At 44.4% G+C, this 57,671-nt stretch carries 48 protein-coding genes (2 of these 48 running past the window's edge); 25 read left to right on the top strand and 23 right to left on the bottom strand.

Annotation, left to right across the window (positions count from 1 at the left end; all coding sequences use genetic code 11):
* The 5 genes from nirB to AACV12_RS09990 all read left to right on the top strand — a co-directional run.
* A protein-coding gene (gene nirB, locus AACV12_RS10010) for a nitrite reductase large subunit NirB (protein ID WP_170900275.1) crosses the window boundary here: on the top strand, window positions 1–1,248 show its 3' end. It extends 1,341 nt beyond the left edge of the window; 1,248 of the gene's 2,589 nt are visible here — the last part of the coding sequence; its start codon lies beyond the left edge, outside the window; it ends in the stop codon at window positions 1,246–1,248.
* Between the two features lie 2 nt (window positions 1,249–1,250).
* Window positions 1,251–1,586 (top strand): nitrite reductase small subunit NirD, encoded by a 336-nt coding sequence (gene nirD / locus AACV12_RS10005; protein WP_017046108.1) that lies wholly within the window; start codon window positions 1,251–1,253, stop codon window positions 1,584–1,586.
* A gap of 142 nt (window positions 1,587–1,728) precedes the next feature.
* Window positions 1,729–2,541, top strand: a complete 813-nt coding sequence (locus AACV12_RS10000) for a formate/nitrite transporter family protein (protein ID WP_029189754.1) — start codon at window positions 1,729–1,731, stop codon at window positions 2,539–2,541.
* A 68-nt stretch (window positions 2,542–2,609) separates the two neighbouring features.
* Window positions 2,610–3,365 (top strand): uroporphyrinogen-III C-methyltransferase, encoded by a 756-nt coding sequence (gene cobA, locus AACV12_RS09995; RefSeq protein WP_017047244.1) that lies wholly within the window; start codon window positions 2,610–2,612, stop codon window positions 3,363–3,365.
* Window positions 3,366–3,428: 63 nt separating this feature from the next.
* Window positions 3,429–3,902 (top strand): LabA-like NYN domain-containing protein, encoded by a 474-nt coding sequence (locus tag AACV12_RS09990; protein ID WP_170900274.1) that lies wholly within the window; start codon window positions 3,429–3,431, stop codon window positions 3,900–3,902.
* Here AACV12_RS09990 and AACV12_RS09985 read toward each other — a convergent pair.
* Complete coding sequence (locus tag AACV12_RS09985; protein WP_010319684.1) at window positions 3,891–4,091, bottom strand: DUF2986 domain-containing protein; 201 nt, start codon at window positions 4,089–4,091, stop codon at window positions 3,891–3,893. The two genes, AACV12_RS09990 and AACV12_RS09985, sit on opposite strands and share 12 nt — an antisense overlap.
* Window positions 4,092–4,188: 97 nt before the next feature.
* On the opposite strand from AACV12_RS09985, the gene AACV12_RS09980 reads away from it, so the two are divergent.
* Window positions 4,189–4,593 (top strand): nitrous oxide-stimulated promoter family protein, encoded by a 405-nt coding sequence (locus tag AACV12_RS09980; protein ID WP_212754885.1) that lies wholly within the window; start codon window positions 4,189–4,191, stop codon window positions 4,591–4,593.
* A gap of 16 nt (window positions 4,594–4,609) precedes the next feature.
* Here AACV12_RS09980 and AACV12_RS09975 read toward each other — a convergent pair whose 3' ends face one another.
* Both AACV12_RS09975 and trxC read right to left on the bottom strand, forming a co-directional pair.
* Entirely contained in the window at window positions 4,610–5,770 is a 1,161-nt protein-coding gene (locus tag AACV12_RS09975) for an MFS transporter (protein WP_017047243.1), read from the bottom strand.
* 193 nt (window positions 5,771–5,963) lie between these two features.
* Window positions 5,964–6,398 (bottom strand): thioredoxin TrxC, encoded by a 435-nt coding sequence (gene trxC / locus AACV12_RS09970; protein ID WP_017043322.1) that lies wholly within the window; start codon window positions 6,396–6,398, stop codon window positions 5,964–5,966.
* A gap of 189 nt (window positions 6,399–6,587) precedes the next feature.
* Between trxC and AACV12_RS09965 the strand changes: the two genes are divergently transcribed.
* Window positions 6,588–7,679 (top strand): ketoacyl-ACP synthase III, encoded by a 1,092-nt coding sequence (locus AACV12_RS09965; RefSeq protein ID WP_026027878.1) that lies wholly within the window; start codon window positions 6,588–6,590, stop codon window positions 7,677–7,679.
* A gap of 89 nt (window positions 7,680–7,768) precedes the next feature.
* On the opposite strand, the gene glpC is transcribed toward AACV12_RS09965, so the two are convergent.
* Genes glpC through glpA form a run of 3 tightly spaced genes read right to left on the bottom strand, consistent with a single transcriptional unit; the run spans window position 7,769 to window position 11,951 of the window.
* On the bottom strand, window positions 7,769–8,995 hold the full coding sequence (gene glpC / locus AACV12_RS09960; RefSeq protein WP_170900272.1) for an anaerobic glycerol-3-phosphate dehydrogenase subunit GlpC: 1,227 nt from the start codon (window positions 8,993–8,995) through the stop codon (window positions 7,769–7,771).
* Entirely contained in the window at window positions 8,992–10,305 is a 1,314-nt protein-coding gene (gene glpB / locus AACV12_RS09955) for a glycerol-3-phosphate dehydrogenase subunit GlpB (protein ID WP_170900271.1), read from the bottom strand. The genes glpC and glpB overlap by 4 nt, the downstream gene beginning before the upstream one ends.
* Window positions 10,302–11,951 (bottom strand): anaerobic glycerol-3-phosphate dehydrogenase subunit A, encoded by a 1,650-nt coding sequence (gene glpA, locus AACV12_RS09950; RefSeq protein ID WP_170900270.1) that lies wholly within the window; start codon window positions 11,949–11,951, stop codon window positions 10,302–10,304. Before glpA ends, glpB begins: the two co-directional genes overlap by 4 nt.
* Window positions 11,952–12,480: 529 nt before the next feature.
* Between glpA and AACV12_RS09945 the strand changes: the two genes are divergently transcribed.
* Window positions 12,481–13,335: an MIP/aquaporin family protein gene (locus AACV12_RS09945; RefSeq protein WP_010319894.1), complete on the top strand. Its 855-nt coding sequence runs from the start codon at window positions 12,481–12,483 to the stop codon at window positions 13,333–13,335.
* A gap of 52 nt (window positions 13,336–13,387) precedes the next feature.
* Window positions 13,388–14,908: a glycerol kinase GlpK gene (gene glpK / locus AACV12_RS09940; RefSeq protein ID WP_026029114.1), complete on the top strand. Its 1,521-nt coding sequence runs from the start codon at window positions 13,388–13,390 to the stop codon at window positions 14,906–14,908.
* Between the two features lie 149 nt (window positions 14,909–15,057).
* On the opposite strand, the gene AACV12_RS09935 is transcribed toward glpK, so the two are convergent.
* Window positions 15,058–15,309 (bottom strand): YgjV family protein, encoded by a 252-nt coding sequence (locus AACV12_RS09935; protein WP_013867916.1) that lies wholly within the window; start codon window positions 15,307–15,309, stop codon window positions 15,058–15,060.
* A gap of 307 nt (window positions 15,310–15,616) precedes the next feature.
* Window positions 15,617–15,934 (bottom strand): DUF496 family protein, encoded by a 318-nt coding sequence (locus AACV12_RS09930; RefSeq protein ID WP_010319897.1) that lies wholly within the window; start codon window positions 15,932–15,934, stop codon window positions 15,617–15,619.
* Between the two features lie 190 nt (window positions 15,935–16,124).
* Between AACV12_RS09930 and AACV12_RS09925 the strand changes: the two genes are divergently transcribed.
* The 6 genes from AACV12_RS09925 to luxQ all read left to right on the top strand — a co-directional run bounded on the left by AACV12_RS09925 (window position 16,125) and on the right by luxQ (window position 22,497).
* Window positions 16,125–16,328, top strand: coding sequence for a hypothetical protein (locus AACV12_RS09925; RefSeq protein ID WP_026028336.1), 204 nt, complete (start codon window positions 16,125–16,127; stop codon window positions 16,326–16,328).
* Between the two features lie 57 nt (window positions 16,329–16,385).
* Window positions 16,386–17,039, top strand: a complete 654-nt coding sequence (locus tag AACV12_RS09920; RefSeq protein ID WP_013867914.1) for a YceH family protein — start codon at window positions 16,386–16,388, stop codon at window positions 17,037–17,039.
* Complete coding sequence (locus AACV12_RS09915; RefSeq protein WP_170900269.1) at window positions 17,040–17,363, top strand: GIY-YIG nuclease family protein; 324 nt, start codon at window positions 17,040–17,042, stop codon at window positions 17,361–17,363. It begins immediately after the preceding gene.
* A gap of 95 nt (window positions 17,364–17,458) precedes the next feature.
* Entirely contained in the window at window positions 17,459–18,610 is a 1,152-nt protein-coding gene (locus AACV12_RS09910; protein ID WP_170900268.1) for a conjugal transfer protein TraF, read from the top strand.
* Window positions 18,611–18,834: 224 nt separating this feature from the next.
* Window positions 18,835–19,935, top strand: a complete 1,101-nt coding sequence (locus AACV12_RS09905; RefSeq protein WP_013867911.1) for an autoinducer 2-binding periplasmic protein LuxP — start codon at window positions 18,835–18,837, stop codon at window positions 19,933–19,935.
* Between the two features lie 15 nt (window positions 19,936–19,950).
* A complete protein-coding gene (gene luxQ, locus AACV12_RS09900; RefSeq protein ID WP_170900267.1) occupies window positions 19,951–22,497 on the top strand; it encodes a quorum-sensing autoinducer 2 sensor kinase/phosphatase LuxQ in 2,547 nt (848 codons plus the stop codon).
* 17 nt (window positions 22,498–22,514) lie between these two features.
* Here the strand turns inward: luxQ and AACV12_RS09895 are convergent, their stop codons facing one another.
* From AACV12_RS09895 to yccS, 6 genes are all read right to left on the bottom strand, one after another.
* Entirely contained in the window at window positions 22,515–23,180 is a 666-nt protein-coding gene (locus tag AACV12_RS09895; RefSeq protein WP_019282225.1) for a PilZ domain-containing protein, read from the bottom strand.
* 143 nt (window positions 23,181–23,323) lie between these two features.
* Entirely contained in the window at window positions 23,324–24,868 is a 1,545-nt protein-coding gene (gene glpD / locus AACV12_RS09890; protein ID WP_170900266.1) for a glycerol-3-phosphate dehydrogenase, read from the bottom strand.
* A gap of 185 nt (window positions 24,869–25,053) precedes the next feature.
* Window positions 25,054–26,313 carry a hydroxymethylglutaryl-CoA reductase gene (locus AACV12_RS09885; protein WP_170899231.1) on the bottom strand — a complete coding sequence of 420 codons (1,260 nt, stop codon included), beginning with the start codon at window positions 26,311–26,313 and terminating at the stop codon, window positions 25,054–25,056.
* 75 nt (window positions 26,314–26,388) lie between these two features.
* A complete protein-coding gene (locus AACV12_RS09880) occupies window positions 26,389–26,688 on the bottom strand; it encodes a hypothetical protein (RefSeq protein ID WP_013867906.1) in 300 nt (99 codons plus the stop codon).
* Between the two features lie 67 nt (window positions 26,689–26,755).
* Entirely contained in the window at window positions 26,756–26,980 is a 225-nt protein-coding gene (locus AACV12_RS09875; protein WP_013867905.1) for a hypothetical protein, read from the bottom strand.
* 138 nt (window positions 26,981–27,118) lie between these two features.
* Complete coding sequence (gene yccS / locus AACV12_RS09870) at window positions 27,119–29,272, bottom strand: YccS family putative transporter (RefSeq protein ID WP_017048776.1); 2,154 nt, start codon at window positions 29,270–29,272, stop codon at window positions 27,119–27,121.
* A 182-nt stretch (window positions 29,273–29,454) separates the two neighbouring features.
* Here yccS and helD point away from each other — a divergent pair, with 182 nt between their 5' ends.
* Window positions 29,455–31,518 (top strand): DNA helicase IV, encoded by a 2,064-nt coding sequence (helD, locus tag AACV12_RS09865; protein ID WP_170900265.1) that lies wholly within the window; start codon window positions 29,455–29,457, stop codon window positions 31,516–31,518.
* Window positions 31,519–31,619: 101 nt separating this feature from the next.
* On the opposite strand, the gene AACV12_RS09860 is transcribed toward helD, so the two are convergent.
* A complete protein-coding gene (locus tag AACV12_RS09860; protein ID WP_026027464.1) occupies window positions 31,620–32,075 on the bottom strand; it encodes a methylglyoxal synthase in 456 nt (151 codons plus the stop codon).
* A gap of 52 nt (window positions 32,076–32,127) precedes the next feature.
* Window positions 32,128–33,129 (bottom strand): TMAO reductase system periplasmic protein TorT, encoded by a 1,002-nt coding sequence (torT, locus tag AACV12_RS09855; protein ID WP_170900264.1) that lies wholly within the window; start codon window positions 33,127–33,129, stop codon window positions 32,128–32,130.
* An 88-nt stretch (window positions 33,130–33,217) separates the two neighbouring features.
* Here torT and torS point away from each other — a divergent pair, with 88 nt between their 5' ends.
* The gene (gene torS / locus AACV12_RS09850) at window positions 33,218–36,115 is read left to right on the top strand and encodes a TMAO reductase system sensor histidine kinase/response regulator TorS (protein ID WP_339377059.1); all 2,898 of its coding nucleotides are present in this window, start codon (window positions 33,218–33,220) and stop codon (window positions 36,113–36,115) included.
* 144 nt (window positions 36,116–36,259) lie between these two features.
* On the opposite strand, the gene pyk is transcribed toward torS, so the two are convergent.
* Both pyk and AACV12_RS09840 read right to left on the bottom strand, forming a co-directional pair.
* Window positions 36,260–37,723, bottom strand: coding sequence for a pyruvate kinase (gene pyk, locus AACV12_RS09845; protein ID WP_170900262.1), 1,464 nt, complete (start codon window positions 37,721–37,723; stop codon window positions 36,260–36,262).
* 187 nt (window positions 37,724–37,910) lie between these two features.
* Window positions 37,911–39,290, bottom strand: a complete 1,380-nt coding sequence (locus AACV12_RS09840; RefSeq protein WP_026028333.1) for an MFS transporter — start codon at window positions 39,288–39,290, stop codon at window positions 37,911–37,913.
* 275 nt (window positions 39,291–39,565) lie between these two features.
* Here AACV12_RS09840 and AACV12_RS09835 point away from each other — a divergent pair, with 275 nt between their 5' ends.
* From AACV12_RS09835 to AACV12_RS09825, 3 genes are read left to right on the top strand one after another with little or no spacing between them, the layout of a single operon-like run.
* Window positions 39,566–40,918: an ABC transporter substrate-binding protein gene (locus AACV12_RS09835; RefSeq protein ID WP_094146905.1), complete on the top strand. Its 1,353-nt coding sequence runs from the start codon at window positions 39,566–39,568 to the stop codon at window positions 40,916–40,918.
* Complete coding sequence (locus AACV12_RS09830; protein WP_170900261.1) at window positions 40,915–43,263, top strand: ATP-binding protein; 2,349 nt, start codon at window positions 40,915–40,917, stop codon at window positions 43,261–43,263. The genes AACV12_RS09835 and AACV12_RS09830 overlap by 4 nt, the downstream gene beginning before the upstream one ends.
* Window positions 43,253–44,521, top strand: a complete 1,269-nt coding sequence (locus AACV12_RS09825; protein WP_170900260.1) for a sigma-54-dependent transcriptional regulator — start codon at window positions 43,253–43,255, stop codon at window positions 44,519–44,521. Before AACV12_RS09830 ends, AACV12_RS09825 begins: the two co-directional genes overlap by 11 nt.
* A 181-nt stretch (window positions 44,522–44,702) precedes the next feature.
* Here AACV12_RS09825 and AACV12_RS09820 read toward each other — a convergent pair whose 3' ends face one another.
* Window positions 44,703–45,851 carry an iron-containing alcohol dehydrogenase gene (locus AACV12_RS09820; RefSeq protein ID WP_026029117.1) on the bottom strand — a complete coding sequence of 383 codons (1,149 nt, stop codon included), beginning with the start codon at window positions 45,849–45,851 and terminating at the stop codon, window positions 44,703–44,705.
* A gap of 165 nt (window positions 45,852–46,016) precedes the next feature.
* Between AACV12_RS09820 and AACV12_RS09815 the strand changes: the two genes are divergently transcribed.
* Complete coding sequence (locus tag AACV12_RS09815) at window positions 46,017–46,898, top strand: AraC family transcriptional regulator (protein ID WP_017047225.1); 882 nt, start codon at window positions 46,017–46,019, stop codon at window positions 46,896–46,898.
* Window positions 46,899–47,254: 356 nt separating this feature from the next.
* Window positions 47,255–50,410, top strand: coding sequence for a chitinase C-terminal domain-containing protein (locus tag AACV12_RS09810; RefSeq protein WP_170900259.1), 3,156 nt, complete (start codon window positions 47,255–47,257; stop codon window positions 50,408–50,410).
* A gap of 112 nt (window positions 50,411–50,522) precedes the next feature.
* Here the strand turns inward: AACV12_RS09810 and glgC are convergent, their stop codons facing one another.
* The 4 genes from glgC to AACV12_RS09790 form a co-directional block, all read right to left on the bottom strand.
* Window positions 50,523–51,737: a glucose-1-phosphate adenylyltransferase gene (gene glgC, locus AACV12_RS09805; protein ID WP_013867890.1), complete on the bottom strand. Its 1,215-nt coding sequence runs from the start codon at window positions 51,735–51,737 to the stop codon at window positions 50,523–50,525.
* Between the two features lie 168 nt (window positions 51,738–51,905).
* Window positions 51,906–53,816, bottom strand: a complete 1,911-nt coding sequence (locus tag AACV12_RS09800) for a sensor domain-containing diguanylate cyclase (protein ID WP_170900258.1) — start codon at window positions 53,814–53,816, stop codon at window positions 51,906–51,908.
* A gap of 183 nt (window positions 53,817–53,999) precedes the next feature.
* On the bottom strand, window positions 54,000–54,524 hold the full coding sequence (locus AACV12_RS09795; RefSeq protein ID WP_017046411.1) for a hypothetical protein: 525 nt from the start codon (window positions 54,522–54,524) through the stop codon (window positions 54,000–54,002).
* 136 nt (window positions 54,525–54,660) lie between these two features.
* The gene (locus AACV12_RS09790; protein ID WP_026029118.1) at window positions 54,661–55,032 is read right to left on the bottom strand and encodes a YgiW/YdeI family stress tolerance OB fold protein; all 372 of its coding nucleotides are present in this window, start codon (window positions 55,030–55,032) and stop codon (window positions 54,661–54,663) included.
* Window positions 55,033–55,189: 157 nt separating this feature from the next.
* Here AACV12_RS09790 and AACV12_RS09785 point away from each other — a divergent pair, with 157 nt between their 5' ends.
* The 3 genes in view from AACV12_RS09785 to modB are tightly spaced (at most 1 nt apart) and all read left to right on the top strand, a layout consistent with a single transcriptional unit that may run on beyond the window.
* Window positions 55,190–56,665 (top strand): cobyric acid synthase, encoded by a 1,476-nt coding sequence (locus AACV12_RS09785; RefSeq protein ID WP_170900257.1) that lies wholly within the window; start codon window positions 55,190–55,192, stop codon window positions 56,663–56,665.
* A gap of 1 nt (window position 56,666) precedes the next feature.
* The gene (gene modA, locus AACV12_RS09780) at window positions 56,667–57,440 is read left to right on the top strand and encodes a molybdate ABC transporter substrate-binding protein (protein WP_094125361.1); all 774 of its coding nucleotides are present in this window, start codon (window positions 56,667–56,669) and stop codon (window positions 57,438–57,440) included.
* Window positions 57,430–57,671, top strand: partial view of a molybdate ABC transporter permease subunit gene (gene modB, locus AACV12_RS09775; RefSeq protein WP_017046414.1) — the start only. It continues 448 nt past the right edge of the window; 242 of the gene's 690 nt are visible here — the first part of the coding sequence; the start codon lies at window positions 57,430–57,432; its stop codon lies beyond the right edge, outside the window. Before modA ends, modB begins: the two co-directional genes overlap by 11 nt.

The raw sequence follows: 57,671 nt of genomic DNA, 5'->3' as shown, positions 1-57,671 counted from the left end.
GCGATTAAAGCGGTGACAGGGGCAGGAACAGGTTGTGGTGGTTGCGTGCCTTTAGTGACGTCGGTTCTGAATGCGGAACTGGCTAAATCGGGTGTGGAAGTCAAAAACGATATTTGTGAGCACTTTGCGTATTCACGCCAAGATCTGTTCCATTTGATCCGCATTAACGGTATCACACGTTTTGATGAGATGTTGGCAAAACATGGACGCGGTTATGGGTGCGAAGTCTGTAAGCCAACAATTGGTTCTATTCTGGCCTCGTGTTGGGGGGATCATGTGCTCTCGCCATCGCTGGTCAGTTTGCAAGACACCAATGATAACTTCTTGGGTAACATGCAAAAAGACGGTACTTATTCGGTGATCCCACGCATGGCGGGTGGTGAAGTCACACCACAAGCGCTTGCGGTGCTGGCGAATGTCGCTCAGGAATACAAACTTTACACCAAAGTGACGGGCGCGCAGCGCATTGGTCTGTTTGGTGCTCAAAAAGACGATTTACCTGAGATTTGGCGCAAACTGATTGATGCTGGATACGAGACAGGCCAAGCCTATGCCAAAGCTCTGCGCATGGCAAAAACGTGTGTCGGTAGTACGTGGTGTCGTTTTGGTGTGCAAGACAGCGTCGGTTTGGGTGTGCTGATTGAAAACCGCTACAAAGGTATCCGTACACCACACAAGATGAAGTTTGGTGTCTCAGGTTGCACCCGCGAATGTGCCGAAGCGCAAGGGAAAGATTTAGGCCTGATCGCGACCGATGCGGGTTGGAATATGTATGTCTGCGGTAATGGTGGTATGAAGCCTCGACATGCCGATCTGCTGGCCTCTGATTTAGATGAAGCAACACTACTGAAATACATCGACCGTTTCATGATGTTCTACATTCGCACAGCCGATAAATTACAACGCACCTCAGTTTGGCTAGACAACCTAGAAGGTGGCGTTGATTACCTGCGTGAAGTGATTGTGGACGATAAGCTGGGCATTAACGATCAACTCGAAGCAGATGTGGCGAAGCTTATTGCTGATTATCGCTGTGAATGGACAGAAACGCTTAATCATCCTGAGCAATTAACTCGTTTTACTCACTTCATTAATTCTGATTTACGCGATCAGAACGTCGTGTTCGTCAGCGCTCGTGAGCAGCACCGTCCTGCGACTTATAGCGAAAAACACCCAGAAGCGAAAGGCGATATATTCCACATTGCGCTTGCTGATTCAGCAATCTCTACCCCTGTTTTGGAGAAATAACCATGGCCAATAACACAGTATTTCAAGCCATCTGTGACATTAATGACATTGTTCCCGGAACGGGTGTGTGTGCACTGGTGAATGGTGAGCAAGTGGCTATCTTCCGTCCGACTGAAGCGCAAGAAGTGATGGCGATAAGCAATATGGATCCCTTTGCTCGAGCCAATGTGTTGTCACGCGGTTTTATTTGCCAACATCAAGAGCAGTTCTGGATAGCAAGCCCGCTTAAAAAGCAGCGTTTCAATCTCATAACAGGCCAATGTATGGAAGATGAACGCTTTAGCGTGAAAGCTTATGCCGTGCGAGTCACCGACGGTGTGGTCGAAGTCGCGGCTTAACAGCCGCTTTTGAGACGATGAGATTCAATAGCAAAAAGGTTCCTTGTTCATCGAGTTCTCTTGGTGATGCATTGATGGTTGGGAGCCTTTATCTATTCAATTTCCCTTTTTAATTTTAACTTTGGTGACAATAAGGACCATTATGTCTTATGTAAAACCTGCCGATTTTGTGCAAACAATGATTGACGCTGGCGAAAGCAAAATCTTCATGTCAACGCGCGATACCCTGATTCGCGGTATTATGGCGGGGGCGATTCTTGCTATCGCAGTCGCTGTGGCCATTACTGCGGCTGTGCAAACCGGAGTGCCTATTGTTGGTGCTCTGGTCTTCCCTGTGGGGTTTTGTATTTTGAACCTAATGGGCTTTGATTTATTAACGGGTGTTTTTGCTTTAGCGCCTTTAGCTTTGTTTGAAAAACGCGCCGGAGTAACCAAAGCGGGCGTTCTACGGAATTGGGGCTTGGTTGGGCTGGGTAACTTAATCGGTGCCGTTGCCGTCGCCTTTTTAGTGGCGCTAACCTTCACCATGAATTTCAGTATCGAGCCGAGCGCGGTTGGGCAAGCGTTTATCAAAGCGTCTACTGCTCGCACTCTTGGCTTTGCCGAACATGGTATTAATGGCTGGATCACCGTGTTTGTGAAAGGCATCTTGTGTAACTGGATGGTGTGTCTAGGTGTTGTCGGCGCCATGACATCAACTACTGTGAGCGGCAAAGTGGTCGCGATGTGGCTACCTATTTTTATTTTCTTCGGTTTGGTTTTTGAACACGCCGTAGTGAACATGTACCTGTTCCCACTTGGCATGATGTTGGGCGCTAAATTCACCATCGTCGATTGGTTGGTGTGGAACCAAATTCCGGCCACATTGGGTAACTTAGTGGGCGGCTTGTTATTTACCGGGTTAAGCCTTTACATGACTCACGGTAAAACCTTGCCACAACGCAACCTTGGCTAACCATTGTTAAGTGAGGTTTAACCTCGCTTAATGACGATATCCTTTTGTCGATAAGGTAGAGAGTAATCATGGTAAGCAGTGTAACGAGTCGCGGTTTTGTCTCTTTAGTAGGCGCAGGGCCAGGCGATCCCGATCTACTGACGGTTAAGGGGCTACGCGTGATCAGCCAAGCGCAAGTGGTGGTGTATGATCGTTTAGTTTCGCAAGCGATTTTAGATCTGGCGCCAAGCAGTGCGGAGATGATCTATGTTGGCAAACAGTTGGATTTTCATTGTGTGCCGCAAGATCAGATCAACCAAATTCTGGTCGATAAAGCCAAAGAAGGTAAAAAAGTTGTCCGTTTGAAAGGCGGCGATTCCTTTATTTTTGGCCGAGGTGGTGAAGAGCTCGAAACGCTGGCTGAACATCATATCGCTTATGAAGTGGTTCCGGGGATCACGGCGGCGGCAGGCTGCACGGCTTACGCGGGGATTCCGCTGACGCACCGTGATCACGCGCAAAGTGTGCAGTTCATTACGGGTCACTTACAAAAAGAAGGTAAAGCGATCAATTGGCGATGTTTAGCGCAAGATAATCAAACCTTGGTTTTTTATATGGGGTTAAAGCAGTGCCCGAATATCACACGAAACTTGTTGGATGCTGGCCTGAGCGCAGAAACGCCTTGCGCGATTATCGAACGCGGCACTACAGATAAACAGAGAGTATTGACCGGCTCGCTTGACGATTTACCCCTTTTAGCGCAACAAGCACAAAGCCCAGCCTTGATTGTGGTCGGCAGTGTGACTCGCTTGCACGACAAATTGAAGTGGTTTGGCGTATACTAGGCGCAATTTGCAAAGCAGCGGCGAACAGGCCGCTGTTTTTGTTTCTATTTGAGAAGAGAGCTCATGGAAAAAGTTGCCATTCTTGTCGACGTTCAAAACGTCTATTACACCTGTAAAGAGAAGTACCGCCAGCATTTTGATTACAACCAATTTTGGTATGTAGCCACTCAAGGGCGAGAGGTGATTAAAGCCAATGCCTATGCGATTGCTAGCCAAGATCCTAAGCAGCGCCAGTTCCACCATATTTTGCGCGGTATTGGTTTTGAGGTTCAGCTTAAGCCCTTCATTCAGCGTCATGATGGCAGTGCAAAAGGGGATTGGGATGTCGGTATTACTCTCGATGCGATTGAGCTGGCAGAGCAAGCGGATGTGATTGTTCTGGTATCAGGAGATGGTGATTTCGAGCTATTGGTCGAACGGATTAAACAGCGTTTTAACAAAAAAGTAGAAGTGTACGGAGTACCAAGGCTGACGGCTCAAAGCCTTATTGATGTCGCCAGCCAGTTTGTTCCAATCGAGCAAGACTTACTGTTGTAGCTCACCTTCAGCAGGCACAATCTCACTATGTTGGGTATCTACCGTGCTGGTTGAAGCGGCTTGCTCTGCGTCTAATTTTTCACGTTCAGCTTTGGAAATATAACGAGGCTTATTGCTGCCGTGCAGCTTGGCATGCTTCTTTTTAAGATGCTTTTGCAGTGTTTGGTTAATTTTCTTTTTGCGGTTCATAGTCGTCTGCTCTTTGACACAAAGTCTTGGGTACATGAGGAACAAGGTGGCGCAGGATACTTGTTTTTATCTGCGATCTCAATGGGAGTTATTGGCAATGGAAAAAATGCATAGCGATCTTTTAACGGGAGAGCTGCTCAGTGAGTTTCGCACCGTAGAGGCGATGGTGAATATTTATTGTCAGCGCCATCATCGCTGTCAATCTGGACTCTGTACGTGTTGCAAAACCTTGTTGGAATATGCGCAAGTACGTTTAGATCGCTGTCCTTATGGCCAACATAAACCCACCTGTAACCGTTGCCCAATTCATTGCTATAAGCCTGAGCCGAAAGAACAAATGAGATTGGTGATGCGTTACGCAGGGCCAAGAATGTTGCTCTCTCACCCTATATTGGCGATCCGCCATCTACGGCATGAAAAACGTGCACTACCAGAAAAACCAAAGGCGCATGCATCAAATCGCCATCAACGATTGAACCGTGCGCCTTGCGATAAAATATGATCCGCTTTGCTGCGACTTATTTCCCCGCCACCCATTGGCGTTTGGTTTTGAGGCTTGAAGCCAACATATAAATACAAGTCGCCAGTAAAGCAATAAAGAGATAACCCATTAAGCCTTGCGATCTTTGCATAAACCAATCAGCGATCACGGGGCCAACCACAGAGCCGATACTGTAGCTAAACAGCATAACTTGTGTCGCTGAGACAATGTAATTGGCATCGAGCTTATCACAACCTAAGTTGATGGCGATTGGGTACAGGGCAAACGTCGCCATGCCTAAGAAAAACAAGCTGGCAGCTAATATCATCATCGTTGAATCGAACAAGGTTATGGTAATCGCCGCAGAGCCAATCAAGCAAAACAGTGCCATTAATAGTGTTCGGCCCAAAAACTTTGATAGCCAAGGCACCATAGGTTGCACCGCCATGCCACCCAAAACTACAAGCGCCATTAAGCTACCAATATCGGTATGGCTGATACCGCGTTGTTCCAATTCAACAGGCATTAGACCGTAGATAGCCCCCAAGGTGAGCCCTGAAACTCCGCAACCGAGCAAGGCCGCATGGTTTAGTTTGAGTACCTGTTTCAGTGATAGGCTGACGGCATGCTGCGTTGACGGTTGGTCGGATTCGCCATAAATCAGCACCACACTGGCGATTAATAGCAAGGTAATGATGGCAATGAAAGGCACGCCGCCTGATACGCCTAAATAACCAATCCCTAATTGGCCCAATGCCGTGCCGCCGTAAAGCGCCGCCATATAAATACCAAGGCGTTTTGCTCGGCCTTTTTCATCACCATGCAATAGCCAAGACTCGACAACGACAAAGACACCAGCCACCGCAATACCAGCAACAAAACGTGCCACTAACCAAGCACTGGCATAGTGCAGAGCAGGTAAGGCAAAAATGGTTAACATGAGTAGCGCTAAGCACCATACAAAAGCGTTTCGGTGGCCAACGCGGTTGACAACAGGTTCAACGACTAATGCGCCGATCAATAAGCCAGCGTAAAAGGCACTGGCAAGCCAGCTTGCCAATGAGCTCTCAAGCCCGTAGTGCGGCAACATCAATGGGATCAGGCTCATTAAATAGCCTGAGGCAATCGCATAAAGCGATAGCGCAATGACCGGAACGGAAATGCGAGGTGAAGACGCGTTCACAGTAATGTTGTCCATTGACTTTGCCTCAAAACCAGAATTGATGGGATATTTTGCGGCGAATATGGAGCTGATATTGAGAAAGGTAAAACGAAAAATTATGTTCTTAACGATTAATTTTATTAATCGAAAATAAAGCAAGAGAAATGAGCAGTAAAGTTGGCATAAATCGATAAAAAATGCCAACTTTATTATTGGTTATAATGATGGATTATTTCAATATGGCTTGGTTTAACCATTGATCAAATTGACTTTTTGGTAAAGCGCCATTGATCATATCGACTCGTTGACCATTTTTAAACACCATAATGGTTGGAATGCTGCGAATTTGAAATTTTGTGGCGAGGCTTTGTTCACTTTCAGTATCAATTTTTATAAAGCGAATGTTTCCTTTTCGTTCCGTCGCAGCATCACTGAATACCGGAGCAAAACCCACACACGGATTACACCAAGGTGCCCAGAAATCGACGACAACGGGTTGGCGACTATTAAGCAGTGCTTCGAAATTGGCTTCCGTTCCTTCAATGGGTGCTCCATCAAATAGGGGAGCTTGGCATTTACCGCAGTTTGGGCTTTCTGTCACTCGTTCTATCGGAACTCGGTTCATTGCGTGACACGAAGGACAACGAGTATTAAATGTTGACATGGTTTCCTCTCTTTATTTTTGTGTTTTGCTCCAGTCGCATTTAACGCACTAGACTTAACGTCAGAGCAAAAGCGCGTATACTGACTGACATCAAAAGGACCTTTTGAGTCTCATTTCTCTTTCATACAATGAGTTTTTAATTTTAGGTCTTTGGATTGCATTAGAAAATACAACAAAAACAGGTTAACAATGACAAAATTCTATGCCGAAATTACAGGTTGGGGTAAATGCCTACCACCTGCAACGCTCTCAAACCATGATCTTAGCACCTTTATTGAAACTTCCGATGAGTGGATTAAAACTCGCACCGGGATTGAACAGCGCCGCATTAGCCATGTGAATACCTCGGATTTAGCTACGGTGGCCGCCCAACACGCCATCGCTTGTGCTGGGATTGATGCAACTGAGATTGATCTCATCATTATCGCAACCTGTTCGCCAGATTCTCTTATCCCAAATATTGCCTCGAAAGTGCAGCAGAACCTTGGGATTAAAAATGCAGCCGCTTTTGACTTAAATGCAGCCTGTACCGGTTTTGTTTATGGATTAGAAACTGCGACGCGTTTAATGCAAGCAAGCCATTACCGCCATGCGTTAGTGGTGGGTGCTGAGCGTCTCTCTTTTTACATTGATTGGACCAAACGTGATACCGCCGTGTTGTTTGGTGACGGTGCTGGTGCTGTTGTCTTGAGTAAAACCGATAAAGTAGTGGGTTTGCAAGATGCACAAATCGGTTGTGATGCAGAAGGGCGTGATATTTTGGCGGTGCCTAAATTTGGCTCATCGATGGATCGTTTTGCCGCTGACAATGGGTATTGGGATTTTGATTTTGTTGGGAAAGAGATTTTTAAACGCGCGGTTCGAGGCATGGGCGCAGCGGCGCAAACTGTGTTGGCGCGTTCCGGTCTTTCAACCGAACAAGTCGATGTGGTGATCCCGCATCAAGCGAATATTCGCATCATTCAAACCTTGTGTGACTTATCAGGTATTAGCCAAGATAAAGCATTCGTTAACATTCAACACTATGGTAATACGTCTGCCGCGACCGTACCTATTGCATTGTGTGAAGCGGTAGAACAAGGGAAAATCAAACCGAATGATAACCTGCTGGTGGCTGCTTTCGGGGCGGGCTTAACTTGGGGGGCTGGGCACATCAAATGGGGCGAGCGTGTTACCGCGATTAGCCGTAGCCAAGCGCAGTTACCAGAGTCTCAGTCCAGTGCGTTAGAATTATTGGCCAATGCAATTGAGCACTGCCAGCAGCGCCCGCTATCTAAATAACGCTTAGAAAACGAATGTTCACACAGTACAAGCAGTATGAGAACAGGCCACTATGTGGCCTGTTTTACTCTCAATGCTAGGTGTATAAACTAGGCAATCGCCATGGCGAGCAGGCTAATTGGATGAATGGTTTCTAACGCGGTATTTTCTTCAATTTGCCATTTACAGGTTTCACAATCGGTAATCGCATAGTCAGCTTGCGATGTTTTGATTGCATCAAACAGGTGCGCGCCAATTTTCATTGAAACGTCATAGTTCTCTTCTTTAAAACCGTAGGTTCCCGCTAAGCCGCAGCATTCGCTGTCTAAGACCACTAACTCCAATCCTGGGATCATTTTTAATAATTCAATGGTAAAAATGACATTACCGCTGCGTTCAAGGTGGCAAGGGGTGTGGTAAACCACTTTCAAGTTAACGGGTTTCATTTTAGGCGCATTACCGCTCATGAACTCTTTGAGTAGAAAGCGCGTGAGGTACTCGATTTGTTTGACCACCTTACTATTATCAACCCCTAAAACATGAGGGTATTCTTGTTGTAAGGTAAACGAACACGTTGATGAGGTGGAGAGGAGCGTCGTTTGACGATCAACTACCGCGGCTTCGATATTTTTCACATTCAATAGCGCATTTTTACGTGCTTTATCGTGAAAACCATTGGCAATCAGCGGTACACCACAGCATTTCTCGTTATCCAGTAACCGTACGCCGATATTCATCGCATTCATCACAGAGACAAAATCTTTACCTAACTGCGGGTGGTTATAGTTAACGTAGCAGCCGTGGAAATAGGTCACTTGCCGGTTATACAGGGGTTGGCGTGTGCAGTTCTGCTTAAACCAACGACGAAACGTGCCGTGTGAATATTTGGGAAGTGATTTATGATCGTGCACACCAATGGTCTTGTGCATCAGTTTTTTTACCATCGGCATAGCCGTAGCAGCGTTCACAATCGGTGCAAATGGTGTGGCGATCGTGCCAAAAAGATCGGTATGGCTCAGCACGTAATCACGCACCAGCTTTGGACTCAGCGTTTTTTTGCCATGTTTGCCACGCGCCACAGCAATGATATCGCCAATTTTTACTCCAGAAGGACAGGCGGTTTCACAACGTTTGCAGTTGGTGCAGAGCTTGAGTAGGTCGTCATAATACTCTGCGCTTTTAATCCTCAAGCGTTCGCCATCCGGCCCGCACTGTTTTGGCCCCGGATAGAGTGGGTTTGCTTTAGCAACCGGGCAATAAACGGTACAAACAGTGCATTTGATGCATTGATCAAAAGAGGTATTTTTGGGTGCGGCTTCAACAAAAGAGGTGCTCATGCTAATACCTCCTGAATGACGGGTCGAGATTGAGTTTGAGCCATGATTTGAGAGGTAGCGTGGTAAGCGCTGGCAATAGCAACGCCTCCACCGCTGCCTTCAAAGACAGGATCATAACCCGCGAGCATCGAACCACAGCAGTATAAATTGGTAATGATATTACCTTGATGAGTTGGGTTCAGTGACGTGTTGGTCAGCACACCAAAGGTCATGAAAGGGTGAGAGTTTGCCGAGAAAAAGGCATGGTTTCGCCATAGAGCGCGATCATGACAGCTTTCCGTCTCTAATTGGAACACGGGTTCGCTAATACCGTGATGAGAAGCCTGTAAACCTTGGCTGAAATAGCTCCCTGTAGCCATCACGAAATGGTCAGCTTGAATCGGCATATCATTGAGATTTTGAGTATAAATGGCGGTTAAACGGTTGCCATCAAATTCACCACTGATGACTTTATCGCCTTTTAAATGGGTACCACCCATGGTTAAAAAAGCTCGGCTGAGTGTCTCTTCAATGCGGATGCCCATTAATGATGGCGGCATGGTCGGGACTTCATGCAACTGCAAGTTGGTTTCCAATTTGAGTTTGTTCAGTAAGGTTAACCCATCACCATTGCCCATGATGGCAGGTAGGATCACTAGATCTTGCACAGTGGCATGACGGATCAGTTGATCACAAAAACTGCGCCATGCATGTGGTTGTTTGAGCAAACGAGCAATATCGATGGATCGCAGTTCGTTGGGATTATGGCGAAGTGCTTCGAAACCCGGAATCGTGATATTGATGATCTCACTTGGGATAGCCGAAAATGCAGGTAGAGCACGTAAGTTATCTTGCAGCATATGTGGTTGAAAATCTCGATAACCATCGATGGCGAGCAGCACAATACGCTTGAAATCAGCATTCGTTTTATGTTGATAAACATAAGGTTGTGATAACCAAGTGGCTTTCAGTGTCCCCATCGGAGTAATGCGATAGTGGTTACTATTATCCGCTTGGTGTGTCAGCGGCATGCCGCGCTGCTGCAGCGTTTTTTGAAACCACATTAACCCTTGCGAAATAGTGTCAGCGCCAATTTTACTGTAAGGGTGATTCGGGGCTTGTTGACGTAATGCTTCCATGGCGAGCAAAGGGGATTCAACCGCTTCGCCGCTAGGCAGTTTACCCAGAACATCGATGGAACCGGATGAAAAATGCAGAGCACTTTGGCCTTGACTGATCAGTGCTGTTTTTAGGCCCGCTTGTAAGCAGCGAAGACCTGCACTGTAACCTGCAATTCCACCACCGATAATTGTGACGTCGTATTTCATCATAACGTCTCCTCACTTTCATTTTGCTTGTGTTGCGTTGGAATGTCATTGGCTCCGAACAAGCCTTCATAAATCCAGTAACTGAATTCAGCCTCGCGCAGTGCATCTCCCCAGAAAATCGGTTTAATGCCTTTCCAGCGCTCTTCTAAAAACTCAACCAACAGTTGGCTCGATTGGTTTCCCGAAACGTGACCATATTCTTGAAATAAGCTGGCGGCGCGATAGCTGCAAAGCTCTCCTTGGCACGGCCCCATACCTAAACGAGTGCGGCGACGTAAATCGACCAAGTTATTTACATCGAGTTGTTTAATTGCGTATTCAATTTCGCCCGCGGTCACCATTTCACATTCACAAATAACCGCTTGGCTCTTTGCATTATCAGATAAGAAATTTTGTGCGCGCTCACCATGGCGATAAATAGCCGATTCATAGACGGGTTTGGCAATGCTGGCGGTTTTTTTGACCTGTTTTGGGGTTTCGTTGGAGCCGGGTAGGGCGCGAGTATGAGTTTCGCAAGGAGTATTATTGCCCAGTTTTTTAGCGACTAAATCGGTCGCCCATTCTGCCATTAGGCGGTAAGTCATTAATTTACCGCCTGTAATCGTGGTGAGGCCTTTCAATCCATCGCGTTGTTCGTGGTCAAGTAATACGATGCCGCGACTGATGTTTCGGCCGCTGCCATCATCATTAATAGAGACCAATGGACGCACACCCGCATAAGCGCGTAATACACGAGTATTCGCCATGATGGGGGCCAGTTTCGCGCCTTCGGCCAGTAGTATATCAACCTCTTTTTCAGTCACGTGCAGGTTGTCAATTTGGTCGTAGTCAATGTGTTCAGAGGTAGTACCGATCAGTGAAATGGTATCACCAGGGACAAGAATATCGGCATCAGAAGGCTTGCGACAGCGGTTGATCACAAGGTTGTTGATACGATAATCAAGGATCAACAATGAGCCTTTCGCGGGGAACATTTTGATGTTGAGATCGGCGTATTCACAGATGTTTTGTCCCCATATTCCAGCTGCGTTAATCACTTCTTTGGCGAAAATCTCATATTGTTGATGAGTGTTGAGCTGTAAACAGCGCACGCCTAATACTGTGTCACCTTGGCGGATCAGCGACGTCACAATGGTTTTGTTCATGATCCGCGCACCATGCTCTTTGGCGTCTAGCACATTGGAAGCGCATAAACGAAAAGGATCGAGTGTGCCATCGGGTACTTTGATCGCGCCAACAAGGTTTGGATTAACGTGAGGTTCTAAACGCAGTGCTTCTTTGGCAGAAAGCGGCTCGGTTGTAATCCCAGCTTGAGCGCACGCGTCGATAAACGTGCTCTGAAAAGCAAGATCGTCTTCAGGCAGAGTAATGAACAGGCCGTCGGTTTTCTCTACACAATGTCTGGCGATATTTTTTAAAATTTGATTCTCTTGGATGCACTCTTTGGCCGATTCAGGATCGGTAACTGCGTAACGTGCCCCTGAGTGTAATAAACCGTGATTTCGCCCGGTGGTACCAGAAGCAATATCATCCTTTTCTAGCAAAATACACGCAATGCCGCGCAGTGCGCAGTCGCGCATGATCCCAGTACCGGTTGCTCCGCCACCAATGATAACAACATCGGTTTCAAATCGTGTGGTTGTGGTCATGGTGAAACCTTATTCGATGAAAAACTTATATTTAGTGTGGCATTTTCAATAGAAAATGTTCGATATGTTGCTCACAAAAGCGCGAATGAGCGAAATTGTGTTTCATTTTGGCGGTGATTTTATCTTTGTATGTTATTTCATATCAAAATGATGAACGGTTTAACAATTTAGGTTGTGTTAATTTAACAACTGGAGTGGATTTTAGAGAACAAATGCGCTTACGAGCTGATCCGATGACTTCATCATCATGCCTCTCTTAGCAGTATGAAATCATATCTCTATCCGTTATTGCACTTGATTATGTCGTTGTTTATAGAGACACCCTTAGTTTCCTATCATTTGTTAAGCTCTGCGTTAATGAGCAGAAGATCAAAATAATGAGTTAATTAACAAAAAACGATATTGCAAGTAACAAAATTGTGTTCGAACGCTCATAAATGCTGTTTTTTAATTTTCGTGGGAAGAAAAATGTGCAAAATTTGCCACACACAAACATTGTGTACACAAAAAATAAACAAGGACACTTACTATGACTCGAACAAAACAACATACTCTTCTCGGAGAGTGTATCGCGGAGTTTATCGGCACCGGATTGCTGATTTTTTTCGGTGTAGGCTGTGTTGCTGCCTTAGTTCTTACTGGCGCACAATTTGGTCAGTGGGAAATCAGCATCATGTGGGGCTTAGGTGTGGCAATTGCCATCTATTGCACTGCGGGTGTTTCTGGAGCTCACATTAATCCGGCGGTGACCATTGCACTGGCCGCCTTCCACGGCTTCAACAAAGCAAAAGTACTTCCCTATATTGCGGCGCAAATGCTCGGTGCATTCTGCTCTGCTGCTCTGGTTTACGGCTTGTACAGCAACCTTTTTACTGATTATGAAATCGCACACAATTTTGTACGTAGCAGTCAAGAAGCGTTAGCCACAGCGGGTATTTTTTCTACCTACCCTAATGCTTCATTATCATTTGTTGGTGCATTGGCGGTCGAATTTGTCATCACAGCAGTATTAATGTTCGCTATTTTGGCACTAGGTGATGAAAATAACGGCGCACATCGCAATGCAATGAACCCATTGCTGATTGGTATTCTGATTGCGGTTATCGGTGGTTCACTTGGCCCATTGACTGGTTTTGCAATGAACCCTGCGCGTGATTTTGGCCCTAAATTGTTTGCCTACTTGGCTGGCTGGGACTACGCACTAACAGGTGCAAAAGATATCCCATACTTCATCGTACCTATCATTGCTCCTATTGCTGGTGCCTGTTTTGGGGCATGGGCTTACCCTAAATTTATTGGCGCGTACTTACCCACTGTCGGCGTAGGCTGCACCATTCCAAACCAGTGTGATGACGTAGAAGAAAGTGAGCAAGCTCACGTCTAAAATAACGATAACACTTCATAAAACGATTAACGTGAAAGATAAGGAAAAGACCATGACTGAGCAGAAATATATTGTTGCCCTTGACCAAGGAACAACAAGCTCACGTGCTGTAGTGTTAGATCATGATGCTAACATTGTCAGTGTTTCTCAGCGTGAATTTACCCAGATCTACCCTCAAGCTGGCTGGGTTGAACATGATCCACTGGAAATTTATGCGACGCAAAGTTCGACGCTAGTAGAAGCACTTGGCAAAGCTGGTATTCGCAGTGATGAAATTGCGGCGATTGGTATTACCAACCAACGTGAAACTACGGTGGTGTGGAACAAAGAAACGGGTAAACCAGTCTACAATGCGATTGTATGGCAATGTCGACGTACCGCATCCATTTGTGAAGAATTGAAAGCACGCCCAGGGCTAGAAGAGTACATTCGCGAGAATACAGGCCTAGTGCTTGACCCTTACTTCTCTGGCACCAAAATCAAATGGATTTTGGATAATGTCGAAGGGGCTCGTGAAGACGCCGAGGCTGGAAAACTGCTGTTTGGTACAATTGACTCGTGGCTCGTTTGGAACATGACACAAGGCCGTGTTCACGTTACGGATTATACCAATGCATCTCGCACTATGCTTTTCAATATCAACAACTTGCATTGGGATGAGAAAATCCTAAAAGAGTTTGATATTCCTTTGTCTATGATGCCTGAAGTGAAGAAATCTTCCGAAGTTTACGGCCAAACCAACATTGGTGGTAAAGGCGGGACACGTATTCCTATTGCTGGAATTGCGGGTGACCAGCAAGCTGCGCTTTATGGGCAGATGTGTGTTGAGGCGGGCCAAGCAAAAAATACTTACGGCACTGGCTGTTTCTTATTGATGAACACAGGTAAAGAGAAAGTCACCTCACATAATGGCTTGCTAACCACTCTAGCTTGTGGCCCAGCTGGTGAACCTCACTACGCGCTTGAAGGTGCAGTCTTTATGGGCGGTGCATCGATTCAATGGTTGCGTGATGAATTGAAACTGATTTCAGATGCGCATGACTCAGAATATTTCGCTACGAAAGTTGATACGGCCAACGGCGTTTATGTTGTGCCAGCGTTTACTGGTTTAGGCGCGCCGTATTGGGATGCTTATGCCCGTGGTACGATTGTTGGTTTAACGCGTGGCGTGAATTCGAACCATATTATTCGTGCGACCTTGGAAAGTGTCGCTTACCAAACACGTGATGTACTTGATGCAATGCAAGCTGATTCTGGCATCAAACTGTCAGCATTACGCGTAGACGGTGGCGCGGTAGCCAATAATTTCTTAATGCAATTCCAATCAGATGTGCTTGATACCGAAGTACACCGTCCTAAAGTGACGGAAGTGACCGCGCTAGGAGCAGCCTATTTAGCTGGTCTTGCGGTTGGCTTTTGGGGAAGCTTGGATGAGCTTGCTGATAAAGCCGTGATCGATAAAACATTCGTTCCTCATCAAGATGAAGAGAAGCGCGATCGTCGCTATAAAGGTTGGAAACGTGCGGTGAAATGTGCTCAAGCTTGGGCAACTATGCACGATGACGAAGAGTAATACTTAGCCTTATGGCCTCTATGTATCCCCCTGCTAGAGGCTTTTTGCTTGGCTATTTATGCTTTTGCTCTCTGATTTATCGATAAAAAATGCTCTGTCATCGTGGCAGAGCATTTTTTTACACGTCAATTTTTATTATTTTGGGTTTATCATGCAGCGCTTTTGGCGTCAGCCGTTTTTTTTTCTCGTTGCATCTTTGCTAAAAAGTAGATGTTTACGCAGGCGATAAAACCGTTGGTGAGCACTACAGGCCATGAATCAATCATTAGTCCGTAAGCGGTAAACAGTGCACAACCAACAAAATTAAGAATACGCAGTTTAACGATATCTTTCATTGTCAGCGAGATTGCCACCATGATCGAAGCTGCATAGCCCAAAATTTCAACCACATTCATTTCCATAATTTGACCCTCTTAATATATGCCGAACGATGTCGGTACCAATCTTCTCGCCGTGAGATAAGTGAGGAAGCTCCGTGCCTCGAATGGTCATAATTGATTTACTGTGTATAAATATAACAATAGCTAATATGTGATAAAAGACTCAAAACTAGGTTCGGTGAAGGTTAGCGATTACGCAAACGTTTAATGTCTATCACATAAAATTTATCGCACTTTTTGTTGATAGAAATATTGATTTGTTTTGTGAATGTTTTGGCTATAAAAAAACCCGTCTTAAGACGGGTTTCGAAGATGGTCGGCATCAATTTTACTTTTTGCCTTGAGTCATTTGTTTATCTTTATCGGTCAGCTCGCGAATACGACGGCTAATATCACGGCGCTCTTTTGAAATTTCTGCGCTTTTGATGATGTGATCATCGACGCGATCTTCGTAATCGGCTTTCATGTTATTGATGATCGCCATGACTTCTTCGTGGGTCATATCCGGTTTCATGTAATCGAGTAAGTTTTCAAGCAATTCAACTCTTTTACGGTTATCACGAACTTTTTTCTCGTTATCTAGCAGTTCACGTTTCAGTTTATTTTTACGGCGAGCTTGGTTAACAATTTCAAATACGATACTCATAGGTTCCTTTTCCCAACTTGAATGTCAATGCCATTGATTAAATCATATCGAGCTGATTCATAACAGCCTTTAGATCAATCCTGACTCACTCTTGATTAAGAAATAATCACTCTAGTCATGAGTGATTGTATTGGTACGGATAGGCGCTATATCATGTACCTTTCAAATCGCTATCTTATGGTATTTAGAGATGCAACTTTCAGAAATTTTAGTACCTAAAAGAAAGGATGTACCTGCAAACGCTGAACTGCATCACAGTGTTAAATTGCGTGAAGCTTATATTAGCGAACGTGAGAAGCTGGAGATGACCGAGTTAGAGTTAAACCGTGCAAAGATTGTGATGATTGATAGCAATGGGAAAATCATCCGAATTTCACTGTTGTTAGAACACTAATGCAACATCGATTGTGGCCTCGATTAGGAAACTCCGCTTAGAAAAAAGGAAATTATAATGAACATTGAGCTCTCTCCCCTAGAAGCACGAATTATTGGCTGCTTAATTGAAAAAGAAGTGACCACGCCTGATTACTACCCATTAACGCTCAACAGCTTGACCACCGCATGTAACCAAAAAAGTAACCGTGAGCCAGTGCTGTCATTAACCGAAGCTGAGGTTCAAGATGCCGCTGAGGGCTTGATCGCTCGTCACCTGATGAGTGATGAAAGTGGTTTTAATAGCCGAGTGAGCAAATATCAGCACCGTTTCTGCAACACCGAATTTGGCGATTTAAAGCTGTCAAATCAAGAGCTTGGTTTGGTGTGCTGCATGCTGCTGCGTGGGCCACAAACGCCGGGAGAGTTGCGTACTCGCACTAACCGATTATGCAGTTTTACCGATGTAAAAGAAGTCGAAACTATTCTAGACGGTTTAGCCAACCGTGAATCAGGCCCGCTGGTGGTGAAGCTGCCGCGTGAACCGGGTAAGCGAGAGTCGCGTTATCAACATCTCTTTTCTGGAGAGGTTGACGTTGAAAGTTTAGAGCAAACCTTTGCTCATGCTCCGGAAGGTGGGGCGACTGCTCGTATTGATCAGCTTGAACAGGAGGTTCACGCATTAAAAAATGAAGTCGCCGAGTTACGCGCTTTGGTGGAAAGCTTACTGTAAGTGAATAAGGTTTCCCACAAAGATAGCCCGGGCTGGTGGGTTTATTTGGTTCGAACCCGCCATCAAGCACTGTATTGCGGTATTACAACGGATGTTGAACGACGCTTTGTACAACACCAAACAGGGAAGGGTGCAAAAGCGTTACGAGGTAAAGGGCCGTTATTATTGGTTTGGTCTCAACGTGTAGAAGGCGGTAAAAGCCTCGCTTTAAAAACTGAGCTAGCGATTAAAAAACTGACCAAATTGCAAAAAGAACAGTTGGTGGCAGGGCAAGAGAATGTTCATTTCTCTGTTAGTGGCATGGATGATTTTGGTGACGATTAGGTTTGGTCAGCGGCATTATTCGCCAATTTCATGTGCAATGTAAAAAATTGTATTAACCTTGTTTAGGGAATAATAACAACAAGGTTGGTTGCAATATGAACAGTTACAACAAATGGTCAGTGGTCTCGTTGCTCTTGTTGGCTTGTGCTTCTGCGCAAGCGGCGAACACGATAGCTGACGCACGTGGTAATGGAATGGGGAATACTGGCGTAACAACGGCCGATTATCTGCTAGCCCCATTCTATAATCCTGCTTTGGTGGCCGTGTATCGGAATAATGACACGTTTGGCGTGCTTTTCCCTGCGGTAGGTGGTGCGGCTAGAGACCCAGACAAAAGCCTAAAATCCATTGATGACCTGCAAGATAGCATCAAAGCGTTTGAAAATTCCGGTACACCCAATCAAAGTGATATTGATAAACTTAATCAGTATTTAGACCAGCTTGCCGATGACAAACCTCTTGCTGCATCGGCGGGCATTGGTATGGCGATAGCAATTCCTCTCGATCTAGTTTCACTTAATATTTTTGCGCGTGGGCACGCGGAGGTGATTGCGCGTTCTGATATTGCGGCAAATACAGGCAGTAGCGGCACCGACGTTGAGAATCGTTATAAAAATTCAACCGTTGATCTGATTGCATTTGGTTACTCAGAATTTGGCCTAGCACTGGCCAAAATATACAACATTCGTGGCCAACAATTTTCATTTGGCATTACGCCTAAAGTTCAACAATTAAGAACCTATAAGCAAAATGTTTCGGTAAAAGAATTCGATCTTGCTGATTATGACAAAAGCGAAACGAACGATAATGCCTTCAATCTTGATTTAGGGGCTGTATGGTTAATTAACGATTTTCGAGTGGGTGTTGCGGTAAAGGATCTTTTTGCTCAAGAATTAAAAACCATTGATGGTTTAAGCTCATATGATTTGGATACGCAAGTCACAATCTCGGGTGGATATGTCACTGAGTTTTTCACTGCTGCAATCGATTTAGATGCAACAAAGCAGAGTCGTTTCCAAGACCAAAAAGATGATACACAATACCTACGCTTTGGCTTAGAAGGTAATGCTTGGGGATGGGCACAGCTTCGTGCGGGTTATGAAATCGATTTAGAAGACACTTTGGACAACGCCGTGACGTTTGGCATTGGCATCAGCCCCGGAGATCTTGTCAGTTTCGATCTTGCAGGAAACTATGCTGGAGATAATCAATTTGGCATTTCTGGAAATTTAGCTTTCACCTTTTAAGTATAGGAAAGCATTCTGATACTTTTGTTTAGTAAATGAGCGGTTATGAGTGCAAGTCAGCTTTTTTAGTGGTTTGCACTATCATTTATGAGGAACATACTTAATAATCAAGATGATATACGGGCTACTTGTTTGATCCTTCATTGGGTAGTCCGAGAATATGATGAGTGCGAAATCAGCCATTGTGTGTCATTAAATCCAGAAGTTAGTGTAATGAGAATGCCATGAGAAAAATCCTGCTCCTTTCATTTGTGTTCAGTGTCAGTTTGGCAGCCTCCACTCAGGCTGCAGCGCAAGTTTTAAATGGCTATTGGCGATATCAAGAGTTTTTAGATCTTAATCCTGCGCAACAGGCTCTTACCGACCAGATGATACAGGCAGTGCGTCAACCTCCCGCTGTACTCTCAATAGAGCAAGATAAACCTATTCATATTTCTGTTGTTTATCCAGGTCAACAAGTTTCCGATTATTGGGCGCGCAATATCAAAGCCTTTGAGATGCGTTTAGATGAACTTGGGATTAGATACCAAATTAACCAAGTCTTCACTCGTCCGAATGTCGATATTCGCCAACAAAGTTTATCGTTGATGGAAGCGATCAGAAACAAATCCGATTACTTGGTGTTTACGCTTGATACCATCCGCCACCGTAAATTTATCGAGCAGTTGTTAAGTTCAAATCAAACCAAAATTATTCTGCAAAATATCACTACGCCAGTAAAAAGTTGGGGAGATCGTCAGCCTTTTATGTACGTGGGGTTTGATCATGAAATTGGCACAATGAAACTGGTGGATTACTACAAAAAGTCGGCGCCAAAGAATAGTGCTTATTCCGTCCTCTATTATTCTGAAGGCTATGTTAGCGATGCACGCGGTGATAGTTTTATCCAAGAAATGAGTCGAGACAGCAAATATCACTTGGCCTCTTCGTTTTATACAAAAGCGACACGAGATAGTGCATTTGATGCAACTTTGCGTATTCTTAAACAAACACCAGATATTAATTTTATTTACGCATGCTCTACTGATGTTGCACTCGGTGCCATGGATGCGTTGCAGCAGCAAAATAGAGAAGATATTACGTTAAACGGCTGGGGCGGTGGTGAGGCTGAATTGGACGCGCTGCAAAATAGCACACTTGATGTGACTATCATGCGTGTCAATGATGATGCCGGTGTTGCTATGGCGGAAGCCATTAAGTGGGATCTTGAAGGAAAGCCGGTACCTACGGTTTACTCAGGTGATTTTGAGTTGGTAACCAAAGAGGTCTCTTCAGCGTATATTGAAAAGCTCAAAAAACGAGCATTTCGTTACTCTGACCATTGATATATCGAGTCATTAATGAGTTTAAGGTCAAGCACCGTCAAGAAAAAACAAAAGATAGCTACCGTGATCACCAAATCAATGATTGCGGTGATTGGCGCATTGACGCTCAGCGTTTTATTTCAAAGTTATCAGATCAGTAGCAAAATCATTGCTCAAGAAGTACAACGTACGGCTTCTCAAACCTCTAGTCTCATCCAGAACCTCTTTAACTTCCGTCTTTCATTACTGCAGATAAACCAAGATAGCAGCGCAAAAAATGCAGGTTTAGTTAAAGCAATTCGTAAGGGCGATAATGACAGCATTGATCAGTTCTTTTTTGGAGTTGACCAGCTAGAAGTAGCCAACACGCCTGACATTCGTTTCATTTCTGATTCTGACAGCCTGATGTGGGAAGATGGCAATGCTCAGTTTTATGGTATTGAACAAAACGAGCTGGTAAACATGTCTCGTAAAGTCGCGTTAAGTAATAACTGGCATATGATCAAATCGCCCTCTCAATTGGGCTATGCCTACCTAATGGTCAGACGTACTCCCGTTATTGACTCGCAGTCCGGAGAGGTGATTGGTTTTTTGCATCTTGCTACCGTACTTAACAACAATTACGTGCTGGCAGAAACATTACGTGAAGGGAGTAACTCAGAAAATCTCGTGATGACGACGGGTGAAAAGGTCTTAGCCTCAACAATTAATGGTGATGAGACCTACACGGAACGTGATGTTTTAGAAGATAATTTTGACGCCTATAGTTTTGCCGATTACATGGTAAGCCGTACCGCGTTAACCATAGAAGGCGTACCAATTTATATTAACGTCCTCAGTGTGCAGAGCAATGAGAACGTATTGCAATTACGTGAAAATTATTTTTTTTGGATGATTTTTGCCCTTTTTGCGATGGTGATAGTCTCTATTTTGACTCGTTGGTGGTTACAGCAGCGTGTCAAAAATAAAATCAGTAGCTTGATGAATTACACCCACAAAGCTGCAGAAGCTGGGAGTTATGAGCTTTTTTCTGGTTCTAAAATCTATGAATTTGATCACTTCGGCAGAACGCTAGAACACACATTTCAACGTTTATCTGAGCAAGAAAAACAATTTGAAGATCTGTTCAATTTTTCACTTTCGCCCATCATAGTATGGAGTATCGACGGTGATATCATCAAAATGAACCCATCAGCAAAGAAATATTTCATGCGTCGCAATGATCAACAGCAATGCATTCTTGATGCATTAAAGCAAGAACTGCAGCCAAAGATACGCCTTGCGGTTGAACAAGAAACGTTCCGAGAGATAAACGTTGAAGTTGGCAATAAGGTTTTTCGCTGGAATTTATCCCCCATTATTTTTGAGCAGAGAATTGAGTCAATCATCACTCAAGGACAAGATATTACGACAATCGCTGAGGCGGCCAAACAGAGCCGACTCGCAAGGCAAGAAGCGGAAGAGTCGGCGCGTATTCGTGCTGAATTTCTTGCAAAAATGAGCCATGAGCTGAGAACACCATTGAATGGAATTTTAGGGGTTTCTCAATTACTTAAGCGTGAAATCAGTGACCATGAGCAACTTGAACAAGTGAATGTGTTATGCAGTAGTGGTGAACATTTATTGGCGGTACTGAATGATATCCTTGATTTTTCAAAGATAGAGCAGGGACAGTTTAGAATTCAAGAGTCTGACTTTAAGCTGGTTGAGGTCATCTCTGCCGTGGAAAGTATCTATCGGCCATTATGTGCCGAAAAAGAGATTGAGTTCAGCCTAAAGAGCAATATTCCGCCTGATATGATGATCCATAGCGATCAAGTCCGCCTGAACCAAATTCTGTTTAATTTATTAAATAATGCGACTAAGTTTACTCATAATGGGTTGATTAGCATTGAGTTCCAGCAAAAGAATAACCACCAATTGTTTATTTCGATTAGTGATACAGGTATCGGCATCAGAGAGCAAGATCTCGCGCTTATTTTTGAGCCTTTTACTCAAGTAGAATCAAACACCACACGAGAATACGGCGGTAGTGGTTTGGGGCTTGCGATTGTCAAAAGCTTAATTGAGATGCTTGGTGGTGCCGTAAACGTGAAAAGCCAATTTGGAGTAGGTACTACATTTTCTGTTGAACTCCCGCTGGTTGTCGTGAGTGACTGCGGGAAGGATATACCATCTTATGAGCGCGCGCCGCCACATGAAATGTTTGAAAAACCAATCAAAGTGTTGCTAGTCGAAGATAATCATACCAACGCTTTTATTGCTCAAGCATTTTGCAAAAAATACGGTATGGAAGTGACAAGAGTAGAGGATGGTCTACAGGCGATTGATTATGTGAAAGATCATCCAGTGGATCTTATCTTAATGGATAACCAACTGCCTTACTTAGGTGGGGTTGAAACAACCCATTTGATCAAACATGAGTTGATGATGGATGTACCTATTTATGCGTGTACAGCTGATGGTATGCAATCGACTAACGAAGCATTTATGGCCGCAGGTGCAGAGTATGTGATAGTTAAACCTATCAAAGAGAAAGCATTGCATGAGGCTTTTTGTCACTTCCAAAAACGGCAGAAATAAAGCACCGCGCAACATTATTATACGCTACCAGCCATAAAAGCGCGTTCTAATATTTCTTTTTTCAATGCAGCTGTCATTGCAATTGATTCAAGAAATTTAACGCCTACTAACATTCCTTTACCTTGTTGACGCACACTGACGATTTGGCAAGCGAGATCTTGTGGTAGAAGTGGGGAGAGTGTGGACTTTATCTCAATAAACATATCTTTTTCTAAATGGTGCAAGCCAGGAATAAATAGCGCGCAGCCAGAAATAGAAAAGTCGATCAATTTCCCTTTAAATTGATGCTCTCCTTCATGCATAACGGCTGGCAAAGAGAGTTTATAACGCTCGTGCTCACGGATTGGTTTGGTCACAAAGTGCTTAGGAAACTTGATAAACAGTAATCCGAACGGTTTAGAAATACTACGAATAATCGAGGTTTTGAACGCGAGTATATGACCTAATTCAGTGTCACAAATCCCACGCAAAATGATTTGGATATTAACTATTTTTCGCATCACCAAGTCTTCACGAGCTTTTACGGGCATATCGATCAGTACATATCTTTCACGTTTACATCCGACAATTGTCGTTGAAAAGCTGTAAGAATCCTCAGGTCCGAATTCAATAGTGACGAGGATTTTCATGCATGGCTTAAGGAGTTTGATGAGATCGTCGCTGTTAGTATTCGGAATTGGCATTGAGTGGCATCGTCGTTACGGAAATATAGCTTTACTATACCCCGTGATTTTTACGTCACCTACTAAGAAAAAGTAAAAAACTCTCAGAAGATCATGTTTCTAAGAGCTTTTCTCAAGTTTAATTCTAGTGGCTACATCTTGTGTTAAGCACTGATGCGTTGACATTCACAAGTTGATGATTGGTCGATATAATCATTTAACTGATGAATTTGTTCAGTGTTAAATGTTAAGCCGAGTTTACTTCTGCGCCATAGGATATCTTCACATGAAGAAGCAAATTCATAATGTAAGAGATAATCGACTTCGCATTGATAGAGCCCAAACGCAAAATGTTTACCTAGATCAGCACTACTTTGCACATTATCGAGTATCACCGAAGCTCGGCTACCATAATTAGTGATCCAGCGGTTAATGGTCGCTTTATCAAGATCTGGGAAGCGCTGCTCAAGCTGCTGTTTGAGCTGTGCTGGATAAAAGGCTTCTCCACCAGGCAGTGGTTTGTTTGCGGTCCAACTGTCAGACATTTGATTAAAAAATGGTTTTAATTGACCCATAGCAGATTCAGATAACTTGCGATAAGTGGTTAACTTTCCACCAAAAATAGAAAGTAGTGGCGCATTATCAGCTTGTTGATCCAATGAGAGTGTATAGTCCCGAGTAATGGCTTGTGGTGAGTCAGACTCGTCATCACAAAGCGGGCGTACACCGCTGAAGTCAGCAACAATATCATCTAATGTGACCTGATGGATAAAGTGCTTATTCACAACATCCAATAAGTACTGTTTTTCGTCGACGCTAATTTTCACTTGACGAGGATCACCTCGGTATTCGACATCGGTGGTGCCTATCATTGAATAGTGATCAAGATAGGGGATCACAAAGACGATCCGTTTATCTTCGTTTTGTAAAATATACGCCTGCTCTTCATCGTGAATTTTCGGCACGATAATATGTGATCCTTTGATAAGCCGGATACCGTAGGGAGAAGTAATTTCAATCTGCTCATCAATGAACTGTTTAACCCAAGGACCTGTTGCGTTGACAAGCGCGTGACTGCGGCGAGTAAAACGAGTTTGTGTTTTTTCATCAAACAAAGTCACATGCCATAACTCGTCAACACGACGAGCTGATTCAACGCGGCAATAGTTTTTTACTTCGGAACCGAGTTCACGTGCTTGCATCGCATTCAGTATCACTAAACGAGCATCATCGACCCAGCAGTCTGAGTATTCGAAACCCATTTTCATCTCATTTTTAGTCACCACACCCGCGTTAAGGGCTATTTTTTTGCTGGCAGGTAGTGAGGTGCGTTTGCCTAAATGGTCATAAAGAAAAAGTCCGGCACGAATCATCCAAGCAGGTCTTAGAAAAGGGCGGTGTGGTAGACGAAATCGCATTGGTTTTGCAATGTGAGGCGCTTTGCGCAACAGTACTTCGCGTTCAGCCAATGACTCACCGACTAAACGAAATTCATAATGTTCTAGGTATCTCAACCCACCATGAATTAATTTTGAGCTCGCAGAAGAGGTAGCGCTAGCAAAGTCTTTTGCTTCATACAGGCCAACTTTCAGCCCTCGGCCAGCAGCATCTACGGCGATGCCTGCCCCATTGATACCGCCACCGACAACAATAATGTCGAGCACATTGTTTTCGGCTTCAATCGAGTTGCAAACAGAATGGTTGTTCATTGAGCGTACCTATTTCGTTTTTGTTCTGTAATGTTCGTATGAAACCATTTTTTAGTCGAAATAGTTAGTTTTTTGTTTTTTTATTTTGATCTCGATCATTATTTTCTAATGCATATGCTCACTTAACCAATAAAAAAGGCGTTACGTGAATACGTAGCGCCTTTTTTATTGTGAGAGGCAATACCTTAACGAGCGAGTTTGCGATGGGCGCGTGAAAAATGGCCAGCGCAGAACGCACCGACAATAGAAAGTTCACCAGCCAGACAGAGTGATGCTGCCACTTCGGCTAACGCTTGCGAATGACCAGTACCGTGCAGACCGAGAATATCCAAACATGCTTTTTGACTCGGTAACCCTGTACCGCCACCAACGGTCCCTAACATTAAATTGGGTAAGGTTACACTGGCGTACAAACCACCATTTTTGTCCACTTCCATGCGTGTCATACCAATTGCCGATTCAGCAACGCAAGCGGCGTCTTGCCCACAGGCAATATACAAAGCAGCGAGTGCATTAGCGTAATGCGCGTTAATGCCTATCGAGCCGCTTAATGCCCCACCAACAGTCGTCATTTGGCCAAATTGCATCATAGACTGTGGCGTCGTATGCAGATGTTTATGGATGAGTTCGGCAGATAAATGCACCTCGGCAGTCACTTTTTTTCCTCTCACACTACGCAGTGTTTGGCTAGTGGCTTTTTTATCACCCGATAGGTTGCCATCAAGGAATGCGTATTCAGGCTGCACAGGAGTATTCGCCAGAATGGTTTGGAACACGGCATTGGTGGCAATAGTGACCATGTTTTGCCCTGATGCATCGCCGGTTAAAAACTCAAACACGAGGTAGACATGGTTCCCTTCAATATTGACATTAATGTCTGACAGTTTTCCGTGTGCTGTCGTGTTTTCTGCAACTTGTTTAAAGTGGTCATATTGAGTCACTATCCACGCCACAAACTGCCCAGCTTCGATTAAGTTATAAAATGCAAAGCCTGGCGTGCGAGTAACGCCTTCATTTAACAACATGGCGCTTGCACCTCCTGCCGCAGTAAGCAGTTTTGCACCACGATGATAAGAGGCAACCAAAGCGGCTTCGGTTGTAGCTAGCGGGACGAGATAATCACCTTTGGCAAACAGTCCGTTGACTCGTAATGGCCCTGCGATCCCAACTGGAACTTTGACTGTGCCAATAAAATGCTCAATATTTTTGTGGTAGCTGAGCATATCTTGCTCTGTTGAGTCATCTAAAAGCGCACTTTTGTTCGTTCGCGTGTTAAGTACTTGCCAACGGCGTTCTACATTTTTTGCGGTTAAATACGGACTTGGTGTTAATTTGAGCGTTGGAGAAGTGAGTTTGGGTTGGAGTATTTGCTCTAGCTGCTGGGCTGATATATCACCACCCAAAATAGAAACATAATCTCTTCGATGCAGGTTTAGCTTAGGCATAGCGAATCATGCGGGCATTGTACTAACCATGCACATAAACACAATATTTGCTTGTGTTGCAAGTTGTGTGAAGAGTTAGGCTTGGATATCCAATATTGAACCCAGCATGTCTTGATCTCGTTGGATAATATTGGTGCCAATGCGGTTGTATTGTGTAGCTTGGTTCAATTTTAGTAGGCTATCAATTTCTTCAGGTTTTTCTTCAGCTTTAGCAACAACTTTATCAAACTCAACTTTATTAAAAGCAAGCGCTTTGTCCGCTTTATCAACAGGAGAGATGTCTTTTTCCATATTGAGCTCACGAGCCGCATCCTCAGCCATTTTATTTGACTGATTGATCAGTTGATAGCCAGAATGAACACCAGATATAGACATAAGCTTACCCTCGTCGATGTCTAAAGTTTAGGCTCCGTTTACTTTTTGCACAAGAAGAAATTCGTGACTAGGAAAAGAGGCTCGAAAGCACATTCAGCTCATCATCAGTGAGTAAATTATTCGATTCATTTTCCAAAGAGTGCTTTATCTCGCCTTGTAATAAACGCAGTTGTTGAGGTGTTAAATGCTGTAATTGTGATTTTAAAGACTCAAATTGATTATGCGTCATCGACTCATGCCTCAGTAAAAAATGCGCTGCCTTCTCACCGCGGTAAGTTTGATGTCCTTTCATGGCCTTACACCTGTAAGAAAATACTTAATCTGAGATTATTCTCGACGTGGCGATTTTTTGTCCGAAAAATGTCAAGTTATAACAAGAGAAAGGTGAGAGCAGCCCGAAATTGAGCCGCTCTCATTATTACGACAATTGCTAGTTTACACGGACGGCAAACTTACTGGCGAGAGAGTGAAGCTCAGGTAGCATGCGATAAATAAGGTGCAGCTGTTGTAAGACCATTCTTACCGAGCTTTCATCTTCTTCACGCCATTCGGCTAAGCGTTTCTCTAAGCCTGCATCGTCAATGTCGCTGGTATCGCATTCATCACAATGTTCATAAAGTTGTTTGTGCAACACATCTAGGTGTTGGTGGATCACTCGGTGAGTTTCAAGTACCAGTTGGTGCGTTGCTTCATCTTCGATGCGTGTCCGATGGGCTCCAAGAGCAGAGATATAGCTGAGCAGTGCATGGTTCAGTGTCAGAAAACGGAAGCTTTCATCGATTGCCGCGCGATATTTACCCGGTTCTGCCAGCATATTACTGATCGCTGCGGTTAAATTTGCGTCTTGGTTGTGGGCATTGCGCCGTGAGATGCGATAGCTCAAGTTGTCTTTTTTACCGATGCGGTACTGACCAATAATCTGTCCCAAATAGGCTTTGTTGGCATCGATCGCATCCGCCATGACTTTATGTAATCGTTTTGATTGCCAGTCAGGGAGGATCAGCACTACCGCTGCGACGGCCAATGCGCAGCCAATCAGAGTATCGGCAAGCCGAGGCAGTACCACGGCGTAACCTTCACCCAATTGATTAAAGCAAAACAGCACTAAAAGAGTAATAAAGCCAGTCGCATAGCCGTAGTTGTTTAATCTAAAGGCGAAAAACATCACACCTGATAGTACGATAAAGACCAATTGGCTTTCTGGCGATGGGAACAAGGTTAATAGCAGCACGCCTAAAAACAGCCCCGATAACGTGCCAATGATTCGGGCCGTCAGTTTTTGCCGAGTGGCTGAGTAGTTTGGCTGACAAACAAACAGTGTCGTGAGTAAAATCCAATAGCCTCGTTCAATACCAAAACCTTGGATGATTCCGTAACCAATAGTGAGTGCAATAGACATACGCAGCGCATGACGAAATAGCATGGAATCTTTATGCAGATTTGCCTTCACCCGTAACCACATGGCTTTAAGAGTGTGGGCTTCTGTATCATACAACATGCCCTCTTCGAGCTTGTTAGCATCAGGGTTGTTAACGTTATTGAGTTGCTTTTCTACGGTTGCTAAGTTATTGAAAAGATAACCTAATTGCGCTAGTGACACCCGCCAGTCAGGGCGTTGTTGTTCTTGTAGGTAGTTTAATGAGCTTTGCAATTCATCCAAAGCCATAATTGACTCTGAATGGTGCTGATAGCTTCGCCCTAACTGAATCGATTGGGCTATTTCACGGCAGGCTTTAGCCTGTGTTTCTAATAAATGTTTAAAGCGAAACAGCACATCTGAGCGGCCAAAGTGTTCGGCAAGCTCTTGATAGCGATAATGACTTGAATTGACACGTTCATGGATATCTTGTGCCATAAAATAGATGTTGAGAAATCGGTCACTGGCACCATCAATATGGCCTCTTTTTGAACGACTCAACAAAGTGGCTTTACATTGATTGAGTGCGGTAACCGTTGCCGCGTTTAAATTGGCTTCAGCAATTCGATATGGCTGAGGGACTAAGTTCGATACGGGATGGAACAGATGGCTTTTGGACTCAAGATAATTGGCCAATTGCAAAAAAACATTCGCTAAGCTTTGTTGTACTGGTTGCATTGGCCAAAACATATGCCAAATCATCGACATGAAGTAATACCAAGCGGCACCCGTCAGGAGCAAAACGGGTTGAAACCACAAATTCACGCTTTGGTGTGCACCCAACATGGTGTAGATGGCGATAAGTAAGGAGCCAAAGGCGATGCTGGCATAACGTGGGCCAATTGCGCCAAGAATGATAAAACCAAACGAGGAGATAAATAACCCAATCGCAAACAGTGGCGGGGTATGGAAAAGCAGTTCGATGGAAAATGCAGCGATAGCAAAGCAGATAAATGTCAGAGTGAGGGATTTTAACCGTCCACTGAAACTGTCATCACTTTCAGCCAGTGCTGCGGCAATCACGCCAAGGATCAGTGGCGTAATCCAAGTATTGAGGTTGTAGTGCCACGCAGGAATGACCACGCCTAATAGAGTGATCAAAATGAGAATGCTGTAATTGACAGTTTTATTCGCCCAATAAAGGCGAATTTTGCTAGAGAGCGGCACGATACTTCAACATCCAAAAAGAAAACCATAGTGTAGCAGAAGCGTTGATTAACACTCTGATCAAGATAAAGAAAAACGTCTACTTGATTACAAAATCAACAACAGTAATCTTGACATTAATTTTTCAATGCCCACTGTGATTGGTATATCATATTCACATTCTTATAAAAGAGCATAAAACCATGCAGCTGAGCGCAAATAAGCCTGCACAATTTCTCATTCAAGACGAATATAACCAAGTTGAACTTGACCAACAGCGTTTGATTATCTCCTCGGCTGTCAGCGAAGAGCGGATCCCGTTCACGGTTTGGAACGGTAAAGTCCGTGTTAAGCGTGGTTTGTTTTGGGGAGCATTGCAGTTTTTTGCGCATGAAGATGAAGGTGTTCAACAATCATGGTTGGTGCAAGGTTTGCCTTGGCCCGAGTGCCGACAGTTTGCCCATACGGCGGTAGCGGCTTATCAACAATGGCACAATCGTCAATGTGTGCAGTTAAGTCAGTATCTGCCTCGCTGGGAGCAAGAGCTCAATCGCTTGAAGCGTTTACCCTCTTTTTTACCACACTCTTTATTAGATGTTTGGGCTTTGCAAGTGGAAGCTGATTTTTCGACGATGGACATGAAATTAGCCGAAGCACGTCAACGGCTACCTGATGCTATTGCTCAGCTCTCGCCTTGGCTTACGGATCGCTCGGCGTCCCTTGCCCAACGAAATCAACACTGGCTTGAATTGGAACGTCAAAACTGGGAAGTCTTATTCTCTCAAGTCGAAAGTTCTCCCCTTAATCTATCGCAGCAACACGCAGTGCTACTCAATGATGATCACAACCTCATCCTAGCGGGTGCAGGTTCGGGCAAAACCAGCGTTTTGACTGCGCGTGTTGCGTATCTACTCCAAAGTCACCTTGCACAGGCCCACGAAATTCTACTGGTGGCTTTTGGTCGCGATGCGTCGAAAGAGATGGAACAGCGATTAGATAGCAAAATCGGCATGGCGGCGGAACACGTTCGCGTTAATACCTTCCATCAGTTAGGGCTGAAAATTTTAAACGAGGTCGAAGGGCGAGAAGCGATCATTTCGCCAGTGGCTCTAGACAGTAACTTAAAGTTGGTATGGTGTATTGATTGGTTGAAGAAACATTGGATGACGCCGACCAATTTTAAGCGTTGGCAGAAGCATTTATCTAAATGGCCAATTGCTTATTTAGCTGGTGATGATGAACTGGGCAGCCATGTTGAAAACCCAAAGCTGATTGCATGGCTGGAAAAGCAGCTTGAGCAACTGGCTATGCTTGGTCTTGGGAAAAAGGAGCTGCAACAACGTTTGATTGACCATCCAGACTATTCAAGGCTGAACAGTGAGCTCTCTTTGTGCTGGCCATGTTACCAAGCTTGGTTACAAATGCTCAAAGAGCAAAATCAAATCGATTTTAATATGATGATCAGCCGCGCAACGGAATACGTTGAAAAGGGCAAATTTAAATCGAATTGGAAATTCATCATGATCGATGAATACCAAGATATTTCACCACAGCGATTGGCGTTGATCCAATCTTTGTGTGAGCAGCAGCCAGGAGCGTGTAACTTATTTGCAGTGGGTGATGATTGGCAGTCAATCTATCAATTTGCTGGTTCTGACGTTGATCTTACGACTGGGTTTAGTGAACGCTTCCCACACTCGACGGTTCATTATCTGGATACGACTTATCGTTTTAATGATCAGTTGGGTGCGGTGGCTAACCAGTTTATTCAAGCCAATCCGAATCAGTTACCAAAAACACTTAACAGCTTCAAGCAGCAAAAGCAAAAATCAGTTTTTATTGCACCAAGTAACAACATTGAAAAGATCTTAGATCAACTCAATCGCCAAGCGAATGGTACACAATCTGTGCTATTGCTTGGACGAAACCATTATCATAAACCAGAGCGGCTTAAGGACTGGAAAAAGCATTACCGCTCACTCAATATAGAATTTATGACTTGTCACGCCAGTAAAGGTAAAGAAGCCGATTTTGTTATTGTGCTCGGTGTTGATGAGGGGCAGTTTCCGGCTCGAGTGAAAGCGCTGCATATCGATAGTGCATTGAGCCAATCGAATGATGATTTCCCCTACGCCGAAGAGCGCCGTTTATTCTACGTTGCAATGACCCGCGCTAAAGAGAAAGTGTGGATCACGCACTCGGGCAGTGGCTCGGTTTTTGTTCGCGAATTGCTATCAGGGGATTACCCAGTGGTGAAGCAGAAATAACGCATCCTTTGAAAGAGGATGCGTTCACGCAGGCGATCAAGTTATCTTATGTGGTGATTTGGATTTTGACTGTGTCTCTGTGCGTATGTAAAGGTTATAAGTTACATGCGTTCAGCTAGATAAGCTTGGTAATCAGGGATCTCGATATCGACCTCTTGCTCTATCAACTGTGAAGAGAACAAAAATTTAGCACTGGCGCGGTTTGTGGCAACTGGAATGTTCCAAACGCTGGCAATACGTAGCAGAGCTTTTACATCGGGATCATGCGGTACGGCATTGAGTGGGTCCCAGAAGAAGATCAATACATCAATTTTGCCTTCAGAAATCAACGCGCCAATTTGTTGGTCGCCACCCATCGGACCGCTGATCATGCTTTTTATAGCAAGGCCAGTCTCTTTGCTGAGCATGTTGCCAGTGGTTCCTGTCGCGTATAAAAAATGGCGCTGTAGTTTTTCTTTATTTTCTTTTACCCAGCGAAGTAGTTCCGGTTTGCAGTTGTCGTGAGCGACGAGAGCGACATGCTTATGCGCAGGCATAGTCCGAGTCGTTGTTTGCATTGAAGAGTCCCTATGATTCAAATCAGTATGTTAAATAGCGAAATCGCCACTTTTATTCAATCGCTTTTACGCTAAAAGTCGGCCTATATTCAGATGGAGATAACGAATCTGCAATTATCTGCGGATTGAGTGACATAGGCGTTAAGGATTCGATAATCGGTGCGGCTTTTTTTTCATAAGGTTGCTGATTGAAAAAAGCCGCAGCTTGTTGAATGGAAAGCCTGCCTTGCTCGACCATTTTATCCGTTGGCGCAAATTCGACTCGGCCACGCAGCAGCCCGCGGTAGACGCCATGACTTAAATAGGTTGCCACCAAACCGATGTGGTTTGTCATCCCTGAGGTTCTCAATTCGCTGATCGCCGCTTCAATCGCGACGGCGCTGCCCACAATATAGCGAAGGTCAGCTCGCTCCAGCGCTTGTTGTACTAAATTACGCTGCAGTTCTTTATCATTATCTGCCCATAGGCTTTCCACTACGTTGATATCGCTGTCTTGTATTGCGCGATAAAAACCTTGGCTAACAGGTTGAGTACCACCACTGGTTTTCGGGCCAAGTAGCAAAGCTATATTGGTTTTTCCACTGCCTTGTGGGTGCTTATCAGCAAGATATTTTCCCGCGTAGTATCCCATCCAATACCAATCGACACCCACTTGACCTTGTAGCCGTGCAGCCTGCTGCTGATTGAGAATGAGCTGATTAACCGTTGCAAACACAGGCGTAGAAGCGACGTATGTGCTTAAGTCCGTTGTGTAAAGATCCGGCGCAACAGTACCGAGAATGATCGCATCAGCGCCCCAACGAACGCACAATGAAAGCTGTTCTTTTTGTCGTTCATGATTAGGATAACCACCCGATTCTAACACGCGTAAATTCAACTTCTGTTTTCTCGCCTCGTCAACCATTCCATAGTTGACTGATAACCAATAGGAATCTTTGAGGTGAGGGTATAAAGCGCAGACTTTCTTATGGGGTTCGGCGAATGTTGTGCTGCTAATCAAGCTTAAAATCAGCAGTAAAAGCGTTGGGGAAATAAGGTTTAAGATCAATTGCATTCGCTATTCGTTGGCATAACGTGAGTAAACACTGCAAAATATAGCCCATTCCGTGTTGCTTAAGAAGTAATGTTTGAGGTTGGGTGCCATGTTGTTAGCCAAAGCCAGTATTGGCCGAAAATTAATGTTGTCCTTTTCGGTAATGGCCCTGCTCGTTTTGTTATCGGCGTTGATCGGTGTGTTTGGTTTTTCGCTGGTGGCTAAAACCGAACGTAATGTGGTGAATTCTGCCATTCCTTCGATGCTGGAAGCGCGTCAAGTGTCGGAGTTAAGCACACGAATCATTACGTCTGTGCAAATGTTAACCAACTCTAAAACAGAGCAAGAGCGCCAGCAGTATGGCAAAGCGCTTTTCGATCAGCTTCAATCTTTGCTTAATCACATCAAGCAGTTGGGTGCCGATTCCTTTGATTCAGAACTGCTGACGCGCCTAGAAAATGATGTTCAAAGCGTTATCGATACACTGGCTCAGCTTGGTATTACGGTTGAGCGTAAGTTGTATCTGGCACATGACTTAAGTGTTCGAGTGGAAGAGATGCGACAACTGGCGCTGCAATTGGAAGAGCTGACACGCACTCAAGTGCTCAATACCAGTACCATCGCAGTGGCGAATGTGACGCACATTTATGACTTGCTACAAGCCAATAAAACATCACAAGCGTACAAAGCGTTAGACGCTTTAGTGGAAGTGGACCTCGATCTTTCAGAACGCTTGCATGAGCTTCATTTGCTGGCGTTCAAAATGCTCAGCCACATCGAAGAGACACGCACGGTTACCGATGTTGAGCGAATCCAACAAATCCAAACAGAGTTTTTGCATAACCTCACCATCATGCAGCGCAGAGTACGCGCGGTAGAAGACCCGACGCGTTCGAAGCAAATGACAGAGCTGCTTAATGAGTTAGAAAAGCGCAAAGTGGTTTTTAGTGTTTTGCAGCAACGTTATGATAACGAGCAGGTCGCGAAATCGCTCACACAAAACACCTTAGTACAGTTTTCAGATCTCAATACTACCGTCAGCCGCTTAGTGGATGACTCCAATCGTACAACGACTCACGCTGTTGCGCAGCTCTCTACAACCTTGAATATGGCACAGTATACATTGACCTTATTAACCTTGGTTGGCCTTCTCATTGCAGCTTTCATTATGTGGAAGGTCGTCTATCTGTCGGTGGTAAAACGTTTAGCCGAATATTCATCGGCACTGTTATCCATCGCAAAAGGGCAACTGCAGGTGGAAGTGGCAGTCCAAGGAGAGGATGAACTGGCGCAAATGGGGCAGGCGATCATCACGGCCCGCAATACCGCGCAGTCTCTTAAAGTGGTGGCGGAAAGTGAAGCGCAGGCGAGAGAGGCGTTACAAGAACATAAAGAGCACTTAGAGGAAGTGGTTACCGAGCGAACAGAACAATTGCAACACACCAATGAGAAACTCAATATGGAAGTGTTGAATCATGCCAAAGCTCGCAACTTAGCCGAGCAAGCCAACCGTGCTAAATCGGCATTTTTGGCCACCATGAGCCATGAAATCCGCACACCAATGAATGGCGTATTAGGCACGGCTCGTTTATTACAAGAGATGCCATTAACCGTTCAACAGCGCCAGTATGTGGACGTGATTAACCGCAGCGGCCACACCTTGTTGTCCATTTTGAATGATGTGCTGGATTATTCAAAAATTGAGGCCGGACACTTAGAAATTCGCAATGCCAACTTTAATTTGCATCAAATGGTGGACGATGTTTACCAACTGATGAAAGGACGTGCTGAAGAAAAGTCGCTTGAATTTACCAAGCAGATTGAACTGGATGTTGCTTCTTTTTGGGTGGGTGATATGACTCGCTTGGGTCAAGTGCTGACGAACCTTGTGGGTAATGCCATCAAATTTACCGATCAAGGTTATGTGGATATTTATGTCAGTCTTGATGCTGAAATGCCTAATCAAGTGACATTTGAAGTGTCGGATTCCGGTGTTGGAGTCAGTGAACAGGATCAAATCAGGCTGTTTGATGCGTTTACTCAAGCTTCCAGTGAGCAAAGTTACAAAGGCGGTACTGGGCTTGGTTTGGCTATCAGCAAACGGCTTGTTGAAGCCATGGGTGGCGAGCTTAAGCTTGAATCAGATTTAGGCAAAGGAAGCCGTTTTGAGTTTACTGTTCCTTTACAGCGAGGAGAGGCAGTGAATGAAGTGGTTAAAAGGCCGATAGCCGCGACGCGAGAGGCCAACATCTTGCTGGTGGAGGATAACCCTGTTAACTGCATGGTTGCTGAAGGGTTTTTGACCAGTCTTGGCCATAATGTGCTCACCGCGAAAACAGGCGCTGAAGCTCGGGTTCTGTTTAGTGAACACAGGTTTGATATCGCACTGCTCGATATTAATCTACCTGACATTAATGGTGTTGAGCTGTTGGCGCCGCTCAAACTTATCGAACGTGAACAGTATTCGCATCTACGCCCCACACCGATGATTGCTATTTCGGCTCATGTGTTTAATGAAGAGGTGGAAAGCTATTTAGCGGCTGGTTTTGATGGCTATTTGCCCAAACCTTTAGTCAAAGAAGATCTTGCACAACTTGTCCAGCAACGTATTGAACACAATACCTTACCCGTTGAGTTGATTGTGCCTACGCACGTAACCTCGGATAGCCAAAAATCCGCTCGTCCGATTATGGACGAGCGGATCCTACTCGCGGATATTGAAGTGCTAGGGCGTGACAAGATGAATGAAATCATTGAGCTGTTCGCCGATTGCACGCATGAATACCTACACGAGTTTCGTCAATCGAGGGAACAGGCTCAGGTCGTTAAGTCGTTAGCACACAAATTGAAAGGTTCAGCTGGCAGCTTAGGTTTGCATGCCTTGTTTGATCTGTGTTTAGTCATTGAGAAAAGTGCTGACTCTGCGCAAACTTATCAGGAGCTACAAGCGGAATTAGAAGCCTTAGCCGCTCAATCCATTCATTCACTCAGGTTACTGTTTATATAAATAATTGGCTGTTGGCATCATTAAAAAGGGCCTGCGACAAGCGCAGGCCAAGTTCCCTGTGGAGCAAGGTTTTTTTAGGGGGAGGTGTTGAGATCACTGAATAATTTTAATGATCTCATGATTAGCGGCGCAGAACCCTACATTCTACGCGGCTAATTCTTTTACTACTGGCAACGTCAGTAAACGACAGACGTTAATATTACCCACGCCTTCGATCGATTCTAATTGTGTCATCAAAATGGATGAAATATGGCGGTTAGCGGCGTCTTGTGCCAGAGCGTTAAGCACTTGCTGAGACAGTAAATCTGCTTGTGTCGCTAATGATGGAATATAGGTTGGTGTAACGCCGCGCAAAATGGTTAATTTACGCAGCAGTTCAGGCCTGTCGGAGAGTGCCCAAATGGTAGCTTGGCTTTGACAGCGAGACATCAACAGGGGTGTTTCTCCCTGTTGAGTTAAAATGGCGACCCCAAGATCTTTATGAACCTTAGTCGCCGATATCATGGAGGAAAGCGCGAAGCTTTTGCCCGCATCGCTGCACAAATGATGCAGTTTATCCCATGAATTTTGCGCACAGCCTAACTCTTGTTCTGCACCGTGAGCGATACGCACCATCGCTTCCACTGCTTCAATGGGATAGCTTCCCGCCGCTGATTCTGCTGACAGCATAATAGCGTCAGTGCCATCAATAATCGCGTTCGCTACATCAAGCACTTCTGCGCGTGTTGGCATCGGGTTGTCAATCATCGACTCCAGCATCTGTGTTGCGGTGATAACGGGTTTGCCTAAATAGTTTGAGCGCGCAATCAACGCTTTTTGTACGCCGGGTAGGCGAGCATCACCGATTTCAACGCCTAAATCACCACGAGCAACCATCACTACGTCGGATGCATTGATGACCGCGTCCATATTTTTTTGATCGCTCACCACTTCGGCTCGCTCTACTTTGGCGACAATATGTGCATGACAGCCGGCTTGTACCGCTAACCGGCGCGCTTCATGTAAATCCTGGGCATTACGTGGAAATGAGACGGCTAGAAAATCGGCTTGGAGTTTCGCGGCAGTGATGATGTCTCGTTTGTCTTTGTCCGTCAGTGCCGGCGCGGAGAGGCCACCACCGAGCAAATTAATGCCTTTGCGATTAGACAGCTTACCGTTGTTTATGACGCGAGTTTTTACCCACTGCTGTGGTTTGTTGAGTTCTTCGACCCGGAGTTGTACTCGGCCATCATCAAGCAGTAAAGTATCACCCAACTTCAAGTCTTGAATCAGCTGCGGGTAATCTAAGCCCACACGTTCTTGGTTACCAGCCATTGTGGGGTGAAGCCCATCGAGAATAAATGAGTCACCCGCTTTTAGAGTGATCGCACCGTCTTCAAAACAGGAAATACGGATCTTAGGTCCTTGCAAATCGACTAATATGCCGACACTGACACCAAGCTTTTGTGAAATGTCACGTACTAACATCGCGCGTTCAATATGCTCGTCAGCGGTGCCGTGAGAAAAGTTTAAACGTACAACGTTAACACCAGCATTAATGAGCTTAGTGATCATCTCACGGCTTTGGCTTGCAGGGCCAAGCGTTGCAACGATTTTTGTTTTACACATAGTGGTATCCTATAACGACACTCGCTATAGCCATTTTACTTGAAGTTATGGTGGTGCTAATTGCACTTGTCCATTGCTCTCGGCCGACATTTGGTCGATTTTTCAAGTGATTTGGATATAGAAAATAAGAATGAAAATAAGAAAATAACAGGGAGGATTATCCTCCCTGTATCAAGGGTGTTATAGATTAGAGACTCGGTTTCGTTTCCAGTATCTGGCCCGTAGGAGCATCAATATCCGTTACTTTCTTGGCATTCCATACCGTAGTCGCAAGCAGTAAAGAAATCACGCCAGCGGCCAACCAGAAATATTGTGCTTGAGTAAAGTCATATTTGGTTACGCCATCCACTTCCGTCATTTTAATCAATGATGAAGACACCAGTTCTTGAGCCGAAGCGGCTAAGTAAGAGAACAAACCAATAAAGCCCTTTACGGCACCGACGGCATTTTTAGGCATTAAGTCACAAGCCGTTAGGCCAGCAAGAAATACGACAAGCCCACCAATCGCAAAACCAATTAAGCCTAGAGCAACAGCATCTACCATACGGTTATCGGGGCCGAAGAACATCAAGCACATACCTGCAATGTTGGCAAATCCGTAAAGTAGCGTTGGGATATGACGGTTAGCGTTGAATACTTTATCTGAAATGATACCAGACAAAATAGCACCCGCGAGGCCTGCAATAGGGTAAGTGGACATTGCAAAACCAGCATCAATCAGTGAATAGCCTTTGGTTTCTTGTAGGTATAACACCGCCCAAGAAGACATCGCATAGCGAGAGATATACATCGCGGCACAAGCAGCGGCAATCAGCCAGACAGTCGGCTGCTTCAAAATGAACAGTTGAGCGCGACGTGTTTCTTTTGGATCGTTGGCTTTTTTGAACTCGGGCTCTTCACCAAATGCTGTTGCAACATCAGGTAAACCATAGGTTTGCGGACGATCTTTCAGTACAAAGAACATAATCAATGCAGCGATGATGGCAGCAATGCCCGCACCGATGAAACCTGCTTGCCAGCCTAAATAACTCACTAGCGTTGCTGTTAGAATCCAAGTGATGCCTTCGCCGATATTTCGAGATCCTCCCCAAATTGAATAACGGCTTCCGCGTTGTTTAGGTGAGAACCATTGGAAAAGCGAGACGCAAGAAGGCGCAGAACCCACCGATTGGAACCAACCATTGACGGCCCAAAGTAACACAAAGAAGAATGCCGTGGTGTTCAACCCCATGAATATGGCAGTGGCACCGGAAAGCAGTAGTGAGAACGACATAAATCGGCCGATGTTGGCGTAGTCAGAAAGGAAACCGTTCGAAAACTTACCAAATGCGTAGGTGAAGAAGAAGGCTGATCCCATGATCCCGAGTTCTTCTATCGATACGATGCCCGCATCAAGCATCGGTTTTTTAACGACACCTAAACTCATACGAACCACATAGAACATGGCGTATCCAAAGACTAAGCCTAAGAATACTTGCCATTGAAAACTTTTGAAACGCGATTGCATTGCGCCCTCAGAGCTATCCGATAGCGGTAGATCTGGGCGAGTTTTAAAAAAGTTAAGCATGGAGCTCTCCATTCATCAAATACTAAATAGGGTTATTACTAAATAGGGTTGTTTCGTTGTCGGAATGCATCTTCAAACAAATGGGTATGGGGCTCAAAAGTGCCAATTTGAGGCAGAAATGACTCAAATTGAGAGTGTGAATGGGTCAAAAATGGGAATTCAGCGAAGGGTAAATTATGTTTTGCTGATAAAATTGAAATTGTAATACGCTGTTTTGCGTCATAACTGACACAAATGTTTAATAATTTATTTTTAGCTAAACGGTAGAGTTTTGAGTGAACGCACAATTTTTAGGGTTTTGTGATTTAAAAGCGGTTTCCCGTTCTTGTACCTTATTACGCTGGTGCAAATGGATGGTGCTACTAGGATCGATAGCGGCGGCTATCAATACCGCTTATGCAAAAGAGAATGAGTTAGTCATACTGACTACATTTTCACGTGAACCCTTGCTACCTCTTATTGAAGAGTTCAGCAAACAGTATCAAGGGGTTGATGTGCAAGTTGTCCACCGTAGAGCACAATCGAGTATTCAACTGCTTAATAAAAGCTATATCCAGAATATTGATGTAGTGCTGAGCTCATCGCCTTTTTTAATGCAGCATTTAGCAAATAGCAATAAGCTCGCAACCTTACCTGCCCATTTGCAACCACCAGAATGGTTAAAACCCTACATGTTACCGCCAACTGATAAAGTCGTGACGATAGGCTATTCTGGCGCTGGTTTGGTATGGAATCGTGACTATCTCAGCTTACATCATTTACCGACGCCTACGTCGTTCACCGATCTGGCTAATTTTATCTATTTTGACCACATCACGATGAGTACCCCAACACGTTCGGGTACTACTCAGTTAATGGTCGAGAGCATTCTTGCTAAATATGGTTGGCAACAAGGGTGGCGGATTTTACTGAACGTGGGGGCAAATTTAGGGACAATTTCCTCACGCAGTTTTGGTGTGAGTGATTATGTAGCCAAAGGGCAATTTGGGATAGGCCCAACGATTGATAGCTATGCCAGCATATTAGAACGAAAATTTGAGCACGTTCAATTTCGCTACGATGAAAGTTTTACCCTAATGCCCACATACGTCGCCCAAGTGAGCCTGCGTGAAAATGATCAATATGCGAAGGCATTCATCGATTTATTGATGTCAAAATCGGTACAAACGAATATGGATAGCAATGATTTTTCTAAACATGCGATAAACGATAAATCCCTGTTTAATGAGGCATATACACAGTTGTCCATGGCATCCATTACACATCGTGAGGAGTTAGTTAACTTATTGTTTGAAATTGCGATTACCAAACGCTTACCTCAGTTAAAAGACACTTGGCTCGCAATCAATCATGCTAAAACCAAGTACGCACACAATGAACCCGCTCTGAAGCTCATTGAAAATATTGAAACTCGAGTGTTCTCTTTACCTGTGACCGAAACAGAGTTAGCCGTGGTATATCAGTCATGGCAAAAAATCAGTGTTGATGAGGCGCAGTATGAGACACACTCCGCCGCCATTTCTATGCAAGTAGCGGAGCTGACGCATCGTTGGAAGATGCAGTTGGCATTAACCTTAGAAGAAGCTTTGTCCGATCTAAAAAACTTGGACCGGGTCGATACGCCATGATTTTTCCGAAATACAACACGATTGGCGCGAGACTGGTTTTAGCCTTTGCTTGTAGTACCTTGCTGTTGACGATTGTCAGCATCGTCGCATGGGGAACATGGAATAGTTTAGATAATCAAGTGAGCGAGCTGCTTGATAAAAGTGTTCCTAAATATAATGCCAGTTATCTGCTCGAAAGCAGTAGTTCGGAAATTAAAAGACGGATCGAAATCATCTCAAATACGCGTAACAAAGTTGAGTTGGATGAGCAACGGCAACGTTTGGATAACAATTTAACGACGATCAGCAAAATATTAAGCGAGATTGAATTGAACAGCGAGCAGCAACGGCTGCTTGCTGGGTATCAACGGCTACGTAATCTTAGTGAGCAATTTGGTCTTCTGGTCGGGCAACGGATTGATCAAAGTCGTCAAATTGAGTTACTTCAAGAGCAGATCCAATGGCTACATCAAGATATTGGTTCTGAGTTGACTCCGCTGCGCCAAGAAATACAGTGGCAGCTAGAGCGTAAAATGAAAGGCAATGAAAGCGACATGCTGTTTGCGAGTTTAGGGGCTGTCCAGTCTATCCTAGATGGTGAGGCTCAAACGTTTATGTTCGCAAAAGAGCTCATCCAATCTAAGCATATTAGCCAAGTGAATAATGGCATGAAAGTACTACAGTACCGCCTTGAAGAACTGTACGCACAGAGTGCGCCGATTTTTTCACAACCTGCAACCATCGCCTATCAACAATTACTCAGTGAGCTAATGGATGTATTGAGTTTGAATGGCTCTTTCCATCAAAACTTACGTTCTATGGTGCGTTTAAATGCCCAGCTTGATGATATTCGAGCTGAAGTTCAGCAACAGCTTCTCCACCAACATACTGATATTGCGATGTTGGTCGCCAACGCCGATGAGTCGTTTGTTCAAGCGAAAAAAGAGACCACGGAACTGGTTTCTCATGGTAACCGTATTCTGTTTGTCTGCTTTAGCTTATCGATCATTATCAGTTTGTTTTTGACTTACTATTTCATCAATCGTCGGATTGTGGGCCGACTTAACCGCCTTAGCGACAGTTTAGATGCCATCATTCATAACGATCTTTCACACCCTATTGTGGTAGACGGCAGAGATGAAATTGGCCGGATCAGTGAAAAATTGGTTCAGTATGGTAAAAAAGTGGAGGAAATGGACCGAACCAACGCACTGAGTTTGATTAACAATACGCAAGCGAGTTTAATCACTTGTGATTTGGATGGTTATATTGAATCGGCTAACTTAAGCGCTCGTGTTCGCTTGAATATAGACCAGAATGAGGACCCGAAAGCCTTTTGGCTCTGTTTTTCAACGTCAACTCAATCGCAGTTGCGAGCACTGTTTAACCCAGAGGCTAAGTTGATCGAAAATGGTGCAGATGTCATTACGCTATCGTTAGGCGATGTGGATAAACCTTATTACTTGCGCTTGTATTTACGTAAGTATACCCACGGTTTAAGCGATAAAGTTATCATCACGATTACGGATGTTACCGATCAAGAGCACGCTAATAGATTATTAGAAGAGCGAGTTCGAGCAAAAACTCATTCATTACGTGAAAAAAATCATCAGTTACTCGCTGAAATTGAGCAGCACCACCGGACCGAAAACCATCTTAAAAAAACACAAAGTGAGTTAGTACAAGCCGCTAAAATGGCGGTGGTCGGGCAAACGATGACCAGTTTAGCGCACGAATTGAATCAACCATTAAGCGCGATGTCGACTTATCTCTATAGCGTAAACCTTGCTTTAGAGCAGAAGAAAATAGAGCAAATCAGACATTCCATCGATCATATTGAACATTTAACAGAGCGAATGGGCAAAATCATCAATGGGTTACGTCATTTTTCTCGTAAAAGTAGCAGTGATGAAACCCTTACCCCTGTCTTGATTACTGACGTTATCGGTCAGGCTATGTTGTTGGTTGAAACGAAAGCGAAACGTCAACAGATAGTATTGCAAAGCCATATTCATCAACCAATTCAAGTCATTGCAGATCAAATCGGCTTGGAACAGGTATTGATTAATTTGTTGGTAAATGGCTGTGAAGCGGTTGTGGGATGTGAGCACAAAAAAGTTGACGTGATATTGCTGTCGAGTACGCCAACGCATCACGTTGTTGCAGTATGCGATTCAGGGGCTGGATTTGCTCATGATGTCGTTGAAAAACTCTTTACGCCCTTTACCACGACCAAAGAAGTAGGGTTGGGCTTAGGGCTGAATATTTGCCGCTCGCTCATAGGAAAAATAAAGGGTCAAATTTATCTTGCCTCGACAGTCAGTCGAGGTGCAATGGTCGTGCTGGAGTTGCCTTATGAATCATAATTATTCTGTTTTATTGATTGATGATGACCAAGATGTCCTTGACTCATATTCGCATCTTATGTCGATAGCTAATTTGCCGTCAAAAGCACTTCTTAACCCCACCAAAGCGTGTGAGTTTATCCATTCTGATTGGGCTGGAGTGATATTGCTTGATGTCTATATGCCACAAATGAACGGCATTGAATTGCTTAAAGCGATTAAATCGATTGATGAGCATATTCCTGTGATTGTCATTACTGGCCACGGAGACATTCCTATGGCGGTAGAGGCGGTCAAAATAGGGGCATGCGATTTTCTTGAAAAGCCAATCAATCCTGCGGAGTTATTGAGCTTAGTGAAGAAAAATCTCGATATTCGTCGTCATTTTGTACAACAAAAAACGGCTATGGCCAACTCAATCAAATGCGAACTCATCGGAAAATCCGCTCAAATGGGGCAAATTCGCCACCATGTTGCTCAGTATTCAATGCTCAACAGTCATGTTGTTATTTGTGGCGAATCGGGTGTTGGGCGGCATACTATTGCATATCTCATCCACCAACTGACACAGGGTAATCATGCTTCATCTTTGGTGGAATTAACCGTTTCATCAACGACCACGCTCGCACAGATTGAACAAAAATTAGATGCAAGTGAAAACGGTACATTGCTAATAGACCACATCGAATTACTTTCTGAAGAATTGCAGCGTTATTTGACTCAGAGGATGCTTAACCAAGAACGCCTAAGCAAAGCTCGAACGCGCGTGATTGCTATTTTAGGTACGGAACCTGAGGCCTTGATTACAGCTAATCGGTTGCAGCCAGAACTCTATTATTTGCTAAACCAAGGCGTGATAGAGGTGCCTGTACTTCGACATCGTCCCGATGATATCGCTACTTTGTTCCATTATTTTCTCAAGCAGAGTTGTAATAAATTGGCGAAACCTTTGCCAGCGGTAGAACTGAGTTATTTGTCGCTACTGCGTGCACATCAATGGCCGGGAAATGTACGAGAGCTGAGAAATGTAGCTGAATTATATGCGATAGGTATTGTAAAACTGACGGGAAAAGAGCGTTTGTACAATCAGTCTGATCTTTTATCACCGCTTGATGAATTGGTGGATGATTACGAAAAGCAAATTATTGAAGATGCATTATTTCTCCATTCTGGTCGCGTCGCTGATGCCGCAAATTATCTGCAAGTACCGCGTAAAAAGCTCTACTTACGAATGAAAAAACATGGTTTAGAAAAGGATGACTTTAAAAGTCGTTATTAGTTTTTCAATTTTAGGTGGTGGATCAGTTTGATAATGCTGGCATGGTAATGAAAGGCCGCTACATAAAGTATCCAATACAAAAAAAGTACAAAAAAAGCAGCGCTCAATTGCGCTGCTTGATGTAGCTGAATCTATGCTATTGGAATGTGGAAATCACTATTCACTCGTCTAAAAAATGAGGCTAAATGATAGCTTGTTCCAAAATTTCCCGTGATTTTTCAAGCGTGATGGCTTGCTGTTCACCCAAAACAAGCATTCCATGTGCGTTCAGTTGAGCGATAACTGCGTCTATGGCCGCTTGCTTACTGCTATTATGATCCGCAAACTGAGTTGGAACATTCAAGCTGTGGTAGAAGGCTTCAATCGCATCGATTGTGCGTAAGGCAAGATCGCTAGTTTGATTGAGTCCAAAGACATTTTTGCCCATTTGCTCAAGTTTAGCGCGTTTGTTCTCAAGTTGATTGCGCAGTAGGGAAGGCTGCACAATCGCTAGCGAACGGGCGTGATCAACATGCCATAATGCGGTGAACTCGTGACCAATCATATGAGTCGCCCAATCTTGTGGAACGCCAGTACCGATCAGGCCATTTAGTGCTTGGTTCGCTGTCCACATCAGGTTTGCTCGCCATCCATCATTATCACGCTGGTCATATTGTTGACCCAATACCAGCAAGTTTTTAAGTAAAGTTTCGGCATAGCCGTCTTGAACCATCGCATTGGTTGGCAAGGTTAAATATTGCTCACAGACGTGTACCCAAGCATCAACAATACCGTTGATCAACTGGCGCTCAGGCAGTGATTTCATTACGTCTGGATCAAGCACTGCGAACTTAGGCTGTACCGCTGGAGCCATAAAGGCCAGTTTGTCTTGTGTTTGTGCTTTGGTAATGACCGCGCCCATGTTGGATTCAGAACCGGTTGCTGGCAGAGTCAGAATTGCACCGATAGGCGTAGCTTCAGTAACTTGATGTTTACCCACCATGATGTCCCAGCCATCCCCATCATACTTAGCCGCCGCGGCAACGTATTTTGAACCATCGATAACCGAACCACCACCCACGGCAAGAATAAAGTCGATGTCCTGTTCTTTGACGATAGCAACCGCTTTATCTAAGGTTTCTTTGGTTGGGTTTGCTTCTACACCTGAAAACTCGACCCATTGGTGGTCAGTGAGTGCACTCACGACTTGGTCATAAACACCATTTTTTTTGATCGAACCGCCACCGTAGATCACCAGCACTTTTTGGTCAGTTGGAATCGCCTGACTGATCGCAGAGATTTGGCCTTGGCCGAAGTGAATTAGAGTAGGGTTAACATAAGTAAATTTCATTATTCTCACCTTTGCTTATAGAAAAGGAGGCGGCGCCTCCAAGGCAGTGTTTTACGATGTGCATATTAGTATTAATTATCCAGTCAATACAGACCAATTTCTCGAAATTAATTGCCTAATTCTCTAATTGTCGTATTCTTCCTTCAATTTTGATAAGGGGGCATTATGAGTAAACTGGCGCAACTGATGCAGCAATACATTGAAAAACAATCTTTAGATCATTTGGAAGGTATTCACCAAACGGCAGTGCCGGGCGTATTGTTTTATCGCAGCAGCCGCGGTAATGGTAGACAACCCCTTGTGTATCAATCCGGTATCATATTGTTGGGGCAAGGACATAAACGCATTCATATTGGTAGCCAACCCGTAAATTATGGCCCCAATGATTACTTGGTTGTTGGGGTACCTTTACCACTTGAGTGCGAAGCTTTTGCGTCAGAAAGTGAACCGTTATTGGGCTTGACTATTAATATCGATCACTCACTTCTCCTTAAGCAGGTTGATCGACTTGAGGCTTCTGGTTTTTTATCTGATTGCATAGACAAATCAAAATGCGGGCTGAAATCAGTAGAAATGGGCGCAAAGATGCAAGCAAGTGCGATTCGTTTGATGTCTGCATTGGTTGATGATCTTGAAGCTAAAGTGCTTGGCGAAAGCTTAGTCGAGGAGATTGTGTTTCGGGCATTAACCAGCGAGCACGGTTATGTGCTTTTTGATCTCGCTCATCAAGAAGGACACTACGCCCGGATAGCCAAAGCGTTGAGTAAAGTACATCAAGAATATGATCAGTCCATTACCGTTCAGTTACTCGCCGAAGAAGCTAATATGAGTGTTTCGGCGTTTCACCACGCCTTTAGGCTGGTGACGTTAGAATCTCCTTTACAATATTTAAAAAAAGTCAGGCTTAACAGAGCGAAAGAGCTGATTCGTGTGGAAGGCAAGCGTGTGAACGATGCCGCTCGTTTAGTTGGTTATGCCAGCGCATCTCAGTTTAGTCGAGAATATAAGCGACATTTTAATGAAACCCCAAGAGGAGTGCAGCGTTAGAAATAGCGCATAAAGTTAAACTCTACATTTTTGTAACAATTAGTGTTGTTGCATATTTTTTGCTCTTTTTGATGGTGTGTAAGTTAAATAACCGGCAGGCAGTCCGTATATTGTTCTGATTTCGGCGCTTTTTTTAGAATCGGAAAATTAACCAATAATTAGTTGTTGATGCAAAATAACGATGTCTCTTTTGCAGAAATAGTGCAACTTGTTGCGAGTGATTTTTGATATTTGAACAAATTGAGGTGCTTATTTATCGCTCTGTCCTACAGTTGTTTCACGTGAGAATTAAAGTCTGGTTTCTTCTTGATACGAGGCTTTTTATAGTGAAACAATAACTTAAGGAATGAGCAGCTATGCATTTAAACAACAGGACAGTGGCAAAGGGTGTTTTTACACTGAGCACTTTAACGGCCTCTTGCTTGATGGCTTTTAACAGCTATGCAGCCGTTGATTGCACGACACTAAGCCCTTGGGAATCGTCAAAAGTTTATACTGGCGGTAACAAGGTTCAGCACAGTGGTACCGCCTACCAAGCTAACTATTGGACTCAAGGTAACGATCCAGCCAACTTTTCTGGTGATTATGCCCAGTGGAAAGTGTTGGATGTTTGCGCCACTTCCGGTGGTGAGAACCAGCTACCCACCGCGAATCTCTCTTCACCTTCCGCAGCAGATGTGATTGCTGTCGGTGATACCGTAATATTAAGTGCGAACGCAACCGATAGTGACGGCAGCGTTGCTCGAGTCGAGTTTTCTGTCGATGGTGCAATTGTGGGTATAGTCACCACGGCACCTTATAAAGCCACGTGGGTCGCAACCGCTGGTCAGCATGAATTCAGTGTTGTAGCCATCGATGATAAAGGTGATGCCAGCGTGAAAAGTGCAACGACCTTAACGGTGAAAGAGGCACAGCAACCAGGCAATCAGGCTCCAACCGTTGATATTACGCTCTCTGCGGTTTCCGTTGACGTGGGGGCTTTAGTCACCTTAACCGCAAACGCTGCTGATACTGATGGAAGCGTCGATAAAGTTGATTTCTTCGTTGCAGGAACGCTGGTTGGAACGGCTGTTAGTGCTCCGTATACCTTAGAATACACTGCGACAAAAGCGGGTAACTTGGCGGTGTTTGCACGCGCCACTGATAACCTTGGTGCGACGACAGATTCCACGTTAGCGACTTTAACAGTCAGTGGCGCGCCAATAGCTAATAATTGTCGTCCTGATGGTTTATATCAAACCGAAGGTGTGAATGTACCTTATTGCACCGTTTATGATGCGGAAGGTCGTGAGATCATGGGGGCGGATCATCCACGTCGTGTGATCGGTTATTTCACCAGTTGGCGTGCGGGTGATGATCCGCAATCGGCTTACCTTGTAAAAGACATCCCGTGGGAGCAGCTCACGCACATTAACTATGCCTTCGTCAGCATAGGTTCCGATGGCAAAGTGAATGTGGGCGATGTGAACGATCCCAATAATGCGGCAGTGGGCAAAGAGTGGCCAGGGGTTGAGATTGATCCTGCATTAGGCTTTAAAGGTCATTTTGGTGCGTTGGCAACAGCGAAGAAAAAATTTGATGTTAAGACCTTAATTTCTATCGGAGGCTGGGCTGAAACTGGCGGGCACTTTGATACGGCTGGCAACCGTGTCGCCGATGGTGGTTTTTATACGATGACAACCAACGCTGATGGCTCTATCAACCACGCTGGTATTGAAAAATTTGCAACATCGGCTGTTGAAATGATTCGTAAATATCAATTCGATGGTGTCGATATCGACTATGAATATCCAACCTCAATGGCGGGCGCAGGTAATCCAGATGATAAAGCGATTATGGAACCTCGCCGTGCTTATTTATGGGCGTCGTACCAAGAGTTAATGAAGGTACTACGTCAGAAGCTTGATCAAGCATCGGCACAAGATGGACACCATTACATGCTGACGATTGCAGCACCGTCTTCTGGTTATCTATTGCGTGGTATGGAGACGTTTGATGTCACTCAGTATCTTGATTATGTGAACATCATGTCTTATGACTTACACGGCGCATGGAATGATCACGTGGGTCACAACGCGGCTTTGTATGACACTGGTAAAGATTCAGAGTTAGCACAGTGGAACGTATATGGTACGGCTCAATACGGTGGTATTGGTTATCTCAACACTGACTGGGCTTATCATTATTTCCGCGGTTCTATGCCCGCAGGGCGTATCAACATCGGCGTTCCTTACTACACGCGCGGCTGGCAAGGTGTCACGGGTGGAGAGAATGGTTTATGGGGGCGAGCGGCATTACCTAACCAAGCTGAATGTGCTCCGGGCACTGGTGAGGGTGAGAAAAACAACTGTGGCCACGGCGCGGTGGGTATTGACAACATGTGGCACGACACCGATCCGAAAGGAAACGAGATGGGTGCAGGTTCAAACCCAATGTGGCATGCCAAAAACCTAGAGAAGGGAATTTGGGGCTCTTACGCCCAAGCTTATAACCTTGATCCAGTGAATGAGCTTGCCGATCAACTTGTCGGTCTTTACCAACGTCACTACGACAGCGTTGCCGTCGCGCCTTGGCTGTGGAATGCCGATAAAGGGGTGTTCTTATCAACTGAAGATAAAGAGTCTATCAACACCAAAGCCGATTATGTCATCGATAAAGAGATCGGCGGCATCATGTTTTGGGAGTTAGCGGGCGATTATAACTGTTATGTCTTGGACGCTAATGGGCAACGCACTCAAGTGGATTCAACAGAGCAAGCTTGTGCAAGCGGAAATGGCGAATACCACATGGGTAATACCATGACGAAAGCAATTTATGACAAGTTTAAGTCGGCAACGCCTTATGGCAACACGCTTGCAACAGGAACGATTGCCAGTGAAACCGTAGATATCGCGGTCTCCGTTGGTGGATTTAAGGTGGGTGATCAAAACTACCCAATCAATCCGAAAATCAGCTTTACTAACAACACAGGTCAAGAGATCCCAGGTGGTACTGAGTTCCAGTTTGATATCCCCGTATCTGCACCTGATAATGCTAAAGACCAATCTGGTGGTGGTTTGAAGGTGATTGCTTCTGGCCATACTCGCGCCAACAACGTCGGTGGCTTAGACGGTGTCATGCACCGCGTAGCGTTTAGTTTACCTAATTGGAAAGCTCTGCCCGCAGGTGGCGTGTATGAGTTGGATATGGTTTACTATCTGCCTATTTCTGGGCCTGCAAATTACAGCGTAAACATTAATGGTGTCGATTACGCCTTCAAGTTTGAACAACCGGATCTTCCACTTGCTGACCTATCTTCTGGTGGCAGTGACGGTGGAGATACTGGCGGTGGCGATACCGGTGGTACCACGAATCCTAGCAATGTCATTACTTGGGTTCCCGGATCCACACAGGTGAAAACTGGCGATGTTGTGATTTACAACGGGAAATGTTTTATTGCCAAAAACAACCCCGGCGTTTGGGAGTCACCGACTCAGTCAAATTGGTTTTGGGATGCAACAACGTGCCCATAACTAAGCGTGATTAATCGGTATGTTTTGAACTCAGTGTAAAGTAAGAAGCCTTAGCGTGTGCTAAGGCTTCATTTTAATGAGGGATAAATTGAGTGGGCAAAAAAATCTAGGTTTAGAATTGATAACTTTCGGGTACCACAACAATGCCATTTTCTGAAATACGGAAACGCTGGGCATCTTCAACTGGGTTTAAGCCAATTTGAGTATGTGGAGGGATTTTTACATGTTTATCAATAATACATCTCATGAGCTGACACCCTGCGCCGACTTCAACATCATCAAATAAAATGCTATCGACCACTGTTGCACCATCATCAATTCTGACGTTTGAAGAAATAATGGAGTGTTGTACAGAACCTCCAGAGTTAATCACACCGTTTGAAATGATCGAATTAATGAATATACCTTCGTTACCTGTTGCAGAAGAAACCGTGCGCGCAGGTGGGTATTGCGCTTCGTATGTTCGAATGGCCCAGTTTTTTTGGTATAAGTTCATTGGTGGAACGGGTTCGAGTAAATCCATGTTAGCGTTATAAAAAGAATCAAGTGTTCCGACATCACGCCAGTAACAATCTTTAGCGACTCGCCCCCGGTCACCGCAAAACTCATACGCATAAACAGCATGGCTTTCAATCAATTTGGGAATGATGTCATTGCCAAAATCGTGACTCGAGTTTTCCAGCTCAGCATCATTAATCAAAGCACTTTTTAATACTTCCATATCAAAAATGTAGATCCCCATAGAAACTAAGCTGCGATGAGGATTATTGGGCATGGAGGGTGGGTCACTTGGTTTTTCGATGAATGAGGTGATTTTGAAGTCATTATCCACATTCATCACGCCAAAGGCAGAAGCTTGTTCTCTTGGGACATCCATGCAGGCGATAGTCAGTGCAGCATTTTTTTGCTTATGAGCTTCGAGCATAGAGGCATAGTCCATCCGGTAGATATGATCACCAGATAAAACAACGACGTGTTTGGCATCACTGCGTGAAAGTAGCCACATATTGTGATAGATAGCGTCCGCCGTTCCTTCGTACCATTTTCCGCCTTTTCTCATCTGCGGGGGGATCACAGAAATGAATTCGCCGAGTTCTGGATTGAAAATAGACCAGCCATCACGTAAATGTTTTTGTAATGAATGAGATTTATATTGAGTCAGGACCAAAATCTTTCGCAGCCCTGAGTGTAGGCAGTTGGTGAGTGTAAAATCAATGATTCGATATTTTCCACCAAAGGGTACAGCCGGTTTTGCTCTGTCATCGGTTAGCGGAGATAGCCGCGAACCGACGCCACCTGCTAACACAACGGTTAGTGTTTCTTGCATCTTATTTCTCCCTAAATATGTGCAATCTATTTACCATATTAGAGAGTAGTACAAGTTTTAAGCCAAAAGTAAAAATGATAGCGAACAATACGTTACAAACTAAGTTTGCGATAATTGCACGAAAATAAACCCATTTTATTTCTCGATGCACTTAAATGGTGCTAATTGTTAAGCAAATTCTTCCATCTCGACACTGGTCAATACCGAGACAAGATTACGCCCCGAAGCTTTTGACTCATACAATGCAATATCGGCCCGTTTATACACTTCTTCGGGTTTTTCTGTAATGTCAGTGATGCCACCGCTGATCGACACTTCTAAACGATGATTTAAGTGAACGGCTACTCGTAAACGGTGCATGACCAACTCAGCTTCTGCCAGTGGTGTATGAGGCATAATGATGGCAAACTCTTCGCCTCCGATGCGAGCTAAAAAGTCCGTTTCTCTTAGGTGTTCACTTAATTGTGTTGCGACAGAACGAATGATTTTATCGCCTTCTGCATGGCCTAATTTATCATTAATACGTTTAAAATGGTCGATATCAATAATCGCTAAGCACGACTGCACTTGAGCTTGGTAACGTTTTACGCGTAAGCATTCTGAACGCATTTCTTGATCAAATTTCCTGCGGTTCCAAATGTTGGTGAGCGCATCTTTCTCGCTGAGCTCACGCAGGCGATTTTCTAGCTCTTTGCGATGACTAATATCAACAAAGGAGGCCACATAAAACTGAATAATTCCGTCTGAATCACGGATGGTTTGAATACGTAAGATCTCGGTTTGCATTGAGCCATCTTTACGCTTATTAATGACTTCACCTTCCCATAACCCTTCGTCTTGCAGCACTTTCCACATATTCATGTAAAAAGCTTGATTGTGCTTACCGGAGGAAAAAACGGAAGGTTGTTTACCTCTTACCTCGGCTAAGGTGTAGCCGCTGATCCGGGTAAACTCATTGTTTACTTTGATAATGCGGTTATTACGATCGGTAATCACCATAGCGGACATACCATTCATCGCCGCTCTAGCCAGTTTGCTCTCAATACTGTTTTTATCGTGGTTTGCGTTCCAACGAATAAAACCGGCGGCAATCGTCATTACTAATAGCGCGATGCCAACCGCTTGAAAGCCAATTTTTAGCTCTGTGGCAGAAAGCAATTTATTGAGCGCATCACCATTTAATGACTGAATTAGGTAAATTGGCTCCATTTCTGGGAATATGGATTGCAAAGGAACTTGAGTAAAACTATACCAGCAGTTGTTATCCCATACCGTGCCAGAAGCTTGCTCTTGCATACTTTTCCACAGTATAGGGGCGACACTGTTAATATTCAGCATGTGGTATTTCGACGGGTTTTCTTGCTGAGATAAGATCTCATTTTCATGATGAATATACTGACCCTTGAAACTGATGATGTCTGGGCGACTCAGTGAATTTAAACTCTGGTTAAATTTTTTGTACAATTGGGTTAAGTTAAGATTTGCTACAAAATAGCCTTGCCTTTTTCCATCAAAATCTATTGGTGCAATAATCCTAAATACTGCGGTTATCTGGGAAGCAGTACCATAATTTTCTTCTTCTCTTTCACTATCAACACCGAAGATCCCAATTTGGTTTGGGGAAAGGTTTTGCGCATACTGAAAATAGTCTCGGTGCAATTTGTTTTTTAGTTGTGATCTTGGCACTGCTTCTGTTGATCCATTACTCTGATTCACGCGAATTAATTCGTTACCCGCTATATCAAAAAGCCTGAGCCGAGAATAAAGGGTTTGAATACGAGCTGCTAATAACCAAAACGCCTGTACCGCTTCGATATTTTCGGTGGAGGGAAGACGTAACGCGCTGTACAACATGGTGTTGTTTGACAATATTTGAGTGGAATTGTAAACGTCATTAAACGCAGTAAGCAGTTCGTGCTTATTGTATTCGAGTTGAGAATGGCTTTTTTGTTCGATCATTTGCACAGTTTGTTCATGAGCTTTGTCGAATTCTTTGACGAAATAAAGAAAGGGCACAACCCCAAGCACGACACTAACAAATAGCCATTGAGCTAAGTATTTATAGAAAGAGCGAAACATAGCGGCACATATAAGTTATTGAGTGCATAGTATATCGCTGATATATGAGAAGTCGCTTCCAAATATCTGATATCGTGGAGTACATCAAATTTGTGGGGTAATTCTGTTGATACAAAGAGTAAAAAGAAGCGCACAAGTAGCGAAGAAGCATCATGCGCTTAAGCCTGAAGGCCACTTTACGTTTTAGAACTGAAAACGAACATTCATGACGATCTGTGGGCCGTAAACGCCGTTGTTTTTGGTTTCAGCTCCTAACGATAATTGTTCGGTAGAGTGAAAACGTAATCCAGCGCAAAATACCGAGTGTTCATCGTTCTTACCCAGTTTAATATTGGCTTCAATTTGGCTCGATAACCAGATCCGGCTGCCAATATTAAACTCCAACTGGGTTTCGCTTTTGCCACCCTGTTCATCGGTAGGTCTAATGTGGTGAACAAGCATTTGTCCGTAGACATCGGCAAATTGGTTTATTGGACCGTTAAAGCCAATTCCGCCAGCGGCATCCCAATCTCCGTCAAATCTCGAATCGTAACGAGCGACCAGGTGTGTATTATCGGTTAAATAAGTACTAAATTCTGCACCTGAGGATTCAGGGCTGATAGCGGTTCTGACTTCAAAGAAGTTATAATTAAAATTGTTAGCTTGCGCAGAGAAAGAAAGAACGCATGACAAACCGACTAGGCCTAGTGAGTACGCTTTTTTATACATGTACGCTTCGTCCTGAAAAGATGAAAATTAAGCTGAATAAGATACAGCAATGGCCTGCAAATTACAGGCCATTTTCACAAAAAAATCCATCTTATTTTTTGTGTTTTACCATCAAGAGAGCAATAAACAGTAATGATTATAGAACTTGGATCTGATCCACTTCGATTTCAGGTGTCAGTCCTCCTTCATATTCGCCATAAAGGCGAACCTTAGTCTCGGCATTGAGTGGTGCTGTGAAGTGGATATCATCATCCAGTTCTACTTGAATCTCACCGTTGCCATCACTGAATACGAATGTGTCTTTTCTGATTTGACGAATCAACTTTCCTTCAACCACAACATGCTTTTCTGTAAACATATTGGTGTCTTTTAGCAACGATTCCACAGACGTAAGTTCGATAGGACCATTGTAATTGATGGTATTACTGTTTTGGTTATGGTTACCTGCAAAAGCGAAAACAGGAGCAATAATCATCGAAGCTGCTAGGGCTAGTGTTGTACGTTTCATTTTTAATTCCTCTATGGGTTTGTTGTTTTGATGAAGCGATTTAAACACTAAGATGTTGAACACACTCTGAGCGGAACATTAATATTCCATTCATTTTATTGAGTGAGTAGCAGCTGTGACGGTATGATTACCAGCAAACGCCTATCGTAGAGTTAATATGGAATCAACATTAAGGTCATTGATGGTGCAGGGCACCACTTCCGACGCTGGAAAAAGTGTGCTAGTTGCAGGCTTATGCCGAGTGTTAGCACGTCGAGGAATAAAAGTAGCCCCTTTTAAGCCGCAAAACATGGCGCTCAATAGTGCGGTGACGGCCGATGGTGGCGAAATCGGGAGAGCGCAAGCTGTTCAGGCTCAAGCGTGTGGCGTTGAGCCATCGGTACACATGAACCCTGTATTACTCAAGCCAAATTCAGACACGGGTGCGCAGGTTATCCTGCAAGGCAGAGCGCTCTCTAATATGGAAGCAACGGGTTATCACGATTATAAGAAAGTCGCGATGAATACTGTGCTTGATTCCTACGCTCGGTTACAAGCCGAGTATCAAAGTGTCATGATTGAAGGGGCGGGAAGCCCGGCTGAAATCAACCTACGCGAAAACGACATTGCTAACATGGGGTTTGCTGAAGCGGCCGATGTACCTGTGATTATCATTGCCGATATTGATAGAGGCGGTGTATTTGCTCATCTGTATGGCACGTTAGCACTGCTTTCTGAATCGGAACAGCTGCGTGTAAAAGGGTTTGTGATTAACCGCTTTCGAGGTGATATCGCGTTACTGCAATCTGGCCTTGATTGGTTAGAAGCAAAAACGGGTAAACCCGTCATTGGTGTGCTGCCTTATTTACATGGCTTTGATTTAGAAGCTGAAGATGCGATCACTCAAGCGCAAACCCTCAGCAGCAACAGTAAATTGAATATTGTGGTGCCAGTATTAACTCGCATTAGTAACCATACTGATTTTGATGCGTTGCGTTTAAATCCTGATGTTGACTTACGTTATGTGGGAAAGGGTGAACGGATCGAAAATGCGGATCTGATTCTGCTTCCGGGCAGTAAATCTGTAAGGGACGATCTTGCGTATCTTCGCTCGCAAGGTTGGGATCAGGATATCAAACGTCACTTGCGTTTCGGAGGCAAAGTGATGGGCATTTGTGGTGGTTACCAAATGTTAGGTCGGGTAATTCGCGATCAACTCGGCGTTGAAGGTGAAGCGGGCGAAAGTGAAGGACTGGGGTTGTTGAACGTCAGTACAGAACTCACCGCTGAAAAAACGCTCAGGAATGTTCAAGGCGAGCTTATTTTACCGCAAGGTAAAGCGAAGGTCTCAGGCTACGAGATCCACGTTGGACGCACAACGCTCGATGATGCATCATCCTCAGCAATCATCACGTTAGACAATGGCAACCGTGACGGTTTATTAAGTGATTGCCAGCAAGTGTTGGGGACTTACATGCACGGAATTTTTGATAGTTTTCCTGCAACTGAGCTTATCTGTCGCTGGGCTGGTGCCGCTGATATAAGTTATTACGATCATGTGGCGCAAAAAGAACAAGCCATTAACCGCATTGCGGATGCGATTGAAGAGCATTTGAACTTGGCCTTATTATGGCCAGAATTAACGGAGCGTTAACATGAGAAAAATACTGCTCTCTATCGTCGCCATGCTGTGCTGTACGGCGGTTTATGCACAAGAGAAAATCACTGTTTATGCAGCGTCATCCATGACAAATGCGGTTAATGAATTGATTGCGGCTTACCAGCCGAAACAACCGTTAGATATTGTGCCCGTTTATGCGGGTTCATCCGCGCTTGCTCGTCAAATTGAGCAAGGTGCACCAGCGGATATTTTTATTTCAGCCAATGATAACTGGGTTACTCACTTGCTTAACAAGAACATTGTGACGAGCGATAAGGTCACATTGTTGGCTGGAAATCAGCTGGTGCTTATCGCCCATCAATCGTCGAAACTCAATTCGCTGGTGGTAAATGATGTTGCGGCATGGCTTGACGCCTTAAACGGTTCACGTTTAGCGATAGGTAACACAATGGCGGTGCCTGTGGGAATGTATGCCAAAGAGGCACTAGAAAAGTTAAAAGTGTGGTCGTCGCTCGCCCCTATGCTGGCTCAAACCAATAACGTACGTTTAGCGCTTGCGCTAGTGGAACGTCAAGAAGCCGCACTTGGTATTGTATATAAGACGGATGCATTGATGAGCAATAAGGTCAAAGTGGTACACGAATTTGATTCAAGCCTACACAGCGCCATCCATTATCCTTTAGTGCAGCTAACTGAGCGTGATACGGTGAATCAATTCATGCTTTTTTTACGCAGCGATCAAGCAAAAAGTATCTTACAGAACTACGGTTTTAGCGTGATAACAGGAACGGATTCCTTTGCTTTCTGAATATGAATGGGTTGCACTGCAACTGAGCTTAAAAGTCGCGATTTATACCGTGCTTTGGCTTTTACCGCTGGGAATGTTTTTTGCGTGGCTACTCGCCAGAAAGCAGTTTTGGGGTAAAAGTATATTGGATAGCCTAGTGCATTTGCCGCTCGTATTACCGCCAGTGGTTGTGGGGTATCTTCTGTTGATCACCATGGGTAAACAAGGCGTAATTGGGCAGTGGCTTGATAA

Origin of the sequence: Vibrio sp. 2-2(8), assembly GCF_963888495.1 — a bacterium.
GTDB lineage: Bacteria > Pseudomonadota > Gammaproteobacteria > Enterobacterales > Vibrionaceae > Vibrio > Vibrio anguillarum.
Note: the sequence above shows the minus strand (reverse complement) of the source record. Positions and strands in the feature narration are given on the sequence as shown.

Bases quoted from the DNA above. Each gene is read 5' to 3' on its own strand.
- AACV12_RS09790 (WP_026029118.1), bottom strand. From the start codon at position 55,032: ATGAAACGTACAACACTAGCCCTAGCAGCTTCGATGATTATTGCTCCT.
- nirD (WP_017046108.1), top strand. From the start codon at position 1,251: ATGGCCAATAACACAGTATTTCAAGCCATCTGTGACATTAATGACATT.
- modA (WP_094125361.1), top strand. From the start codon at position 56,667: ATGAGAAAAATACTGCTCTCTATCGTCGCCATGCTGTGCTGTACGGCG.
- AACV12_RS09840 (WP_026028333.1), bottom strand. From the start codon at position 39,290: ATGCTTAACTTTTTTAAAACTCGCCCAGATCTACCGCTATCGGATAGC.
- AACV12_RS09885 (WP_170899231.1), bottom strand. From the start codon at position 26,313: ATGCCTAAGCTAAACCTGCATCGAAGAGATTATGTTTCTATTTTGGGT.
- pyk (WP_170900262.1), bottom strand. From the start codon at position 37,723: ATGTGTAAAACAAAAATCGTTGCAACGCTTGGCCCTGCAAGCCAAAGC.
- trxC (WP_017043322.1), bottom strand. From the start codon at position 6,398: ATGTCAACATTTAATACTCGTTGTCCTTCGTGTCACGCAATGAACCGA.
- AACV12_RS09975 (WP_017047243.1), bottom strand. From the start codon at position 5,770: ATGGACAACATTACTGTGAACGCGTCTTCACCTCGCATTTCCGTTCCG.
- AACV12_RS09830 (WP_170900261.1), top strand. From the start codon at position 40,915: ATGATTTTTCCGAAATACAACACGATTGGCGCGAGACTGGTTTTAGCC.
- glpD (WP_170900266.1), bottom strand. From the start codon at position 24,868: ATGAACAACCATTCTGTTTGCAACTCGATTGAAGCCGAAAACAATGTG.
- glgC (WP_013867890.1), bottom strand. From the start codon at position 51,737: ATGCAAGAAACACTAACCGTTGTGTTAGCAGGTGGCGTCGGTTCGCGG.
- AACV12_RS09895 (WP_019282225.1), bottom strand. From the start codon at position 23,180: ATGCCAATTCCGAATACTAACAGCGACGATCTCATCAAACTCCTTAAG.
- AACV12_RS09810 (WP_170900259.1), top strand. From the start codon at position 47,255: ATGCATTTAAACAACAGGACAGTGGCAAAGGGTGTTTTTACACTGAGC.
- AACV12_RS09945 (WP_010319894.1), top strand. From the start codon at position 12,481: ATGACTCGAACAAAACAACATACTCTTCTCGGAGAGTGTATCGCGGAG.
- glpC (WP_170900272.1), bottom strand. From the start codon at position 8,995: ATGAGCACCTCTTTTGTTGAAGCCGCACCCAAAAATACCTCTTTTGAT.
- AACV12_RS09875 (WP_013867905.1), bottom strand. From the start codon at position 26,980: ATGAAAGGACATCAAACTTACCGCGGTGAGAAGGCAGCGCATTTTTTA.
- AACV12_RS09910 (WP_170900268.1), top strand. From the start codon at position 17,459: ATGAACAGTTACAACAAATGGTCAGTGGTCTCGTTGCTCTTGTTGGCT.
- AACV12_RS09920 (WP_013867914.1), top strand. From the start codon at position 16,386: ATGAACATTGAGCTCTCTCCCCTAGAAGCACGAATTATTGGCTGCTTA.
- AACV12_RS09990 (WP_170900274.1), top strand. From the start codon at position 3,429: ATGGAAAAAGTTGCCATTCTTGTCGACGTTCAAAACGTCTATTACACC.
- AACV12_RS09795 (WP_017046411.1), bottom strand. From the start codon at position 54,524: ATGTATAAAAAAGCGTACTCACTAGGCCTAGTCGGTTTGTCATGCGTT.
- cobA (WP_017047244.1), top strand. From the start codon at position 2,610: ATGGTAAGCAGTGTAACGAGTCGCGGTTTTGTCTCTTTAGTAGGCGCA.
- AACV12_RS09880 (WP_013867906.1), bottom strand. From the start codon at position 26,688: ATGTCTATATCTGGTGTTCATTCTGGCTATCAACTGATCAATCAGTCA.
- torT (WP_170900264.1), bottom strand. From the start codon at position 33,129: ATGCAATTGATCTTAAACCTTATTTCCCCAACGCTTTTACTGCTGATT.
- helD (WP_170900265.1), top strand. From the start codon at position 29,455: ATGCAGCTGAGCGCAAATAAGCCTGCACAATTTCTCATTCAAGACGAA.
- torS (WP_339377059.1), top strand. From the start codon at position 33,218: ATGTTGTTAGCCAAAGCCAGTATTGGCCGAAAATTAATGTTGTCCTTT.
- AACV12_RS09905 (WP_013867911.1), top strand. From the start codon at position 18,835: ATGAGAAAAATCCTGCTCCTTTCATTTGTGTTCAGTGTCAGTTTGGCA.
- AACV12_RS09825 (WP_170900260.1), top strand. From the start codon at position 43,253: ATGAATCATAATTATTCTGTTTTATTGATTGATGATGACCAAGATGTC.
- AACV12_RS09860 (WP_026027464.1), bottom strand. From the start codon at position 32,075: ATGCAAACAACGACTCGGACTATGCCTGCGCATAAGCATGTCGCTCTC.
- AACV12_RS09785 (WP_170900257.1), top strand. From the start codon at position 55,190: ATGGAATCAACATTAAGGTCATTGATGGTGCAGGGCACCACTTCCGAC.
- glpK (WP_026029114.1), top strand. From the start codon at position 13,388: ATGACTGAGCAGAAATATATTGTTGCCCTTGACCAAGGAACAACAAGC.
- glpA (WP_170900270.1), bottom strand. From the start codon at position 11,951: ATGACCACAACCACACGATTTGAAACCGATGTTGTTATCATTGGTGGC.
- AACV12_RS09980 (WP_212754885.1), top strand. From the start codon at position 4,189: ATGGAAAAAATGCATAGCGATCTTTTAACGGGAGAGCTGCTCAGTGAG.
- AACV12_RS09815 (WP_017047225.1), top strand. From the start codon at position 46,017: ATGAGTAAACTGGCGCAACTGATGCAGCAATACATTGAAAAACAATCT.
- AACV12_RS09820 (WP_026029117.1), bottom strand. From the start codon at position 45,851: ATGAAATTTACTTATGTTAACCCTACTCTAATTCACTTCGGCCAAGGC.
- luxQ (WP_170900267.1), top strand. From the start codon at position 19,951: ATGAGTTTAAGGTCAAGCACCGTCAAGAAAAAACAAAAGATAGCTACC.
- AACV12_RS09965 (WP_026027878.1), top strand. From the start codon at position 6,588: ATGACAAAATTCTATGCCGAAATTACAGGTTGGGGTAAATGCCTACCA.
- AACV12_RS09930 (WP_010319897.1), bottom strand. From the start codon at position 15,934: ATGAGTATCGTATTTGAAATTGTTAACCAAGCTCGCCGTAAAAATAAA.
- AACV12_RS09800 (WP_170900258.1), bottom strand. From the start codon at position 53,816: ATGTTTCGCTCTTTCTATAAATACTTAGCTCAATGGCTATTTGTTAGT.
- AACV12_RS10000 (WP_029189754.1), top strand. From the start codon at position 1,729: ATGTCTTATGTAAAACCTGCCGATTTTGTGCAAACAATGATTGACGCT.
- AACV12_RS09985 (WP_010319684.1), bottom strand. From the start codon at position 4,091: ATGAACCGCAAAAAGAAAATTAACCAAACACTGCAAAAGCATCTTAAA.
- AACV12_RS09925 (WP_026028336.1), top strand. From the start codon at position 16,125: ATGCAACTTTCAGAAATTTTAGTACCTAAAAGAAAGGATGTACCTGCA.
- AACV12_RS09935 (WP_013867916.1), bottom strand. From the start codon at position 15,309: ATGGAAATGAATGTGGTTGAAATTTTGGGCTATGCAGCTTCGATCATG.
- glpB (WP_170900271.1), bottom strand. From the start codon at position 10,305: ATGATGAAATACGACGTCACAATTATCGGTGGTGGAATTGCAGGTTAC.